The sequence below is a fragment of the Cutibacterium modestum genome (assembly GCF_008326345.1).
Classification (GTDB): Bacteria; Actinomycetota; Actinomycetes; order Propionibacteriales; family Propionibacteriaceae; genus Cutibacterium; species Cutibacterium modestum.
The window spans coordinates 1-57,671 of sequence record NZ_BJEN01000004.1; the positions used below are offsets into that span (position 1 = coordinate 1).

A 57,671-nucleotide genomic window follows, 5' to 3' on the forward strand; every position below is an offset into this window, starting at 1 on the left:
CCCTCACCAGAAGGGACTCGCTCAACCATAATCTGTGACACCCCCTAACACCACACACCCACCCACAAACACGGGATAGATGTGTCCTGGAGTTCTGATAGTCCAGCCCCCTCAACATTTACAACACCAAACGATCCGCGCATTGATTACTACGATCGCAGAATAACGCCGTGGCCTCCTGGTAAGAGGAAGCCACGGCGTGCTCGAATCTAGTTATCAGCAGGTTGTTGGGCTGAAGTCAGAGTTCCTAATCATATAGGCGGTTACCTTGCCTCCGTTAAGGAGGTAATCAACTTCTTTGCCCTTGTAAGAAAAGGCAAGGGCCTTCTCGTAACCTAATCCCGAGAAGTCCGAAGTGACGTCAGATAGCTTAAGCTTGGAATAGTCGGAACGCAGCTGCGCCTCCGTGATTCCAATACGTGCCCCATTAGACGAGGCATTGTTGCCTCCAACAAAGAGGTACGCCTGTACTTGGCCGCTCTGAGTCCAGACACCGCCAAGGAAGCCGTTATAACGAGCGTACTCTGGCGTGCTACGTGTGCAGGTATCTCCGATGTTGCTGGGGATGACGTGGATTGTACTGGCAAGTTCAGAGGTGTCCTTGTCTAAATTGAGAGGCCCAATACCCGCCATGTCGCCGAGGCGGATGGGACTCGCCTTAGCCAAGTCGTACACGATAGCGGGGTCGCATTGCTTATTGTTCATGACCTGGCTGGCTGCAACGGCTGCCTTGTTTCCCAGGGTCTTGAGCATCGCGTCGCAATCGCTATCGTCGACGATGACTCCGCCCTGAGAAAGGGGTTCCCAGTGGCTTCCATTCTTCCTCATAACCAGGTGCCCACCATTGGGTCCGGCGGATTTACCGTTAATATTAAACGTCGATGTGTAGGCAACGGCAGCGTTTTGTCCGTCGGCAGCAAGGCTAACCCACTGCACCTGTGCATCGGGAGCATTAAATAGCTGACGGACGAGGTCAGGGGTGGGGGTGAGAGTCCCTGAGGCCGAGGAGGAAGTTTTCGACGCTGGCACAGGGACGGCCTTCGTCGACTCCGACTTAGACCTCAGGTAGAAGTACGTTCCGACGCCGAGGGCAACGACGAGAATGGCTGCGACGGCAATAATCCAGTACTGGCTTTTGCGCTTAGGTTGAGGCGCATCGCTGAATGGAATCCCGCCTACCGATTCGCTGACGTTTTCAGGGTCAGCGGCGGTTGCGCCAGCTGGTGCCCCCTCGGCCAGGTAGGCGTTTGGATCGGGCTGACCGTCAGGGCCAGGTGCGTCGGCGGCAGGAAAGAACTCTCCGTAAGGGCCGTACCAGCCGGGTCCACGCTGACCGGCACTATCGAAGTAATAGTTTGGGTTGTTCTGGGGATGAGCAATGCTCCCCTGGTCGAAACCCGCTGGGGGAGTGCCTTGGGCGCCATCGCCGGGTTGGCCATCCCATCCCTGTTGCGCGTATTGATTGGGGTTCCAGCCCTGCTGGGGATTTTGTCCGTCCCATCCCTGTTGCGGGTACTGGGCATACTGGCCTGCTTGCTGGGCCCATCCGGCAGCATTCTGGCTTCTCCAACCCTCACCGCTTTGGGGGTACTGGTTCCAGTTTTGCGGGTATTGGTTCCAGCCCTGGGGGTACGGAGCATTCTGATAATCGCTTTGCTGCGGATACTGCTGATTATCGTACTGGTATTGGGAAGCGTCAGGATTCATCGAGAACTGTTGCGTAGTGTCACGACCCTGTGAGAGTTCCTGGGTAGGCTCGTCATCGTGCCTTTGACCACTATTTGAATCGGGCCGCTCCGGGGTCGACTCGACGTCGTTGTAGTCGGAGTGTGAATTATCGGGGTGTTCCCCCTTGCCGAATCCGTCGTCAGTCACGATTCATTCTCCTTTCACTTCGTCAGTGAATGCGCCAGTTTGACATTGATGACATGGCTAGCAGCGTCGGACAGGCGTTTTCTGCCCGACGCGGACGTCGTGATCGACGTCAACGCTCGGATCATGGGGCCTGCGAGGCTAGGGTCAGCGGTGATAGCTAGATCGCCGCCGGCAGAGACGAATTTGCTTGCACGATGGCCACCATCGACTGAGAATACTGAGACTGAACTTCCCAGGTCGTCGGACACGATAAGCCCCTGATAACCGAAGTCGCCGCGCAGCATGTCTGTCATAATCTTCGACGAAAATAACCCGAGGGTGCCAGGATCGATCTTTGAGTAGTACGCAGATGCGATCATGACGGCTTCAGATCCAGCATCGAAGGCCATCCGGAAGGATTCGAGATATCGGTCATGGCGGGTGGTTTTGTCATCAGTGATACCGGCGGATTTGAAGTCAGTGTCCTCGACGATCCGTCCAATTCCAGGAAAGTGCTTAGTGGTCGAAATGATCCCGGCCTTGCGGTGTCCCGCAATGACGGCAGCCGAATATTGCCCGCATTTGCGCGGATCGGTTCCGAAACCACGATGGTGCTTGGTGATTGGCTTATTGCGTACCCCAAGGCCAGGGTCGATCACGTCAGCCACGGGTGAGAAGACCATATGGACACCGAGTTTGGCGAGCTGACGAGCTCCGGCCGTCACCACTGATTGTACCTTGGCCGGGGACATCCGGGCCAGAGCCTCCTGGCTCGGCAAGAGGTCGACTCCTGGCACCCGGATGTTTTGGATCTCGCCGCCTTCGTGGTCAGTCGCAACGATGGGTCTGATGCCATGAGGGTTGACGCTGTTAACAGCGTCGAGTATGGCCTTGAGCTTGGCCCGGTTCGTCCAGTGCCCAAGCAGGAAAATTCCGGCCAAACACTGGGTATCAATGAGGTTGGCGATGTATTCGGGGGAGTCGGACGGCACTACACCGACGAGAATGCACTGGCCAGCACGTTGCTCGGGAGATAATTTCTTGACGATCTTGGCGGCCCGCGGATCCAGGCGGATCGGGGTCGGTGTGGAGGCACGTGTCGAAGCCTTGGATGGAGTCGGCGTCGGGCTTGCCGAGTATGACCTCGGGGTGTCAGGAGGAGTCGGTGACACCGTGACTGCCGTGGACGGTGGTTCTTCGGGTTGGGCGCCTTGTGAAACGCATCCAGCAAGCGGCATGCTCAAACCCGCTGCGATGATTGTTCGCCGTCTCATGGTTAGGAGTATTTCATAGTAGGTAACTACCAAGTCGTGTGACCATCATCCGGGTATGACGAGATAGACCTCGAGATCCTGGCTGCCACAATCGACGTATTGCCCGACGGTACTGCAGGAAAAGCGTCGTGATTTTCCTATTCCTGGATCCTTCACGTCGATGGCAAAGTTTGCCGGATGGTTTGCTGGCACAGACCGCGCGACTTCTAACGCCAGGGGACAGCTGGTGTGAGGATTGGCGATCCAGGACTCCTGGCCACACTCCACTACCCCGCCAGGAAGCTGGATCTGTGCGGGAGAACCCGTCGCCGTCACCGTGGCATGGGCTGTCACAGTTCGCGTCGCTATCGTTTCTGGCATAGGGGTCGGTGTGTGGGGTGGTGTGATTGGTGTTTGGGTTGGTTGGGGAGCGGCATTCGAGTGAAGGCCAGGCACTCCCTTGAGGTAGAAGAAGATCCCAGCTCCAACGACAATCAGCACAGCTAACAGTGCCATAACCCGTCTAATGCCATGCCGTTGTGTCTCGACAGGTGCTGCTGATCGTGCCGACGCCGGAGCGGCCCCGCTCATCGCTGACGGCGCCGACTGCGGGAGAACTAGTTGCGGCATGGGCGCAGAGCGTGGAGCGGGGCGGACAGACTGAGGCCGAGGGCTGATGAGTGCCACCGGTTGGCCTCCACTGAGCCACGAACGCAACTCAAAGGCCAGCACCTCAGCGCTGTCGGGGCGCTGGGAAGGATCAGGTGCCAGACGCGTCATTATGGTGTTCCACAGTCGTGGATCGGCGCCTGGGATGAGTTGTGGTGGCTGATCGCGTCTTAGGTTCTCCGGCTGAATCAGGCTGGAACGGTACGTGGCCAGCGAGCATCTCGTAGAGGGTCACACCAAATGAGTACAGATCGCTGGCGGCCGTTGGCGTCCGGCCGGCTGCGATCTCAGGAGCTTGGTAATAGGGGGTACCGACGATTTCGCGCGGTCCATGAGGGACGATCATTTCAGAGACGCCGAAATCGGTAATTCGCGCCCCACGGACGTTCTCGGGGTCCGAAATAAGGATATTCGCTGGCTTGATGTCGAGATGTCGAATACCGACGCGGTGAATTGCGGTGAGAGCCTGGCAAATCTCGATTCCCAGGTCAACCGCCGTGTTCTGGTCTAGGCGGTGATCCGGTACGGACTTCAGGACTTGCGCGAGGTCCGGGCCATCAACCAATTCCATGACGATGGCGAACGTTGAAGATTCGACGACCATGTCAGTGACTCGGACGACGGCGTCGTCGTCGACGGACATGAAGATGTCACGTTCATCGATGAAGCGTCGGGTTGCGCCTTTATCCGTCGTCAACTTTGAGTTAAGAACTTTGATGGCGCATGGGGATCCGTTATTGAGATCATGACCACGCTACACCGTCCCCATGGAACCTCGTCCGAGCACGTCGTCGAGAACGTAGTGGCTGCCGATACGCTTCGTTGTCGATTCGCCGATGGCGCCCTCATCGGACATGATTTACTCCCGAAATGACCGAACTTGACCGCACTTACTGTAGCGGTTGGAGTGAAGGTCTTAATTGATTGGTAGATCGGTTTCGAGGTCGTCGTGGTGTGAGCGGTGCCGGACGATTGCCCACGCAATACCCAGCAGGATGAACCATATGGGAGTAACAAGCAAGGCCTGAAGCGTGTCGTCGGCTCCGGTGAGAAGGATGATGACAAAGACGAAGAAAGCGAGCACGACCCACGGCATGAAACTGGCGCCTGGCATCGGGTAGATCGACTCGGAATGAGCCTGCGGGTTGCGTTGTACGTGGACAATATGGCTGATAAGAATCATGCTCCATACGAAAATGAACAGCACCGCTGACACGGTTGTCACGAGTGTGAATGCCTCTATGACCGAACCTTTCGCGGCGAGAATGAGGGCCGATCCGATGAGGATGACGGTGCAAAACAGTCCCCAGCCGGGGACGCCGTGGCGCGACAGCTTGCCGAAAGCTCGCGACGCCATGCCCTTGTGAGCCAGGCCGTAAAGCATACGAGACGTCGAGTAGACGCCCGAGTTGGCACTCGAGGCCGCTGAGGTGAGGACGACAAAGTTCATGACGTCGGCAGCTGCGGTGAATCCGATGAGTCCGAACATTTGGACGAAAGGGGAGGAATCGGTCTGGACGAGATTCCATGGGGTGACACACATCATGGCGAGTAGAGCTGCCACATAGAACACGAGAACGCGGATCGGCACCGCGTTGATGGCCTTGGGTATCGTCTTGGGGGGATCGGCGGTCTCAGCAGAGGTGGTGCCGACCAGCTCAATACCAACGTAGGCGAAAACTGAGATCTGGAAGCCGCCGAAGAATCCGCTCCAGCCGCGTGGGGCGAAGCCGCCATAAGACCACAGATTTGACACCGACGCTTTGTATCCGTTGGCTGAGGTAAATCCCGTGATGACGAGTACGGTCGCTACCGCAATGAGGATGAGGATCGCGACGATCTTGATGAGGGCAAACCAAAACTCCAGTTCGCCGAAAAGCCTCACTGTCAAGAGGTTGAGGGCGAGGAGCAGCAGAAGCGTCGCCGCGGTGAGGATGAAGGCCCAGGTGCGGTCGCGGGTCCAGAAATTCCAATACGAGGTGATGGCGATGACGTCGGCCATGCCCGTGACGACCCAGCACAACCAGTACGTCCATCCCAGGAAGAATCCCGCCCGCGGGCCGAGGAGATCAGCGGCGAAATCCTGAAAAGATTTCCATTGCAGGTTGTGCAGCAACAACTCACCCATGGCACGCATGACGAAGAAGAGCATTACGCCGATGACGAGGTAGGCCACCACGATGCTCGGACCGGCGGTATGGATGGACTTGCCGGTGCCCATAAACAGGCCGGTGCCGATGGCTCCGCCAATGGCAATGAGCTGGATGTGCCTATTGCTGAGGCTTCGTCGAAGATGCTGGTCCTCCGTAGCGGGATGCTGATTTTCCACGGTCATGGGGAGCATTGTGTCTTGCCGAAGGGGCGAGCGAGGCCGGAGAACTCACATTTCACATCGTGGACACTCCCTCGTTGGTTTTGGACAATGACGGGTGAAGCGTCGTTCTGCGAGGAGTTGTTGACGATGACTATGCAGGTGACGACGGGGAGCGATGCGGCTGAGGGGTCGCCCGATACGCATGAAAAGGAAGGCGGAGACCCGAACAAGCACTTGATCTGCTCGAAGGGCTAGGGGGAGTCGTCGGGAACGCGTCAAGAGGAACCCAACTTGCTGTGAAGGTCAAAGAACACAAGACTGTCGCAGATACACGACTCGCTCGAGGGGCGGGGTTACCGCCTCCCCCCTCTCGAAAAACTGGGGTGGCTAACGGGACTTGAACCCGCGACCCCCTGGACCACAACCAGGTGCTCTACCGACTGAGCTATAGCCACCACGTGTCTCTATCAGGCAACCCGTGAAGGGTACCGGGTCCGGGAGCAGGAATGCAACTTTGGTCTTTCCGCTCCCCGGCGTCAGTCCCTCCCGGCCCCGGTGAGGAGGCCCTGGTATTTGGCTGCAATCTCGTCACAACGCTTGGTCTCCGGCCCGGGGGAGGGAACCATGAGGGCCTCGCGCCAGTACATGAGCTCCTCAATGGACTCCTGGATGTCGGCCAATGCTCGGTGGTTGCCTTGTTTTTCCGGAGAGCGTCCGAATGCGCGCGGGTACCAGCGTCGTGCCAGCTCCTTAATGGAGGAGACGTCGACATTGCGATAGTGCACGTAGGATTCGAGCTCAGGCATGTCCTTGGCCAGGAAGGAGCGGTCGGTGCCGATGGTGTTGCCAGCTAACGGTGCCTTGCCAGCTTGCGGGACGTAGGTGTGGATGTAGTCGAGCACCTGCTCTTGGGCCTGCATCATCGTCAGTCCCTTGTCGAGTTCCTCAAGGAGACCGGACTTGGTGTGCATGTCGCGCACGAAGTCATTCATGTGCTCGAGCCACTGCGGTTCGGGTTTGATGATGACGTCCACTCCTTCGCCTTGGACGTTGAGTTGCCCATCGGTGACCAGTGCGGCCACCTCGATGAGCCCGTCGTGGGCCAGGTCAAGCCCGGTCATCTCGCAATCGATCCACACCAACATGTCTCTCACGGCATCACAGCCTAGTTGGTGGTTGTGACAGTGGGTTGGCGAGGCAGTACCAGTTAGCGTTTGCCGCGCGGCGCCCATCGGCCCATCCAATAGCTGCCGACCAGGCCGATGATAGACATCACGATGCTGGCGGTCGACAGGGGCCAGGCCAGGGTGACGAGGGTAACGACGATTGGTCCCAGTGCCGAACCAGTGTCGGAGAGAAGTCGCCACGCTGCCAGGAACTGTGGGCGTCCGATGTTGGGGGAGGCGTCGGATCCCAGCGTCATGACGATGCCGGAGCTTGCGCCGTTACCAATACCGATGATGAGGGCGACGATGCCGATCGTCGTCGCTGTGTGGGCCAGTGGCAAAGTGAGGAGTGCGACGGCTTGAATGAAGATCGACGGCACGGCCACCCACCAGCGTCCGAATTTGTCCATAAACGCTCCGCCAGGTAGGAAGAGGAGGACGTCGGCGGCCATCGACCAGGCATAGATGAGGTCCGTGGTGGCTGGGGCAAGACCGTTGGCGTGGCACCACAGCGGTAGCAGGGAACGTCGTGCGGATTGGACGACCATGAGGGCTGTCACTCCCAATCCCGTCGTCCACAGGATCTTGGAATTTTGTTTGGCGATCGTCCACGTCGAGATCTTGGTGGGGGCATCCGCGGTGGCGGTCTGTGGGGTATCGACTGGGGGAAGATCGGACATGACGGTGGTCACAGCAGCGGCGAGAACACTGGCAATGGATGCAAACCCATATGCCCATGACATAGAGGTTTCGCGGAGAATCCACGACCCCGCCATGGGGCCGACAAACCAACCTACCCGGAACACTCCGCCGAGGGTCGATAGTGCGCGAGCTCGGTATCGGTATGGGATCGCTACCGTCAGGTAATTCTGTCGAGCAATGCCATACACGGCGCCAGCCATGCCATTGACAAAGACCGCGACGGCGAGCAAGCCGAGGTGGGGTACCAATCCTATGGATACAAGCGCAACTGCGTCAATGAGCATGGCCATCACCAGGGACCATTTCTCGCCGATCTTTGTTACGAGCCACCCGGCAGGTACATCGCCGATGATCTGGCCGATACCGACGAGCGCGGCAATCGCGGCAGCGAGGGCTGCCGATGCGCCGATATGTACCGCGGTAAGCGGGATGAGTGGAATTACTGCGCCGTAGCCCAGAGAGGACATTAGCGTCGGCAGATAGGCCGAAACGATGATCGACGACCACGTCACCGGTGGGGTGGGGGGATCTGTGTGCGTCGAATCAGTCACGGGGACAGGCTAGGACGTCGAACACATGCATGCAGGGGTGTTCGCTACCAGGTTGGGGCTGGCTGGGTTATCAAGGCCGGACCTGGATAAGATGTCAGAGATGGCCCGGTAGCTCAGCGGATAGAGCAGCAGCCTTCTAATCTGTCGCGCGTGGGTTCGATTCCCACCCGGGCCGCCATTGTTCTTCCCGTGTTTCGCCGGGCGAGGACTCGACCCATCGGAAAGTGTCCCGGGCGGCCGGTAGTCTTTCAACCATGTCGTACGTTGCCCCCACGCCCGTTGTGCGTCGTCCCTGGTGGCAGCGTCTGTTGCGCAACCCGTGGTTCTGGGTGCTACTCACAATGGTGCTGATCTCAGCGGCCTGCTTGATTCATACCTACGTCATCGTGCACGCGGATACTGAGGTTGAGAGGGAAGGCCAGAAGGGCGTCATCCCGGGGATTACCAACCAGTCCTTGAAGTTGGGCTTCCACTACGCGTGGCCGACGGCTGCCGTGTGGTCAGCGATTTTTATTCTCATTGATCGATTCAGAACCCGGCACCTGCACGTGTGGTTTCTCTGCTTTTGCTGGGGAGCGTGCGGGGCGACCTGGGTCAGCATGCACGTGAACACGTGGATGGCCGGGATGCTCTCGGTGACAGGTGGGGTTGATCCAGCATCAGGCGCCGGTCCGGCGGTGTATTCGGCCCCCTTCGTCGAGGAATCGTGCAAGGCGCTTGTTCTTTTCGTGCTAGCCGTCGGCACGGGGCGACGGATGACTTCGGTAGTCCAGACGGTGAGCATGGCCGGGCTCTCGGCAGTTGGTTTCGCCTTCGTTGAGAACATCATGTATTACGCCCGTGCGGACAACTATGCCCGGGTGACGGCTTCAGCGGGGGACCCGAAACAGGCGGTGATGGAGTTAGTGCTGCTGCGAGGGGTGTACACCTCTTTTGGGCATCCGCTGTTCACCAGCATGACGGGTATTGGTCTGGCTCTCGGGCTGAGGGCACGTAGTCGACTTGTGAGGATTCTCGTTCCGACGACGGGGTTCGTTATGGCTGTCGTGGGCCACATGCTCTTTAATGGGTTCTCCTCGGTGTTACCGATGGCGACCCTTAAGAAGTTGTGGTTCGTCGCCCTCGGCATCGTCGCTTCTGTGGTGGTTTTCATGGTCATCCGCACGGTGCGTGAAGGCAACATGATCCGCCATCGACTCGAGGATTACATCAAGGCCGGATGGCTGCCAGCCTCCGACGCGGACACACTTGCGGCCCTGCGACGTCGCCAGTGGGCGGCGTTGGTGGCTCTCAGCCAGGGGCTGCGTCGGTGGTGGCGCACTCTGGAGTTCCTGCGCGTTGGGACGGATCTCGCTTACCTGCGTGATGCAGTCGTGCGTGGACTGGACGATGACCCTGGCCCGCGTCAGATCCAGCTCATCAATCGCATGAACGCTCTGCGCCCGATGGCTGTCACCGTCGCGCGAGGTGCCAAACTGTCGAAGCCGAGGCTGCCCGCGTTCCTCAAGCGGCGTCGTAACCAGCCGGTCAATAACGAGTTGCAGTGGGCGCCGCCACAGGCCTGACGAGTGACCAGGAAGGATCACCATGAACACGGAGCAGATGTTGCTGTCGCTGACCGATCTGCGGCAAAACCTGCGTCAGGCCCAGTTTCCCCTGGACTTACCCGAGGCTGTTACCCAAGCTGGGCTGGCACGACGCATTGCTAACCAGCTCAACGACTATATTTTGCCGCGCCTAGAGACTATTGATGCGCCTCTCTTGGCGGTGGTAGGAGGGTCGACCGGCGCTGGTAAATCAACCCTGGTGAACTCTTTGGTGGGCCGGATGGTGACGCGACCGGGGGTTATCCGCCCCACCACGACTTCACCCGTTCTCGTCCACCACTCCGACGACGCTTTGTGGTTCGACGGAGACCGAGTCTTGCCCACCCTGGTGCGCTCCCGGGTAGCCAGTAACGACGCGTCGAGCTTGCAGCTTGTCGCGGAGCCCGAGATACCGCGAGGCTTGGCCATCCTTGATGCCCCAGACATTGACTCTGTCGTGGCGCGAAACCGTGATTTGGCAGCTCAGCTGCTCCAGGCGGCAGACCTGTGGGTCTTTGTCACCTCAGCGGCCCGCTACGCGGACGCGGTGCCGTGGGATTTCCTTGAAGAGGCTCAGGAGAGGCATGCATCGGTCACGGTGGTGTGTAACCGCATCCCTGCCGAGGCAATGAGAGAGGTACCGGCGGACCTCGGCCGGCTTATGACGGAGCGCGGCCTGGCTGATTCTCCACTGTTTGCTGTCCCGGAGACTAAAACGAATGCCGAGGGTTTACTTCCTGATCAGGCCGTCGCCCCTCTGCGGTTTTTCTTGTCGAATTTGGCCCAGAACCAGCAGAAACGACGCGAGGTCATTGCGTTTACCTTGTCTGGGGCGATCGGTTCGGTTTGTGAGAGATCCTCGTACGTCGTTGGCGGCTTAGAAGCGCAGGCAATGGCAACGTCGCGGCTGTATGAGGACGCCCAGTCGATCATGGCTGAGTCCTCAAGGTCGATTGCCGCCCAGTCCGCTGATGGCACTCTGTTGCGTGGCGAGGTCCTGGCACGATGGCACGAATTCGTTGGAACTGGCGAGTTCATGCGCGCTATGGAGGCGAAGGTTTCCTGGTTCCGAGACCGTGTGGTGAAGGCGCTCAAGGGGGCACCGCCGGAGGTCGAGAAGGTTAGCGTCGCAGTGGAATCTGGCTTGGAAAGTCTCGTCATCGCTGAGGCCCAGGCTGGGTGTGAGCGGATCGAGTCCGTGTGGCAGGCCGATCCGGCAGGTCGCAGCGTCCTGGAGGGGGTCGATGAGGATTTGTCCCGCCCGTCGCAGGGGTTTGACGAGGCCGTCTCTCGAATGGTGAGAGATTGGCGGGGAGATGTCATGGAACTCGTTGCTGGGGAGGGCATGAACAAACGCTCCAAGGCGCGATTCATGGCTTTCGGCGTCAATGGGGTTTCCGCTGCCCTGATGCTCGTCGTATTTGCTCACACGGGTGGATTATCGGGAGCTGAAGCGGGGATTGCCGGGGGATCAGCCATCGTCGCCCAGCGTCTGTTGGAGGCACTTTTTGGAGATGACGCGGTGCGGCGCCTGGCGAAAGTCGCGAAGGACCAGCTCGATGCGCGTGTTGAGGGCTTGCTTGCGAATGAGGTGACGCGGTATCAGGCGGTTCTTGGCAGCTTGGAAGTCGATACCGAGCTTCCGGCCCAAATCCGCACGTCGATCGAGGAGATCCGACAAGCTCAAGATGCGCCAGGGTCTCACAGCGATCAGGTGACGATCCGAACCCGTTGTCAGGATCCCGAAGCCGAGGCACCCCAGCCTGCCAAAATAGGGCAGTTACAAGCGAACATGCCGGTCCTTGACGCTGAGGTCGTTGAACCGGCGGTCGTTCTGGATCCCGAGCCTCGTCAGGGGGAACGATGAGGCGACATCGCGTCGATCTTGCCGAGCGTATCGACCTGCTGACCCGAGCGGTGGACCTGTCGGAAGGGTACATTCCTGACGACGTCGTGGCTCTGGCCCGTGCCGTTGTGGAACGGGCCGACCGGCGCTGCCGAATCGGTGGCGACCATACCGTCATTGCGCTTGCTGGTGCGACGGGGTCAGGGAAATCTTCGACGTTCAACGCCTTGGCAGGTGCAGAACTGGCCGATCCTGGGGTAAAGCGTCCGACGACGTCGAAGGCCACTGCTGCGGTCTGGGGGACGGATTCGGCGGAGACCCTGCTGGACTGGCTCGACGTTCCACGTCGTCACTACGTGGGTAGCGAGGACGTCCTCAATGGTTTGGTGCTACTCGACCTGCCGGATCATGACTCGGTGCGCATCGAACACCGTCTCGAGGTGGACCGTCTCGTCGAGATGGTTGACATGATTGTGTGGGTAGTCGACCCGCAGAAATACGCCGACGCCGCTTTGCACACCCGTTACCTGGCGCCGCTAGCTCGCCATGCTGAGGTCATGACGGTGGTTCTCAACCAGGCTGACCTCCTCAACAAGGAGCAGCGTAAAAACTGTCTGCGCGATCTGCGTCAGCTACTGGACTCCGAAGGCCTGGAAAAGGCCAAGGTCATGGCGATTTCGGCGACGACCGGTGAGGGTATCGAGGACATGCGTGTGGCGCTAGCTCGCGCTGTGCGCGCCAAGAAGGCCCAAGCGACCCGGCTGCACGCCGACCTCGACAATGTGTCGCAGCACCTGAACGAGGCAACTGGAGATGCGGCAGGCCAGGTGAGCCAGGATTCCGTTGACCGGTTGATTGAGGCACTATGCACCGCCGGCAGTGTTGAACTGGTTGCCGAAGCGACGCGGGATGCCTATCGCAAGCGGGGACATCGAGCTACCGGTTGGCCGGTGACAGCGTGGGTGTCGAGGCTTCGTCCCGACCCGCTGCACCGGTTGCATCTGGATTTGGGCTCTAGAAGGAACAAGGAGCTGGGAAGCGGCACAGAACCCACTGATGTGCAGCGCAGCGCTTTGACGGCGCGAGTTGGAGTCGCTGGCGCCAGGGTCGATATGGCAGTGCGGTCCTTGGCCTCGGAGGCATCTGAGAGGCTTCCACGCCCGTGGGCCGACGCGGTGCGTACGGCGTCGCTGGTTCGTCGCAAGAACCTTCCCGACGACATCGACCGGGCTGTGGCTTCCACCGATTTGGGAGTACATCGGGGCACTGGCTGGTGGAAGCTCGTAACGGTGGTGCAGTGGAGCCTCATGATCGTCGTGGTAGCCGGACTAGCATGGCTCGCCGTCGATGCCGTGGGTGCCTACTTTCAGCTTCGGCTTCCGCCAGTGAGATGGCATAACTTCCCAGTGCCGACCTTCATGGTTCTGGGCGGGGTCATTGCGGGGGTTGTGGCTTCTATGCTGTGTCGGATCGGTGTGCAAGCGGGTGCCCGAGCTGCTGAACGTCATGCCAAGTCTGAATTGCGGGCCAGTCTCGTCGACGTCGCATGGCAGTCGGTTGTTGACCCGGTAAATGCCGAGCTAGATCACCACGACGAGGTAGTGAAGATCGTGGCGAAAGCGTCCTAAGCGTCGTTATCCACAGCTCCCGAACGGTGCCGCCTGGAGATTATCCACAGATGAGATATTGCTTGGCGGATTTCGGGAGTTGTGCCGATAACCGTATGTGAGTGAAAGGAGCTCACAGATGGACGCAAACGTGTCATTCACCGGGAACCTCGGAACTGACGTCGAGATGAAAGTCGGAGAGGACTGGCGGGGAGCCCGATTCCGGGTTGCCCACACTCCTCGTGTCATGCAGCAGGGGGAGTGGGTCGATGGAACGACGACCTGGATGTCGGTGCATGTCTATGGTCGACTTGCGGATAACTGCCATGTCTCCCTGCGCAAAGGGGACCCGGTTATGGTGACCGGGCGACTTCGTACCCGCAGCTGGATCGACGATGAGGGCTCCCACGAGCAGCTTATTGTCGTTGCAAGCAATGTCGGGCCGGACCTATCTCGTTTGCCTGCCGTGTGTCGTCGACCCGAAAAACGTGCCGAGGCGCCCCTGGGTGATGATCAGGTGGTGCGCTACCGTGATTCGCCTGATACGGTCGATGAGGATGCCGAGGTGAGTGACGACGACGTCGAATTGATTGGCTCCTGAGGTCGATTGGGGCCGATTTGGGAATGAGTTGGTGACGGGAGTCGTTATAACGGCTGGCATACTGTGCAGCGGCCGGCGAAGTGCCGACCGCCCCGTTCTCGCAGATTCTGGAGGAGTGCCGATGGCCGAGTTCATCTACACCATGCACAACGTCCGAAAGGCGGTGGGTGACAAAGTTATCCTTGACGACGTCACGCTGTCGTTCTTCCCGGGCGCCAAGATTGGTGTTGTCGGACCGAACGGCGCTGGCAAGTCGACGATGCTCAAGCTGATGGCTGGACTCGACAAGCCAAATAACGGCGACGCCAATCTTGCCAAGGGTGCCACCGTCGGAATCCTGCTTCAGGAGCCCCCACTCACCGAAGACAAGACCGTTCGCGAGAACGTTGAAGAGGCCGTTGGCGACATCAAAGCCAAGCTGGCACGGTTCGAGGAAGTCTCCGCCGAGATGGCCAACCCCGACGCTGACTTTGACGCCCTGATGACCGAGATGGGTGAGCTGCAGACGGAGCTCGATAACTCCAATGCGTGGGATATCGACACCCGTCTTGAGCAGGCCATGGATGCCCTGCAATGTCCTCCTGGCGACACCCCTGTTGACGTCCTGTCAGGTGGCGAGCGTCGTCGCGTCGCGCTATGCAAGCTGCTGATCGAACAGCCCGACCTCCTGCTCCTCGACGAGCCCACCAACCACCTGGATGCCGAGTCCGTGAACTGGCTTGAGGGTCACCTCAAGTCTTACCCGGGTGCTGTGCTAGCCGTCACTCACGACCGCTACTTCCTTGACCACGTCGCTGAGTGGATCTGTGAGGTCGACCGCGGCCAGCTGCACCCCTACGAGGGCAATTACTCGACCTACCTGGACACCAAACGCAAGCGTCTCCAGATTGAGGGCAAGAAAGACGCCAAACGCGCCAAAATTCTCGAGAAAGAGTTGGAATGGGTGCGCTCCTCGCCCAAAGCCCGTCAGGCCAAGAATAAAGCCCGCCTGGCCCGCTATGAGGAGATGGCTGCCGAGGCCGAGCGCAACCGCAAGATCGACACCGCCGAAATCAACATCCCGCCGGGTCCGCGTCTAGGCAACGTCGTGCTGGAGGCCGAGCACCTCTCCAAGGGATTCGGCGATCGCGTCCTTATCAAAGACCTCTCGTTTACCCTGCCGCGAGCCGGCATCGTCGGTGTTATCGGCCCAAACGGCGTCGGCAAGACGACCCTGTTCAAAACGATTGTCGGGTTGGAGAAGGCTGACTCTGGCTCCCTCAAGGTCGGCGAAACAGTCAGCTTCTCCTACGTCGACCAGAACCGCACCGGTATCGATCCGGAGAAGAACGTGTGGGAGGTTGTTTCCGACGGGCTGGACTACATTAAAGTCGCGAACTTTGAGGAGCCCTCGCGCGCCTACGTTGCCAGTTTTGGGTTCAAGGGCCCGGACCAGCAGAAGAAGTCGGGGGTACTTTCCGGTGGTGAGCGCAACCGTCTGAACCTGGCTCTCACCCTCAAACAGGGCGGAAACGTCTTACTCCTTGACGAGCCGACCAACGACCTCGACGTCGAAACCCTCTCAAGTCTTGAAGATGCCCTGCTGGAATTCCCCGGCTGTGCCGTGGTGGTCTCCCACGACCGCTGGTTCCTCGACCGCATTGCCACCCACATCCTGGCTTGGGAGGGTGAGGACGAGGACGGCGTACCGCGCTGGTTCTGGTTCGAGGGCAACTTCGCCGACTACGAGGCCAACAAGATCGAGCGCCTTGGCCCGGAGGCCGCGCGTCCACACGCCTCAAGGCATCGTCGTCTGATACGCGACTGAGCGAAGGGCATGAATCGGTCCCGGACTGTCATTTAGCCCGGGACCGAGACTAGTTGTATCCCGGTGCGTCCCGGGCCATTCAGACATGGTTCATGGGGCGCGGGTTCGGTTAGGCCAGGAACCAGGCCAGTGTTGCGAGCACCACGGTGAAGGCTGGCAGGATCCAGACGGCCGTGACGTCGGTGCGCTGCTTGGGAGTGGTTGATCCCGGTGCGACGATGGGGTCACTGAGGGGACCCTCTGACAGGCTTATCCCAGTGCCGATTACCGTACCGGCCGCTCCCGTTGCCACGACGGCCCATGCCGGAAGTTGGCCGACGACTCGCGTTAGCACGATTGGTGGGATAACAAGTGCGCCGAACCAGAGGGCGGTGACGAACACAGCCCACGGCATGGCCTTACGGGTTAGAGCGCGCAGCAAAGCCGAGGCGCGCACAGACAGGATCACCCATGGGATCAGGACGAGTGCTGCTGTGACGATCATCCCCATGGTGATATCAACCCGATGGTGGTGGCGCAGTGCCACGATTCCTATCGGGATCAGGATCACTCCAATGGTCTGTGCCGCAGGAGCCGTGACGGCACCCACCGTCGACGTAGGGCGGGCACCGGCGCTGGTGGCCAGCGCCTGGGCGTAGGAGCGTGGATCGCCAAATGCGGTCTTCGCCGACTCTCCCGATGAAACGACGTGGGCATCGATTTCGGCAAGTGCATCCCCAATCGTTGTCCCATCGAGGTTCGCGAGACGGGCCTCGACGATAAAGGCGTTTGTCCACTCGGGGTCGACGTGGGGCGCATGGGTGCGTTCGAGTGCGTGGTTCATGATGCTGATCCTTCGTCGAGCAGTCGGGTGACGGTGGCGGAGTAGCGCTGCCAGCTTGCGGTGAGCGCCATCAGGCGTTGGCTTCCGGCAGTATTGATGAGGTAGAACTTTCGGCCCGGTCCGGCTTCGCCGGGTCGCCACTCGACGTCAACCAGACCGGCGCCTTCCAAACGTTTGAGTAGTGGGTACAGGGTGCCGCCCTTGACGTCGGCGAATCCAGCATCGGTGAGCCGGGCCGCGATGTTGTAACCGTAGGTAGGGCCGTCGGCCAGGATGCGCAGCACGCAGAGGTCGAGAACGCCTCGCTGCCATTCGGACGGCCAGTGGTTATCATCCATGACTACATCATAACTGTTACTAGTATGTCTGTCTATCTAGTTGGGTATGGCAGAACCCGAGGGCGGAGAATGAATTGTCACCTCACGCGCGAGGCGAAGAGCTCGGAGAGGGTCAGAGCACGCCGTCCAGTGAGGTCCGAGACTTGGCGTCGACACGAGAATCCGTCGGCCAAAATGATGGCCTGAGAACCAGCCTCCTCGATGGCTGGCAGCAGGTCATGCTGAGCAACCTTCACCGAGAAGTCATAGTGGCCCTTTTCAACACCGAAGTTCCCGGCATAGCCGCAGCATCCGCTGACGACCGTGACGGTGGCACCGGCGGCCTCGAGGAGACGCTTATCGGGGCTGAACCCGAGGATCGACGCGTGATGACAATGGGGCTGAGCGACGACGGTGTGGCCTGCTAGCGAGGGTGGGGTCCACTGCGCTGCCTCAAGCATCTCGGCGACGGTATGCATGTTTCTGGCTACCCGGTGAACGCGCGGATCATCTGGCAGGAGGCGGAGTGCGTCATCACGCCAGACGGTGGTGCAGGACGGCTCTAGCCCAACGACTGGGACGCTGGCGTCGGACAGGGGTGCCAGCACGTCGAGACCAGCGCGCAGCCGACGCCGAGCACCGTCAAGTTGACCGGTAGTGATCCACGTCAACCCGCAGCAGACGTTGTCGGCGAGGACCCGTGGGCGATAGCCGGCCTCGGCAAGCACCGTGACTACCGCCGAGAGATCCGATCCCTCGAGCATGTCGGAGAAGGAATCCACCCAGATCACAACATCGCCCTTGTCATGGTTGCGGCGGGTCCGGAAACCCGGTGAGGCTGAGTCGGTCCTGGTGGCAGACGAAGGCGACGTGTCCTGATCCGTCACGATCTCTTCAACCGAGGCGACCTGTGGGCTAGCTAACCTGGCCGAGGCCTGGAACCGGGGGAGGGGACGACGCTGGTCCACCCCAGCTGTCCATCTGGCAAGGCGTGCGAAGACCGGTACCGACAGCACCGCGTTGGCCAGGGATGGCACTCCTGGGACCCGAGTGAGCACCCGTTCCCAGCGGGGAAGCAACCCCATCGTCAGGTGAGAGCGGGGGCGCGGCCGGTGACGGTATTTCTCGTCAAGAACCATGCTGCGGTAGCTGGCCATGTCGATTCCGGTGGGGCAATCTCGGGCGCACCCCTTGCAGGCCATACACAGATCCAGCGCCCGTTCCACCTCGGGAGAGTCCCAGCCGTTAATGAGAGTGCCGTTGACCATTTCCTTGAGCACGCTGGCCCGACCTCGCGTGGAATCGACCTCAAGCCCGGACGCTTGGTAGGAAGGACACATCACCCCGCCAGGGGCGGTACGGGCGATGCACTTTCCCACCCCGGTACACCGATGGACGTCGGCGGCGAACTCGGGGTGCGACATGGCGATCGGGGAAAGAGCCGATTCGTGGGTCCTAATATCGGCCTCTACCGGTGCCGGATCCACCAGAATGCCCGGGTTAAACAGGTTGTCCGGGTCGAGGATGGCCTTGACCTTGGAGAACAGGCCGAGAGCGTCGGGGGAGTACATCGAATCCAGCAAGGCAGACCGAGCCCGGCCGTCGCCGTGTTCCCCAGAGACCGAACCCCCATGCCGGGCCACTAGCTGAGCCGCCTCCGTAACGAAGGAGCGATAGCGCTGTGGCCCATCGGGCTGATCTAGCGGGAAATCGATGCGACAATGCAGGCATCCTTCCCCGAAGTGTCCGTAGGGCAGACCGTGTAGGCCATGATCGTCAAGCAAAGCCTCGAAGTCGCGGAGATAGGTGCCGAGATCGCGGGCCGGAACGGCCGAATCCTCCCACCCTGCCCAGGCTGGCTTATCAAGGCTGACCCCGGCTAGACCTGCACCATCTGCGCGGATTCTCCATAGCGCCGCAGCCTGGCTGGGATCGGAGACCACCCATCCAGGCACCCGCTGGCGGCAACCATCTCTTGGGCCCGCGAGACCACCTCGGTCTCCTTATCGCCGCGCAGCTCCAAGAACATCCAACCGTCACCCCGGGGAAGGCCGGGAACCGGTCGCCCTGCCCGCGACACCACGTCAACGATCCGGCGACCAAACCCTTCGCATGCGACCGGCGAGAACGGCAAGAGGGCAGTCACGGCGTCAGCGGCTTCAGGCATGGACGGGTATCCCAGCGCGACGGTCAACCCGTAGGGAGCCTCGCGAACCAGCTGCACGGTGGCCCGCGTCACAATGCCCAATGTGGCCTCAGTGCCGGCAACGAAGGCGGGGAAGTTGCGGCCATGTTCCGGCAGCAGCCATTCCATAGAGTACCCGGAAACCTGACGGGAAAAAGCCGCAAACTCGGTCCGGATCGTCGCGAGATTAGCGTCTGCTAGATCCACCAGGCGTTGGGCGAAAGGCACAGTGAGGTCTCCACGGCGCAGGGTCGTTACATGGCCGTCAGCGGTGAGGAGGTCGAGATCAACGATGTTGTCCCCAGTGCGGCCATACCCCAGCGCACGCGGCCCACAAGCATTATTGCCAATCATCCCACCGATGGTGCAGCGGGTTGATGTGGAGGGGTCCGGGCCAAAGCGTAACTGGTGCCGGGCCCCCGTCTGCTGCAACCAGTCCTGGACGACACCAGGCTCGACGACGGCGGTGCGGGCTTGAGGATCGAGGGAGAGTATGCGGTTGAGATAGGCCGAAGTGTCGATAATCAGCCCGGTTCCCACCGCGTTGCCAGCGCAGGTCGTACCGGCTCCTCGGGTGGTGATGGGCAGGCCTACCTGACGTGCCGCCGTCACAAGGACAGACAGCTCGTCAGTGCTACGGGGACGGGCGACAGCGGTAGGGACGACGCGGTAGATCGAGGCGTCGGAAGAATAGAGAGCGCGCGCTAGCCGGGAGTCGTCGAGGATTTCCACGGCCGAGGTATCGAGACCTCTGAGAGCCGATCGGAAGTCCTGGAGAATGTCCGTGGTGGCCGTCATGACTTCAGTCTGGCACGCAGAGCACCGCTCTCATGGCCCGTCCCATGGCTGCGAAATCCTTGGGGTCGACCGGGTCGACGAAAATGTGGCGAACTGCACGGGCATGGTCGGGGGCGGCCTGACGCAGCAAGTCCATCCCGGCAGGGCTCAACCGGGCCACCACCCCGCGACGATCCCGGGCATCGGGTTCTCGCGTGACGAGTCCGCGACCCTCCAGTCGCTCAACAGCATGGGTAAGTCGAGACCTCGACTGATGCACCTCGGTGGCAAGCACAGACATCCGCACTGCGTAGCCGTCAGCTTCCGAGAGGCTGGCCAGGATCTCGTATTCGCACAGCTCTAGGCCGTGGAGATGTAGATTCTCTGAGAGGTACGAGGTGATACGCGCGGACCCGAGAAGCCAAGCTTTCCAGACGCGCTGTTGCTCGATGCTCAACCAGGGATTAGCAGCCGACCTCCCCATCTGAGGCTCGGCATCATCAAATGCCTCGTTGTCACCCTCATGAATGCTGCGCCTAGAGCCGCCCTGTGACATGATCATCATCGTACTCGTGGCGCTTTCCGCCCCACTCCTGTCGACAACCGCCCATAGCTGATACCGGGAGTTGTGGGGACTGGCCAATGAAACATGCAATAGCGTGGCAGAAGTCATTTTTTGACTGAGGAGAGGGTGAATTCATGAGCCGTATCAGTGACGAGGAGTCTCTTGCTGTGCAGAGGAAGCTCCTCGCGGCTTCGGCAAAGAACTTTGCGGCGATGCTTGATCGTCAGGCAGATGCTCATCCCAACTGCATTGCATTCTTGACGCCCTCAGGCCCCGACGACGGGCCCAATACCTGGCTTCCGATGACCTTCGCTGAGTTTCGTCGCCAGGCCCACGAGGTTGCTGCCGGGCTGATGGAACTAGGTCTTCCCCGTGAGGGGCGCGTCGCCCTGCTCTCTGGGACTCGTACCGAGTGGATCATTGCCGATATGGCCATTTCCTGCGCAGGCGGCGCAACCACGACGATCTACCCGAATTCGGGGCCAGAAGAAGCCAGCTTCATCCTGGTCGACTCAGACTCGTCCATCCTGTTCGTCGACTCGACGGCTCAGGTTGCCAAGATTCAGGGGCGCCCCGACGTTGACGCGGTCGTGCGTCACATCATTAGCTTTGTCGACGACTCTGAGGAGACCGGGGTCAGCGATGACCGCCTCACCACTATGGCTAACGTCATCGCTCACGGGCGGCGTCGTCTGGCTGTTGAGCCAGATCTTGTGCGTCGCATGATCGACTCGATCGAGCCCGAGGACCTATGCACCCTGATCTACACCTCAGGCACTACTGGCACCCCCAAGGGAGTTGAACTGGCTCACCGCGCCTGGACCTATATGGGGCAGGCGTGGAAGAGCCTCGATGTGTTCCGAGGCGGGGATGTTCATTTGTTGTGGTTGCCGCTTTCCCACGCTTTTGGTAAATGCCTTATCGCAATTTGCGTGGAGATTGGCATCACTCAGGCCGTCGAGCCGCGCATTCCGAGATTGGCCCGTAGCCTTGGCGAGGTTAAACCCCGGGTCATGTGTGGTGTGCCCCGTATTTTTGAGAAAATCCGTGCTGGGGTGATGACGGCCTACCCGCAGGGACGTTTGGCGAGCCGAGTCTCGAGGTGGGCCTTTGCTGCTGGCCGGGACGCACAGCGGTACCGTCGTACCAGTGACCGATTGCCGGTCACCTTGGCCGCCAGGCTGAAGATTGCTGATGCGCTGGTGTTCTCCACCTTGCGCCGCAAACTCGGCGAAATCGAGTTCATGATTTGTGGTGGTGCTAAACTCTCTGAGCAGGTGCAGCAGTGGTTTTTCTCGGCTGGGATTCCCATTGTTGAGGGGTATGGGGCTACCGAGATCGGAGCGGTTTCTTTCTTCAGTGGCTCTAACGCTATTCGTTCGGGAACTGTGGGGCCGGTCGCGCCGGGATGTCTGGCGCGCATCGCAGAGGATGGTGAGGTTTTGGTTGCTGGGCCGATCGTGGCACGTGGCTACCACAACCTACCCGAGAAGACCGTCGAGGCATTCACAGATGGCTGGTTCCACACCGGCGACATTGGTGAATTCGATGAAGAAAACTATTTGCGTATCACGGATCGTAAACGGGACCTTTTTAAGACCTCTGGTGGCAAATACGTCGCCCCGCAGAAGGTCGAGGCCACTCTCATGGCCAACTGCCCGTACCTGTCTAACGCTGTCGTGCTGGGCGAGGGGCACAAATACGCCGTTGCCCTCCTCGCCCTCGATAAAGACGCGCTCATGACTTGGGGCAAGAGACACGGCAGGCCTGATGCCAACTATGCCGAGCTCTCCGCAGACCCTCGTGTGCGTCGAAGTATTCAGGTGTACGTCGATCGGGCGAATTCGCGACTTGAACGGTGGGAGACCGTCAAGAAATTCGCCATTCTTGACCACGACCTGACAGAGGATGCTCACTCGATGACGACCAGCCTCAAAGTGCGTCGTGGGGTGGTGGCTGAAAAATACTCCTACCTCCTTGACGAGATGTTCGCTGACGAAAACGATCAACCAGGCGCAGCACAGGGAAGCGACGCGTCATGACCGGAGCTGTCGTCGTCGATATTCCACTGCGCTGGTCCGATATGGACGCGCAGGAGCACGTCAATAACGTTCGTATTAGCGAGCTTGTGCAGGAGTCACGCAATCAAGCGTTCTACACCAACGGCGCTCAGGAGATGCTTGAAACCGGAATTGTCGTCGTCAGTCAAGACGTGGAATTTTTCGCTCCCTTCGTGGTTGATGGTAGCCCGTTACGCGTAGCTGTGGGGTGCTCCCAGCTCGGCGCAGCCCGGACCGTCCTCAACTATCGCGCCTGGCACCACGACGTTGAGGTCGCTCGTGCGCGGGGAATCATCTGCCCCTTCGATTTCGAGACCGGTCGTCCCCGACCCCTCACCGATGGTGAGCGTGGCGCGTTCGAATCCATGAAAGTCGAGTCACAGCAGTGGAAGCCCATCACAGTGGTGGACGTGTCCGAGACAGGCGACATTGTCGAGGTACCAATCCGCTGGTCCGATGTCGACCGTCAAGGCCACGTCAATAACGTGAGTCTGGCCGGGTACCTGCAAGAAGCGAGAATCCTGGCGACGACGTCGTGGTCGCCAGGAATGGGACGAGCTGGTGACCATCTATGGGTCGTTGTGCGTCAAGATATCCGGTTCCGTCGCCAAGTTCTACCGGCCCAGCGGTCATGCCGAGTTCATACCGCCCTGACACGGCTCGGAACGTCGTCAATAACGTTGGCCGGATCGATCGCCACCCAAGAAGGATCAGCCCTCGACGCCGCCACCGTGCTGGTCTGTGTAGACCCGGAGACGGGTACCTCAGTGCCCATCGACGACCAAACAAGGCAGGCCTTGTCAACCCACCTCGTCACCGTGTGATCGACGTTCAGACTCGCAACCAGACGGCCTGGTCGCGCCCGACCGATACCGTCTTGCCTTGGATCTCCAGCGGAATCGACGATGCCATGACCGCGTCAGCGTCCACTGTCACCATTTTGGTGCCGAAGTTGACGATGCACCGGAAGCCTGGCTCGCGGGAAAAGTCGAGAACCTCGTCGCTGGACTCGTTCCACGTCATCGTTCCCGCACCCAATGCCGGGTTGACATGGCGCTCGACGAGCAGGGTGCGATAGAGGACAAAGAAGGACGACGCATCCTGCTGTTCAGATTCGACGGTCCACTCGGCCCAATTGCTCGGCATGGGGAGCCAGGTGTTCGCGGATGTTGACCACCCATAGGGGGCGTCGGTGCCGCTCCACGGCATGGGAACGCGACACCCGTCACGACCGCGATCTGTGTGTCCAGAGCGTTCCCAGGTGGGGTCTTGAAGGGTTTCTTCGGGAAGATCCTCAACCTCCGGCAGGCCAAGCTCCTCGCCTTGGTAGACATATGCGCCCCCAGGTAGGGCCAGCTCCAGCATAACGGCTGCCCGGGCTCGACGCCGTCCCAACGTCACATCGGTAGGGGTGCCATGGAACTGGGCGTGCGGAGCCGACTGATCGGAGAAATCCAGCCCGGAAATCTCCTTGCCGTAACGGGACACTGGGCGGAAGCTGTCGTGGTTACCAAGCACCCAGGTGGCACTAGCACCCACTGACTCGTGAGCTGCTAGCGAGTCGGTGATTGTGGTGCGAAGCGAGCTGGCTTTCCACGCCGAGATAAGGAACTCGAAGTTAAAGGACGTGTGCAGCCGGTCTGGCTCGAGGTATCGGACCAGACGGTCATGGGGGAGGTAGGCCTCGGCAACGAACATTCGGGGGCCCTCGGGAGTATCGGCGTATTCGTCGGCGATAGCGCGCCAACGTCGCTGAATGGGCGCAAGCCCGGGCTGATCCCACATCGGGCTATCTCCGACGAGCTCACCGAATTTTTGGCCGTCGGGGAGGTCCGGCAGACCAGATTCCTTGACCATCGAGTTGGCAACATCGATGCGGAAACCATCGACTCCGCGGTCGAACCAGAACCTCAGCACCCGGTCGAACTCCTCGAGGACGTCGGAGTTCTCCCAGTTCCAGTCGGGCTGGGAGGCGTCGAAAAAGTGCAGGTACCACTGACTGGGGGTGCCGTCAGGCTCGGTAATGCGCTCCCAGGCGCAGCCGCCAAACACTGAAGGCCAGTTGTTTGGGGGAAGCTCGCCGTTCTCGCCACGGCCATCACGGAAGATGTAGTGGTCGCGTTCCGGGGAGCCAGGAGCTGCGGCCAACGCCTCCTTGAACCATGGATGCTCCTGGGAGGAGTGGTTTGGGACGAGGTCAATGATGACCCGCAGACCCAATTCGTGCGCCCGTGCTACGAGGGCGTCAGCATCGGCAAGGGTGCCAAAGTCCGGGTGGATGTCACAGTAGTCGCTGACGTCATATCCGCCGTCAACCATAGGGGAGGGATACCACGGTGAGATCCACAGGGCATCGACACCCAAGGTGACGAGGTAGCCGAGGTGGTTGATGATGCCAGGCACGTCGCCGATGCCGTCTCCGTTCGAGTCGGCGAAGCTACGTGGGTAGACCTGGTAGACGACGGCGGACTTCCACCAGTCGTTGGTCGTGGGGGAGGTGGTCATGGGGTCCTCATGGGGTTGTTGTGGGGCAGGGACGAGGTGGCGGTCACGAATGGCTGCCACTGTGAAAGCAAGATCAGTCGGCGCGGACTTCGCGACCGTCGCCTGACCAGTTAACGTGCCAGGAACCTTCATCGTCGATCCGACGGTACGTGTGGGCACCGAAGAGGTCACGCAGGCCCTGGGTAAGTGCAGCGTTAAGACGAGGGGCTCGAACTTGGTCGTAGTAGCCCAAGGCTGAGGAGAACCCCGGAACTGGAACGCCGGCCTCGACAGCGCGGGCGACGACCCGGCGCCACGCTTGCTGGCAGCGTGCAAGCTCGGCCCTCACGGACGGGGCCTCAAGGAGGGTAGTGAGGTCACCGGCGGCGTACTCGTCCTTGATCCGTTGGAGGAGACGTGCGCGAATAATGCAGCCGTTACGCCAGATTGACGCGACTTGGCCCATATCGATCTCCCAGTGGTACTCGGCGGCCGCGGTACGAATCTCATCGAGACCTTGCGCGTAGGCCACCACCTTCGCCGACCATAAGGCATCACGGACGTCGTCGATGAAGGCCTGCCGGTCCGCAACAGTGATGGTGTGCTCAGGCCCCTCAAGGGCTTGCTGGCCGACTTTGCGTAGCAGCACGGCGCTGGAGACGGACCGGGCGAAGACGGCCTCGCTGATAGTGGAAACGTCCCCCCCAAGCTCAAGAGCAGTCTGGACGGTCCAGGTGCCCGTTCCCTTCATTCCAGCCTCGTCACGTATGACGTCGAGGAGGTCTGTAGCGGGGTCGCGAGGATCCCTAGCACGCAGCACTTGGGAAGTGATTTCGACGAGGTAGGAATTGAGGTCGCCATGGTTCCACGATTCAAAGACATCGGCGGCCTCGGCATTCGTCAGACTGGCGGCACGCAGTAGAGCGTGAGCCTCGCCAATAAATTGCATATCGGCGTACTCGATGCCGTTGTGGACCATCTTGACGAAATGTCCGGCGCCGTCAGTACCCATCCATGCGCAGCAAGGCTCGCCGTCGACCTGGGCGGAAATCTTCTCCAAGACCGGTCCGATGGCGTCGTAAGACTCCTTGGACCCGCCGGGCATGATTGACGGACCCTCAAGGGCACCGACCTCACCGCCGGAGATGCCGGTGCCGACATAATGGATGCCGGTGGGGCGAATGGCCGCCTCACGGCGGCGGGTATCACCAAAGTAAGCGTTACCACCATCGACGAGGACGTCACCAGGCTGGAGGAGAGGGGTGATCTTTTCAATGACAGCATCAGTGCCGCGGCCCGCTTTGACCATCATGACGATGCGGCGCGGGCGTTCGAGACTGGCTACAAAGTCGGCCAGGTCGTGGAAAGGCAAAAATATTCCTTCGCTGCCATGCTCGGCTATCACCTCATCGGTACGTGACGAAGTGCGATTGTAGATGGCGACGCGGAAACCTTTATGGGCCATATTGCGGGCCAAGTTAGAGCCCATGACAGCCATTCCAATGACGCCGATCTCGGCGGTCTGCAGCGCAGTGTCACTCATGCGATTCCTCCCGGGGACTGGGGGCATATGCGATCCTGGTTGTCACGTCAGCGGCGGTGGCAACAAAGGGATATCTCAACCAGTCTAGTGCTGGCCACAGGCACCTCACCTCCACCAGCGTTTGTGTGACCGTCGGTCTCGCGGTGACTGTTGCTGCTTCACTGACCCAGCGCCGCCAATGCCGCACCTCAGCCGAACACTGGAGTTAGCTCCCAAACCGGCTGCAAAGCTAACACCGTCATCCTTGCCCCTCCTTCGGTAGGACCGGCCTCCTCTATCCCGATGAACTTCCTCAAGGACCAGGAACCACTCGCGTTGCCGCCAGGATCAACTTGCTCAGAGGCGAGACGTTGATATTCGCACCTTTCCCTACAATTCGTTTTGGGTGACTGGGATATTGACTTACGCCGAGTAGAGCCAACATGACATTGTTAGGGACGTCAATATCATCAAGAAAAGTGACAATAAGTGTCCTGCGACCCGATTCCATTTCTACAGCTGGTCGGAGGGTGTCGATGTTCTTAGCCACGTGACCTAGGACATTTCCCAGAGCAGAGGGCCCATTCCCGCCGAAAATTTGTGGATCCGCTGCCTTCATAGCCAGCCCTTCCAAGGCTCATGCAAAGGAAGTTGCCAATTACCCGAGGACGTTGGCTGGCTCGATTCCTAGTCGATGCGCGGTATGGTCATGGGCGTTACGCTGAGTTCATGATTGATGCGCTGGTCTTCGTGCCCATGAAAACTTTGCCCGGCTGGCCCGAGGCCAACTACAGCTCCGTTCACCTGTTCATGCTGTGCGTCGTGTGGCCGATCGCCACTGCCGTCCTCTTCACCCTCACCGGGTGGGGAGTGCATTTCGCGAAGGGGCGCAACACCAAGGATTCTGACTGATCTTCAACCAGCTGTCTGACGACGATAACAGTGGCCTCGAATACACGATTCGAGGCCACTGTTATCGTCACTCACCAGTCTCGCCCGCGGCTAGCCTCCTGGCAGCGCAGCGTGCGGCGGGCGCTATCAGCGCGTTCAGCAAGAACGCGACGGACCGTGCTGCCGAGGTCATTCTCGGAAACCCAGCCGTCTAACTTGCTGAGCCAGGAGGCGTCGATAACCTCAGTATTCGGGAACAGCCACATCAAGGCGTTCTGCACCTGGGCGTGACCTGCCTTGGCCCACTGACCCTCGCGGGAATCAATAGCCTTGCACAACTTAAGATATGGATCGACGTACGGGGAGAGAACCTCGGTCTGATCAGGCTGAATGAACTGCATGACCAACTGACGGTAGGTCTCATTGGGCACCGAGTCATCGGTGGTGGCACGCTGCCAGGCCGCCTGTTTGGCTGCGGTTGTCGGTAGTGCGGCACGAGCCCCGGCGGCCTGCTCGGAACCAGAGATGGTGTTATCTCGCTGCAGCTCGGCGTCGATTTCGTCTTCACCGACCTGGCCCATCCTGGCAAGCGCAGTGACGATGTGCCATCTCATGCCCTGGTCGATATCGAGCCCTTCTGGGACCTCCTCCCCCGATAGCCACCCCTTGAGCAGGTCTGCGGCCTCTGTGGTGGCTGCAGCAGCCAAACCGTTGGCGTAGGCAACTTGGTGGTCGGAACCGGGCTCGGCATCTCGGAGGCCAGTCGCGAGGATGGCGATGAGACGGTCGCGGACCTCCTGACGAGCTTCGGCGCTGGTGTACGTGATCGCGGCGGTGGCTGCCTGGCGGATGAGCGTCGTTACGGCGGTGAGGTCGGATTCGTTGGGTAGACCCTTGCCAACCAAGGTGACGTAGTCCTGAGCGCGCATTTCGGCGTCGCGGCACATGTCCCACGCCGAGCCCCAGCACAGTGCGCGGGCTAGCGGATCGGACAGGGCGTCGATGTGGTCAATGAGGGTGGCCATCGAGTGATCGTCCAGACGTACCTTTGCGTAAGTGAGGTCGCCATCGTTGAGCAGCACCAGATCGCCACGGGCATGCCCAACGAGGGCCGCGATCGGGGTGCGCTCGTCGTGTATGTCCACATCGAGTCGCTCCGTGCGAACCAGCGTGCCGTCGGTCAAGGTGTAGATGCCGATTCCTAGACGGTGAGTGCGCAGGGTTGGGTATTCCTCGATGGCCGTCTGGATGACGTCGAAACGAGTGAAGTTGCCATCCTCGTCGATGTCGTAGTCCGGGCGAATTGTGTTGACCCCGGGGGTGCAAAGCCACTGGTCGGCGAAGGTGTATAGGTCGCGTCCTGACGCTATCTGAAGCTGGTGCAGCAGGTCCTTGAGCTCGGTGTTCGAGAAGGCGTTCTCGGCAAAATAGGTGCGGACCCCGGTAAGAAACTCGGCTTCTCCCACGAAGGCCACCAGCTGCTTGAGGGTCGATGCACCCTTGGCGTAAGTGATTCCGTCGAAGTTCTGTTCGACGGTGTCAAGGTCGACCATATCGGCTGCGATGGGGTGCGTTGTCGGCAACTGATCTTGGGTATAACCCCAGGTCTTGCGCTGGTTGGCGAAAGAGACCCACGGGTTGGTGCCGCCATGTTTCTCGACGATCTTTTCCTGGCAGTGGTGTGAGGCCCACTCGGCGAAAGACTCGTTAAGCCACAAATCGTCCCACCACTTCATTGTGACGAGATCGCCAAACCACATATGGGCAAGCTCATGGAGAATGGTGTTATCGCGGTTTTCGTATGCAGCCGAAGTGACGCGGGAGCGGAAGAGTAGATCATCGCGATGAGTTACACAGGCGACGTTTTCCATGGCGCCCGCATTGAACTCCGGAACGAAGGATTGGGTGTATTTGTCGAACGGGTAGGGGTACCCGAACTCGGCTTCGTAGACCTCGAATCCGCGCTGGGTGGTGGTTCGGATACGGTCGGCATCGAGGTATTCCTTCATCGACTGACGGCACAGAATATTGGCATCAATTTCTCCAGACGCGGTATGGATTGTCCCGTGATCCACGTGATATTCCCCCGCGATGAGAGCCGTGAGGTAAGTCGAAATTGGGAGGGTGGGTTCGAAAGACCAGCGCGACATCCCCTCCCGCGGATCTTCGGTCGGTTCCGGGGTGGGGGAGTTAGAAACGATGACCCAATCGGTAGGTGCAATGACTTGCAGTTCGAACGTCATTTTTTGGTCGGGCTGCTCGAAGTTGGCATACATGCGCCTGGCGTCAGCAATCTCGAACTGGGTGTACAGGTAGACCTTGCCGTCGGCGGGGTCAACAAAACGATGTAGGCCCTCACCGGAATGGGAGTAGCGGCACAGTGCGGTGACGGTGATCTCATGGGTTCCCGGCTCAGCCGTGAATGGGAAACGATTATGTGAAAATGCGGCGGGATCCAATGGGGTGCCGTCGAGGTCGGCAGCATAGACGCCCTCAGCAATGAGGTCGAGATGACTCTCTCCGCCCGTCGATGAGAACTGAATTGTTGAGGAGGAGACGAAGGTTTCAGTCGGTTCGCTGAGCGGGTCGCCATTGGGATCACGTCCGGAAAGATCAACGAGCACCTTGGAGCTGTGCGCCGTGATGACCTGGGAGCGCTGCTGCGCCTCCTGACGAGTGATGTTAACCGAACTCATCATGCCTCCGTGAAACATGCGTTAGTTATGAGCACACGAAATGCACCCAACAATTCCTTTGAGACTCTATCGTTCTCACCTTTGGCTGTCTCGCGGATGCGGAACTGCGGTCTGTGCCTATACTGCGCCATACGCGAACAATGCAAAGGTTCGTCGTTGCCTGGATAAGCTTTCACGGGTGGCTGATGCCGTGACGGCGACAGTTGATTTTGGTTTGATCCAGCTTGCCCGTGGGCGTGGATGACGTCGCGTTGGATGCTCGGGGTAGAGAAAGTCCGTGACGTCCACACCGTCTTCCACGCCATGAGTCTGGCCGTTCTCAATGAAGGATGCGACCTCTCCGACGACTATCGCGCTCAGACGGATAAACCGCGGATTGGTTCGCAGGTCGCGACTGGTGTGGCGCAGGTGCATGGGCAGGGGTCGTTCGTGGTTTTTACACGGCGCTGGGAACTCGCTACCACTTCGGCAAGGGGGGGAGCGCAGTGTCGAGACAGTCAGGCTGTCCTGGCCGAGTGCGGATGCGACGAGTCGATCGCTGGGTGCGCGACCACGGATAAGTTCGATGAGGTTATGCGCGCCTCCCACCATCAGGGCATGGATCCGGTCGGACAGGACGTCGGCGCCCCGGTTATCCATATCAACGGTCTGGCTTTGTTCGGTCCGGTGGTCTCTCCGGTGCCTAAAGGCGAGGAGGCTGGCGAGCTTTTGGTGGCTTTGAGAAGGTGACGGTCTACCTCGGTTTTCGAACTTAAACGGACTCGCACCGTAGGTCCGATCTTTGATGGATACGCGTTCGATTGTCGCGTCGATAATCAAGGAAGCCAAGACCTTAAGCAGTTCACATTGCCTAGGCAAGAGCTTCTGCAATGAGCCTGGACGACAGTCGGTGAGTGCACAAGTATGTGAACTGCGCAAGGATGGGACCATGGTTGACGATTCCACCCGAGGTGGCGAGTTGGAGGCGAGTGAGGCGGGGGCCGAGGCGCGTCACCGTTGGACTGAGCTGGCCCAGCGCATCCTTGACGCCCAGGACGCCTACTACGCTAACGACGCTCCTACGATGTCTGACGCCGCATACGACCAGCTCATGGTCGAGCTTAAGAAAGTGGAGGACGACCATCCGGAGTTACGCAGTCCCGACTCGCCCACTCAGCGGGTCGGGGCTCCACAGCGGGTGACAGATTTCGCCCCGGTTGAACACCTCGAGCGGTTGCTGAGTCTGGACAACATCTTCACCCGGGATGAACTGTCAGAATGGATGAGCAGGGTCGTTGCCGCCGTCGGAAAGATCCCCGGTTTCCTTTGCGAACTCAAGATTGACGGGTTGGCGGTCGACCTCGTGTACCGGGACGGGCAGTTGATATCCGGGGCGACGCGGGGGGATGGCCGTATCGGCGAGGACGTCACCGCGAACGTGCGTACTATCGCGGCGATACCCCAAAAACTGACCGGTGACGATGTCCCTAGGCTGCTCGAGGTGCGTGGCGAGGTGTTTTTCCCGGTCGCTGATTTTGCCGACCTCAACGCTGCTCTCATCGAGGCAGGCAAGAACCCTTTCGCTAACCCGCGCAACGCGGCTGCTGGTTCGCTGCGGCAGAAGGACTCTCGGGTGACGGAGTCCCGGCCCCTATCGATGATCGTCCACGGTATTGGGGCGGTGGAAGGCCACGATTTCCCCAGTCAGGGACATGCGTACGACAAGCTCGCGCAGTGGGGATTACCCGTCTCGCCGTACTTCAAGATCGTGGAGAACGCCGATGAGGTGCACGATTTCGTGACCCATTGGGGCGAGTCTCGCGACGAAGCCTCCCACCAGATCGACGGGGTGGTGATTAAGGTTGATGATGTCTGTCTGCAGCGCAAATTAGGAGTCACGTCGCGGGCTCCCCGATGGGCCATCGCATACAAGTACCCGCCGGAAGAAGTCAACACCGAACTCCTTGACATCCGCGTCAGTGTTGGGAGGACCGGGCGCGTCACCCCCTATGGGGTCATGAGACCGGTCACAGTTGCTGGATCCACCGTCGAGATGGCTACCCTCCATAACGCTTTCGAAGTTAAGCGCAAGGGGGTGCTCCTTGGTGACACCGTGGTTCTACGTAAAGCTGGTGACGTTATTCCGGAGATCCTTGGCCCTGTTGTGGAGCTGCGCGACGGCAGCGAGCGGGAATTTTCTATGCCCGACCGCTGCCCGAGTTGTGGGACGGAGCTAGCTTACGAAAAGGATGGTGACAAGGATCTTCGCTGCCCCAATGCCAAGGGTTGCCCCTCTCAGTTGCGCGAGCGGGTCTTCGGGTTAGCATCGCGCGGTGCCCTCGACATTGAAGCCCTCGGTTGGGAGGCGGCTATTGCCCTGACCGATCCGGAAAACCAGCGTCCGCAGGATGAGGAGGCCGCTGAGGGACTCCCAGAACGGCAGACGGCAGTGCTCAGTTCCGAGGCCGGTCTGTTCGACTTACAGCCCGACGACCTTGCCGGGGTCAAGGTATGGCGTCGCAGGAAAGTTAGCGGTAAGCTGAGCCCCTGGCAGCTCGAGCCCTATTTCTTCACCAAGGCGACGGCGAAAAAACCTTCGGTCCCGACCGCCACGACGAAGAAGATGTTCGACGAGCTGGCGAAGGCCAAGTCACAACCGTTGTGGCGAGTGCTAGTTGCTCTGTCTATCCGTCATGTCGGACCGACAGCGGCCCGAGCCTTGGCTACCCACTTCGGGTCCGTTGAGGCGATCCGAGAAGCGTCCGTCGAGGAACTTGCGGGAGTTGACGGAGTCGGTGAGATTATCGCCGAATCGGTCAAACGATGGTTTGACGTCGAGTGGCATCAGGAGATCGTCAGTCGATGGGCCGCAGCCGGAGTGCGGATGGCCGATGACCGCGACGAGGCCCCTGAGCAGACCCTCAAAGGGCTGACTGTTGTCGTCACGGGAAGTCTGGAGGGATTTAGTCGTGACGAGGCTAAGGAGGCCATCGTCTCGCGTGGAGGCAAGGCGGCGGGGTCCGTCTCCAGGAAGACCGACTACGTCGTCGTAGGGGAAAACGCAGGATCCAAAGAGACCAAAGCGCGAGACCTGGGCCGTCCCATCCTTGACGAGGCCGGATTCCGGTATCTCCTTGACAACGGCCCACAGGGAGTCACAACCGTCAGGTAGGGGATCTGTGTGGGGCTACCGAGCTGGTAAAGGTTGCCGGGGAGGGCACTGTCTCGGTGAAGCACCGTGGACCGGGTAAAAGTGCCCAGTCCACGAATACCTCAAAATCACGAATACCTCAGAATTCCGAGATGTTATGAGCGACGTCGACGGTGGAGAACATCCGGTCGACCGCTGCGATCTGCTCGTCAGTGCCAGTAATGCGGTGAGCAGCGGCCAGCGAGAATCCCCGGCCCATTCCGAAATACAGCGACCCGAGTGCGGCCACGTCAAGAGCGGCGGCATCGGTCGAGTCGTTGACCTTCGTGACGGTCGCGGGTGCCCCCGGAGCCTCGACGTCGACCCGCCAGGTGCCTTCGGCATAACTCATCGGGTCGACGACGTGGAAGGTGACCGAGCCCTGATGGTCCCAACCGCGCACCGCCATCGCCTTCTCGACGTCAAGGATGCGCAACCAGCCGAGATCGGTATGGCGGGTGAACTTCACCACTCGAGGGTCTTCCACCGCCCACGGCAGCGGGGTGGCGGGGTTAACTTTCGGTGCCTTGATCGTCTCGACAAGGTCAACTGAGGCCAAGAATTCCCACAGCGCGACCTCCGCGTTCGGGGTGGTGGCGACCATGTCGAGGATGGTGATCTGGGAGCCGAAATCCTTGTCGATCTCGTAAGAGACGACGCCGTCGGGCTCGCCTTCATCGTTGTGATGGACGATCGAACGGACACGACAGTTCGGGCCGCCCTTCTGAGAGTCCCAGCGCCCGGAGGCGAAATTGACGTGCCACGGCTGGCGGTTGTGGGATCCGCGGTGGGCTCGGTGGAACTCGGAGAAGACTTTGAGACGCAAGTCGTCGATAGCCAGCGGATCCGCCATCGACACCGTTCCGCTCGGGGTGTGGTTGAGCTTGAACCGACCGTCGGCGACGATCTCGACGTTTTGGGCACGGGTCGAGATGCCGTATCCGAAACGTCCGTAGATGCTGCCCTCGGTGGCGGTCAGGGCGGCAAATGCCAGACCCTCCTCCTTGGAACGGGTCAGGACGTTCGTCATAAGGGTGCGCAGCAGACCGCGACGGCGGTGGCTGGCGCGCACGGTGACGTCGGTGATAAACATGGCCGGCTCAAGATGGTCATGACCGGTGTTAATGGTGCTCGGGTACGCGTCCATCGTCGCGACCGGAAGCCCGGGGAATTCCGGATCAGGGTCAGGCTGGCGGATCGTCCACAGCTGTGCACCCTCCACACAGGTGGCGTAGTGCTCGAGCTCGGCGTCAGAGGGCCGGGCCAGGTGAAACCCCAGTGCTACGGCGCGCAGCACATTGTCGACCGCCTCGCTGCGAGAACCATCGCTGGTGACCAGTTCCAGACGGTAGGGGTCGGGGACCTGAACAGATGAGGTGCTTTCAGCCATAACCGTCACGCTATCGGAAATGATCCCGTCAACGGCACTGACGGTTAGGCCCAGATGCCATGATGGAGGCATGACCTTCAAGCCTTCACATGTTCACATCGGCACCGACCATGCGGCCTTCGAGCTCAAGGAGTACCTCGTCGGCAAGTTGACGGAAGCCGGATACCAGGTTGTCGACCATGGCGCGGCTAGCTATGACTGTCAGGACGATTACCCCGACTACTGCATCCCGTGCGCCCAGGCCGTGGTAGCCGAGCCGGGGTCACTTGGCATCGTGCTAGGAGGTTCCGGCAATGGTGAGCAGATCACCGCGAACAAGGTCAGGGGAATCCGCGCCGCACTGGCATACACCGTCGAGATCGCCGAGCTGGCACGTTTGCACAATGACGCGAACATCGTGTCTCTGGGGGGTCGGATGCAGACCCATGAGGAAGCCTGGCAGATCGTCGAAACCTTCCTGACGACCGACTTCTCTCACGAGGACCGCCATCAGCGTCGTATTGACATGCTCACTCGCTGGGAGGACGAGGGCTCACTGGGGTAAGTCTTTCTGCTCTGAATCATTGAGGGGGCTGGCGGTGGCTCGGCGTCGAAGATCCGCCAGTACCATTTTCCACTCCTGACCCGGCTCTGGCATCTGAGATTCACCAGAGGGTTCTGGCTGCTCGACAAGTTCACGTGCCCTCATAGCACGGTCTCCATCGAGGATTGGCCCATGACCACGCCGGTGTCCGTGGGCTCGGTGCTGTTTGCCGGGGTTAGTGGCATTCATGAGACCATCCTGCCCCAAATTGTCGTACTTATTCGACTTCCACGACGCCATGACCACCTATCTGCCATAACCAACCATCCGAGAGGACAACCATGCCTGAAGGCCACGTCATCCATCGTCTCGCCAATGCCATTGGCTCGGCCTTCGCCGACACACAGGTCGAGGTGACCTCCCCGCAAGGACGGTTCGCCGAGTCTGCGGCCATGCTGGATGGAGCATTGCTCACCTCGGCTCAGGCATGGGGAAAACATCTCGTCGTGGATTTCGACAATCATCGTCCTGACCACCTGTTGCACATCCACCTGGGGCTTATTGGCAAGCTGACCGTCGGGCCGATAGTTCCCGTCGTCGGTCAGGTGCGGTTACGTATCACCGATGGCGTTACTGCCGCTGATCTACGTGGTCCGCAAATGTGTGAGCTCATCAGCGACGACGAGTGGGGAACGGTCGCAGCCACCATTGGCCCCGACCCCATCCGCGACGACGCAGATCCAGACATTGCCTGGGACAAGGTACGACGATCGTCACGACGAATCAGCGATCTGCTGTTAGATCAAAAGGTCGCGGCCGGTGTTGGCAATATCTACCGAGCTGAGGTGCTGTTTCGTCACCGCATTGATCCGGTGACCCCGGGCAAGCAGATTTTCCACTCGACATGGCTGGCGATGTGGGATGATCTGGTCATGCTCATGCGTGCCGGGGTTGAGGCAGGACGCATCGATACCGTGCAGCCAGAGCACACCCCGGAGGCGATGGGGCGGCTCCCCCGGGTAGATCGTCATGGCGGTGAGGTGTACGTCTATCGGCGTGAGGGTCAGCCGTGTTTGGTGTGCAATACGCCGGTGAGGATGATCGCACAGGGAGGGCGTCACCTGTTCTGGTGCCCACAGTGTCAGCGTCGGCATCACTGATGGTTGTCTCTGGAGGTTAGGTTGAACTATGTCACCGTCGGTCCGCCGTGGACACTGGTGTCATACCAGGAGTCTGGTGACGAGTCTTCGCGGATGTGGACCCACCCATGCGGAGCGGTCCTTTCGGTCCAGTTACGCCAAGGAGATGCGGTGGAACTCGTCGCCGGGATCACCATGCCTCCCAGTGCCGAAGACGCTGAGGTGACGGTTCCCGGTCCGACCTGGGCTCTCGATCAACCGGTCCCAGCCATCGTCTGGGTCGCTGGGGCTAGCGGAATCGTCGTCACCAGAAGCGCCGGCGACGATGCGGTATTGACAGTCTGGCGTCAAGACATGGGAGATTGCCACCCCGTTGACGAGGGGGTCAGTTTGCTGGGTGCCGAGATACCGCTGTCTCCAGGCAACGCCCGGATGGCTTTGTGGCGCGGCCGGTCGGCGGACACCGTTGCAGAGGCAGTGGAATGTCTTCCCGAGTGGTTGCCGCCTGAGACGATCGTTGATCCGCCTGAGGAAATAATGTGTCACACCCCTGATGCAGGCATCCTTATCGACGGAACCGACCACACCAGTGAAACGATCGGCCCGCTGCCGATGGGGGCTCACGACCTCGTCATCTACGAATCCCGTGGTGCTACCAGGGTGATGATTGGATGGTCTCCCGGCCTCGCGACGGTCGTTGGTGCCCGTGTCGACGAGATCGTCTCGAGTTTTGATCCACGCACCGTTACAGGTCCGCAGATGTGGTTGCTTATGAATGCAGTCGGCATGAGGGTTGCGCCATTCGAGGCCCTCGACATGGCTGCCGAGGGTCTGGAAAACGTCTTGTCACGGCCCTTTAGAGAAGATGACGACCACGTCGCCAAGCTCCTGACCTGTTGCGCTGCCTTCCGGTTAGGCCACCGCTTGGGTGATCCCGAGCTTCGTGACGAGGGGCTGCGTCGGTTGTGGGATCTTCCAATGGATGAGCCAGGCACCTTCATGTCCCGGTGCATAGCTTCAGCTGAGCTGGCCGAGTTCGTTCCGGGTGGAGACTGGGTCAACATCACCTCAGATGATGGAGAGGATCCGCTGGTACGCGCGGAACGAGCCATGTGGACGGGGCGTTTCGGTGGCCGGGACGCTGACGAGGCGGTTTGGGAATTGGGAGCCTTCCTGCCCGCGATTCCTGGCGGACCGCTCTATGCTGACGGACACCGGATGCCCCGTCGCCGCGCCGCCCTCGCTCACGCGATGACGACGGTCTGGCCAGAGGACTTGACGAGCGCATTTGGTCCTATGCGGGTAGGGGAGTTACGCCAGCGTACGGCGCGTCGCTTGCTCATTAGCGAGCACCTTGACGACGAGGATCTGGCACTTCTCACCTGGTGACGCACAGGTGGGTCTGCGTCGTCGGGGCGGCAGGATCACCGCGCCATGTTGGGAATGCCTCATTCTGCCTCCCGGTCAGTATTTTCAGTAGGCAAGTCCGGCTGTTCCGGCGGTGAGGTTCTGGTTGTGTCGCGCGGACGTGGCACAGTTAGGGCGTGACATCGTCCCACCCTGTACCTGAGACACGAGCGGCATCCGATGCTCGGCCACGCACCGGTTCTCGATCGACTCCAAAACCGAGGGCCACAGCGGTTGTCGTCATCCCGCGGCTCATGAACGTCGCCGCCCTACTCATTGTGTTGCGCCTGGTCTTCAGCCGCACCACGTGGGTGGCCATCGCTAACAACGCATTCTCGGTGTTCATTTTCCCGATTGACGGTTTTGGCTGGGCCGGTGTCGTGGTCCTGTTAGTGCTTTCGGACGCGTTATCGCGACGTAAGAGGTTCGCCTGGTGGGTAAGTCTCATCGTGTTTGGATTGATGTGGCTTGTGGCGGCCACATCTTTTACCCTCGTGATCAGCGAGGTCATCATGGGCGGGCCGACAGACACCCGTAAGGACATTGATCTAGCGGGATACCTGTTCAACGTGTTCACGGTTGGCTGGATCCTGGTGGCCTTGCTGACTCGTCGTCGCAGCTTTTCCGCGCATACGGTTCGCGCCAACCTCGGACGGGCAATCGTCGTGCTCGTCGGGGGTCTGCTAGCTACCGGATTTATTGGGTGGCTGTTGGTGTCCCTAACTGGTGGTGTTGGACGGCCGCGGAACCGTCTGGTGCACATCATCACTTGCATCCTGAAAGGCAATGAAGCAAGTATCGCTCAGGAACCAACGTCGCCGCACTGGGTGCAAGGTGTGGTGTCATTCCTGCTGGCCGTAGTGCTGGTGGCTGCGCTTGTCGTCATTCTGCGTTCTCAACGCAATATTGCCATGATGAGCCTGTCTGATGAGCTGCAATTGCGTCGTCTTCTTGACGAGAATCCGGCCGATTCGCTGGGGTATTTTGCCCTTCGCCGTGACAAAGCCGTCGTCTTTTCCCACAACGGTCGTGCCGCCGTCTGTTATCGCACTGAGGCTGGGGTGGCTTTGGCGTCAGGTGACCCAGTCGGCCCAGTCGACCAGTGGCCCGGAGCTATTGACGCTTTCCTCGAGATCGCCCATACCTATGGATGGGTTCCTGCCGTTATTGGCACCTCAGAGGAAGGTGCGACGGTGTGGAATCACGCGGGTCTGAAAGCCATGCGCATTGGCGACGAAGCCATCATCTCCCCAGCGACTTTTAATCTCGATGACCCTGATCTCAAGCCCGTGCGTCACACTGTCACGAAGCTGCGTGCGATGGGATACACGACTCGGGCCCGACGCCATGAGGACATCCATCCGCAGGAGTTGCACAGTCTCATTGACCTGACTGATAAGTGGCGTCAAAACGGTGACGAGCGCGGCTTCTCGATGGCGTTGTCCCGGTTGGGGGACCCGCTGGATGGTAGATGCGTCATGGTGGAGGCGCTCTACCCTGATGACGGCCCCCGTGCTGGCCAGACGGCCGGCATTCTCTCCTTCACGCCGTGGGGTAATGACGGCTTGTCCCTTGACGTCATGCGGCGAGACCTTGACGGGGCAGATAACGGTGTTACTGAACTTATGGTCGCAGGACTCATGGCGGCCGGGTCAGAGATTGGCATTCGGCGGGTCTCGATGAATTTCGCGGTGTTCCGTGAAGCTATTGAGGAAGGTGCCCGGGTGGGGGCCTCCCCGGTGCGTCGACTTAATCGCTGGCTGGTTTTGGTGGCGTCAAAGTGGTTCCAGATTGAGCAGTTGTATCGCTCTAACGTCAAGTACAAGCCGAGCTGGCAGACCCGCTACCTTAATTTCACTGACACTTCTGATTTGGGCCAGGTGGGTCTGGCAATGGGCATCGCCGAGGGCCAGCTTGACATTCCTCGGTGGCTTTACCCGGTGGAACCGCCGCCTCAACCGGTTTATTCGACCAGTGGGCATCCTGAGATCGCCGAATTCCTGGCTGAAGAACGCACGCCGAGTCTTCCGCAGCGTCGTCTTCCTGAGCAGGTTCGTACCCGGATGGCGACCCGCGAGCGTCTTCTGGAGTCAGGAGTGGAGGCCTATCCGCCTGACTGTAAGCCCGACCACCAGCCGGGGGACGTCGTCACCGAATTGACCGGCCAGGAGATGACCGTCTCCGGGCGCGTGGATGCCTGCCGTGACCACGGCGGTGTCATCTTCATTGACCTCTTCGACTGGACGGGGGCCTGCCAGCTCGTCATGGAACGTGACGCCGTGGGCGTCAATAATCTGCGCGACTTCCGTCACACGGTGTCTTTGGGAGATCACCTCGTAGCTACTGGAACAGTGGGGGCCTCCCGTAACGGGACGCTGAGTCTGAAGGTGACGTCGTGGCGGCTAGCGGCAAAGTCGCTGCGACCACTGCCATCGAGACGATCGGGATTCAATGATCCAGAAGCCAAGGTTCGTCAGCGTTACCTCGACCTCATCGTCAATCCTGGTGCGCGCGATCAGCTGCGTGCTCGCTCGAACGCCATCCGCGCGGTGCGGGAAACGCTGCTGAGTCATGACTTCATCGAGGTTGAAACGCCGATTCTGCAGACGATCCACGGCGGGGCGAATGCACGTCCATTCCGCACCCACATCAACGCCTACGACCTGGAACTGTATCTGCGCATTGCCCCGGAGCTGTACCTCAAGAGGCTTATGGTCGGCGGAGCCGGACGAGTGTTCGAAATCGGTAGGAACTTCCGTAACGAGGGCGCCGATGCTACCCATAACCCGGAGTTCACGATGCTTGAGGCATACCAGGCCTATGGCGACTACGTCCAGATGCGTCACCTCACCCAGGAGATGATCCTGTCTGCCGCCCGCAATGCCATCGGCGGAACGGTCGTGCGTGGACGTGATCGCACAGGTGTCGAACATGAGATCGACCTAGCCAATAAATGGCATGTCGTCACCGTCAATGAGGGAATCTCGCGCGGGCTGGGTGAGGAGGTCACCGCCGATACCCCCAAAGAAAAGCTCATCGAGTACGCCAATAAGCTCGGGATTGCCACGATGCCAAAATGGAGCCGTGGCGACGTCGTGCTGGAGTTGCACGAGCACGTCAGTGAGCATGTCACCGTCGAGCCGACCTTCTTCTGCGACTTCCCGACTGACGTTTCTCCATTGACCCGTCAGCACCGTGATGATCCGCGGCTGGCCGAGAAATGGGATCTCATCATCTTCGGCTCCGAGGTGGGCACGGCCTACACCGAACTTGTCGATCCGGTGATTCAGCGGGAGCGGTTCACAGCTCAGTCCCTGCTGGCCGCAGGCGGCGATCCGGAGGCGATGGAGCTTGATGAGGACTTCCTGGAGGCCCTCGAATACGCGATGCCACCGTCTGGCGGTATGGGTATGGGGCTGGATCGTCTGGTGATGCTGCTGACGAATGCGTCAATTCGCGAGACAATTAGTTTCCCGCTGGTGCGTCCGCGCACCTCGTGAGAGGCATAAGGGTTTGAACCCTGAAGTGAGATAGGGGAGTGCCATGAGTAGCGATGACGATGCCAGCTGTTCCGACGGGGACGGCCACAAGGTGCTTGATTCGTCTCACGGCGCCCTGGCGTCGATGCGCGAATTGGGTGGGCGACCCTTCCATGTCGTGTACGACGATGCGAAAGGACCGGCTTCCAACGTTGAGGACCCCGTTGTTGTGCTCATGGCAGGGGCAGCAGCATCGAGTGACTTCTGGAAACCTGTTGTGGACCGCCTCCAGCCTCTTGACGTCATCGCCTACGACCGTCCAGGTCTCGGTGGGACCTCCTGGCCGGGGCGCTATCCCCAGTTGGATGAAGAGATCGCTAGCCTGACCGATCTCGTTGGTCTGATTCAAGGGCATGGGGACACCGGTCGCCCACGGAGGGTCATCCTCGTTGCCCATTCCATGGCGGCTTTCCATGCTGAAGCGTTTGCTCGAATCCATCCTGAGACTGTTGCCGGTGTCGTGTTCGTTGATCCTTCCGTGGAGTGGCCAACCCATCCGCCGCGTCGTCACAGCATCGCCTTGCCGAACGCGGTCTACAAAATCATGGGCTCGGTGGCGGGGCCGTTGGGTCGTAGTGCCTTCGCCATCGGTGTCATGGCGCAAACGATGAGGTCAGGTTCGGTGGTGTGGCATCAATTCCAGGAACACCGGCTTCACCGGGTTTATAGCAGCCCTGACGCCATGGCGATGGCGGTGGCTGAATGGATGGGGTATGACCAGCAAGCATGGGACCTCATGGCCGTGCGTTCAAGGCATACTTGGCCAGATCTGCCGACGGTGTTGTTGTCGGCGGTGTATTCGGGCCAGGAGCAGGAACTGGCACTTCATGAACGCCTGGCCCAGATGCTCGCAGCGAGATTGATCGTGGTGGAAAACTCCCATCACCTCATGATGCTGGATAGGCCGAAGGCTATCGCCGATGCCATCCGTTCAGTGGTGAAGTGACGCAAAGTCACGTCGTCGGGGTGGCTCATTGGCCGAATGGCGGGGTGTTCCAGTAAACTGTCGGTGTTCTTGTTGCGGTAGCCGCGATGAGACGGGGCGTAGCGTAGTGGCTAGCGCGCCTGCTTTGGGAGCAGGAGACCGCAGGTTCGAGTCCTGTCGCCCCGACCAATGTATTCCCCTGACAAGGGGAAATGCTTCCTGCCGAATTCACGACGGGAACTATAGAGGGAACTTTTGATTCTGAAGATCCCCTCGGTTGCGGTGTAGCGGTTCCATTTGAGAGGAGTCGCGTCATGGCAGCCACTCGTCTTCCTAGTAGCGCTGATGGATGAGCGTGGGGCCATGGTGGATTTGCAGGGAGATTCCGCCGATTCGATAGATGCAAGCATCGGTGTCGAGCGTTGCTGGTGGGCGTGATTGACTGCGACTTAACCGAATACGCGGGCCAAACGCGTGCGGATTCATCCAGCGACGGCGCGACAGTTGAGCGCGACGCGGTCGGGCTTTGGGGTTGTCATGTGACAGCTTGGGTAAAGACTTTAGCGCGTCGATTTGCGATTTCTGACGCAGCGCCGGGGCAGATACGTGCCGCCAAGGCCTTGATAGCTGCTGGCGCTTCGTACGGGAGTCCTCTGAGTTGGAGGTGAGCGATCTGTCAGATCTCCTTCGCGATGCTAGTTGCCGCAACTCCGTGATGCTGTGCCAGAAGGCCCGGAAGGCCACCGGCAAAATCGCACTCAGGACCATGAGAGACGGGTACGGGTACCTGCGATGGTTTCTCCGGCAATCCCGAACGAAGCAGACGCGTCAGGCCGCCGCAGAGGCATACGGTATTCCGCCTAAGAGGGTCCACTGGGGCCACCAAAATCAGCGGCGGCGGAGGCAAGCGGACTCCACGAGCAGAGCTGACGCGTTCTCAGACGGGCGCTCTAACAGAGTTCGTTGGCGGGTCGGGGTGATGCAATCTCAAACTCGGAAGAACCCACGGCAGGCAAGCGTGGTTCCGGTCTGTCCTGTCCCCACCGGGGCTGAGGATATGTGGGTGATCACACGTCCTATGAACGTTCGTTTCGGTGAACAGGACGAGATGGGCAAAGAAAGCCAGGAAGTCGATGGATGGGTCGAAGCATGAGCAAACACACGAACGCAGTTAGGGATTTCATGGTTTCCCACCCGTGGTGGTGCGCCCTCATTGTCGCCGTTATGGTTTTGATACCGAAAGCGGGAATATGGTTGGCTGCTGGTTTTTGGCTTGCGATCATTGGTAATCGCGTTGGACGTAAAGGTTCTTTACCTGCTGCTAAAGTGGCTGTGAAGACAGCCTCGTTGGGGTCATGGACGAATTATAACGTTGGGGATAATGTTACACGTTATGACGTTTTCGGGATGTGCTATTACACGGTTCCTAATTCCGTTATTGGGTCAACAGTGCTGTGTGTTGAGCGTGAACCTCAGAACAGCCACGATGAAAACGCGCTCAAGGTAAGTGTGAATGGTCATCATATCGGTTACGTGTCGGTATGGGCTGCCGCTGAAATAGCTCCAGAATGGGACGCGCTTGGGGTGACGTCGATGGATGTTCACGGACGCGTAATGAGCATCCTCGACGCATACGTCGAGGTGCCGACGAATGATGCCCTCCGTGCGACGCTCTCTCGACAAGGTGCGGGCGAGAGTCCACACCCCATGCTGCTTAGAGGCTACCCGCGGCCATTATCGTCGGTGTCCGCGAGTACGCAACTGCCAGTTCAGCCTTGGGGACCATGTATCCGCAACTACAAACTCGTAGCAATTAAGAAGTCTAAAGCTGGTATTACGCGAGTCTGTCTGTCTTGTGGCCACGACGGTAAACGTGAAAAGGCTCGACTGGATGATCTCGACGCTCAAGTAAGGCTCACTGTGAACCATAAACTTGCCGTGTTTATCGACGGTATGCAGATCGGAATAGTCCCGGATGAGGTAAGGGAATCGTACCTCAAAGTGATCGAAGCGCTTCATGCCTCGGACCGATGCTTGTCGGTCCGGCATCAATCTGGATGACGCGCCAGCACGGATTTCGAGCCGGGGCAAGCATCAAGTTGCCACTGCCCGATGAGGTAGCGACTCCTGTCTGAATGCCAAATGGACCAGTAGCTATCTTGCCGCGGGGGCGTAAGGTGCAAGTTACCCGTGAAGGGGACCACATGGAGACATTGCTGGGTCTGCTTGACGACGAGCATTCTGTGCCGGTGGTGGCTCAACTTGGATCGTTTATAAAGCAACTTAAGACGACCCAGAAAACGGTGGTTGGCGTCAAAGTATGCGGTGAGATGGTGGGCCTGTTGTCAACCCAGATGAGCCAGCACTTCCTTCCGGTCGTCGAAGCGTGCGAGGATGCAGGCATCGCTTTGGTGTGCCACGGCAGGGTCACCGGTAATCAGCTGAAAGTCGACCTTGTCCTCGAGGCCATCAAGGGCAGCGAACTACCGCCAGAGTGGATTGACGACAACGTCTATGGGCACGCCAAGAGGATTGTCGACGTAGCGGAGGCTCCAATATCTTCGCCTTACCAGGGTGAATCTATCCACGACGATCTGGCCGCCGAGTGATGCAACGGGTCCGGTCAAGTGCTGATGCGCCTCGCCGGGACGCATGCCAGCGTGACTGACCACGTCAGCCCATGACAATGGGAGGACGTTAATTTCTCAAGTCACCGAGTTGGCGATTCCAAACAGTCATTGGTCGACATTCAAGGCCTCGGGCGTCGCACTCAAGATTTGCTGGCTGCCCCGGACGATACAGAAGCGCTCAACAACGGGCTGGGCTGATCATTCCAACTCACCACAAGCTCATCGCGGGCTCGCGACGCCGCCACGTACAGCAGCGACCGCTCCCGGAGCAGAGCCTGGTCTTTCTCATCCTGATCGAAGTCGTATGCCTTGATGCCCATGGGGATGGACCGCGAGGAGACCCCGAAGAGGTACACCTTGCTGAACTCGATGCCTTTGGCACGATGCATGGTCATGACGACCGGCGCCCCCGGCGGTATCGAACCGTGATCAACGGCTCGGGTCTGTACTCCCCGTTCATGCAGCGCATCTACTACTCGCTCGCGCTGTGACCGGTCCCTCACCAGCACCGCCGTGGTCTCGGGTTGGCGACCCTTCGCCCATTGCCCGACGATCTTGGCCAGGACGTCGAACTCTTCGGTGATCGTCCCGCATGGGTGAACGGTGACGTCGGGGCCGCGTCGAGCCGACCGGTACCCCGACAGTTTGTCGTCGTCAGCACCGTCCAAATCGACGTAGTTCCCGCCCTCGAGCACCCGGGTCGACCAGTGAAGGATCTGCGCCGTGGTGCGGTAATTGAGGGTGAGTCGCCGCGAACGGCCCCTCGTCATGATGCCATACCGAGACAGCACCAACCGATGCCCGTAAATGCGCTGGTGCGAGTCCTCAGCGATGAAGATGTCATTCGGACCCTCGGGCACGAGCGATCGGATGAGCCTCCAGTGGGCCGGGGCGAGGTCTTGGCCCTCATCGACAAGGACATGATCGGCGACGGCACTGTGGCGAGTGAGGTACTGCGCGGCAATAGCGGCCGCCTCCGCGAACGAAATCATGCCACCGATGCGAGAGTCGTCTCGGTACTTATTCACAAGCTCCCATACCGCATCACGATCGCGACGATTGAGTCGGAAACCCCGCCCGGGGCGTCGCGCCCGCAGATACTTCTCCTGGGTCGTGATGAGATTCGGCAGGATGATTTGCTCGTACTCAGTCTCGAGCAGTCGGTGGTGAGCTAGCCGCTCGGGCACCTCGCTTCGAGCCTGGTCGAGGACGTCGCGCCACAGCAGCGGCGACGTGCGCCCGGTCAAGTCGGTGCGAGGGGCTCCCAGGACCTCCTTGGCGGCCTCGGCGACGTCAGCTCCAGCATCTCGGATGACGGCGCTGACCAGGGCGTCAATACCGTTGATGTACACGCCTGGCTGTCCCAGTGCGGACGCCCGTGGCAGGGTCGGATCAAGGGACTTCAGGTTCTCGGACAGCTCATTGGCGAGGTTCTTTGTGAACGTTGTGATGATGATGCGGGCATCTGGGTTATCTCGAGCCAGCGATACTGCCCGGTGAAGGATGACAACTGTCTTGCCGGTTCCGGCCCCACCGCCCAGCCGAAACGACCCGTTCCACCGGCGGTTGACAAATTGACGCTGCGTCGGATGTAAGAACACTCGCCAAGCCCCGAAGTCTCCGTCCTCGATGACCCGTCGCAACTCGTCTTTACCTTCGATCATGGCGAAATCCATGGCCGCTGCAGGGCTGCGTAGGCTATTGAGCAGCGCGGCGTCAGACTCGCGAGATACTGACGTCACCTCGTCCTTGCGGGGTGCCTGTGCCTGTTCCGTTCCGGGTTGTTCCGGTGGTTCGAGCAATTCCTTGCGCACCTGGTCTGGCGTCATCCCGGAGGCCAGGCCGACGAGCGCGGCTTCCTGCCACCCACTGAGCCGCGCTGCCAGGTCGAGTACGGCGTCTTCACTGGTGAGGGTGAGTGCGGTATCGACGAGGCTGGCGTCGAGCCCAAGGGACAGCACTTCTGCCCGGTCGGCGGTGATGACGGGAGAAGACTTCCGGACGGGGATGGCTGGTTCGTGTGGGGTAGCGGCGCTGACGTTTAGGTTGGGGGCGTCGGTGGACGGTTCGGCCCGCTTGATCTCAGGGATTCCGTTGAGAGGGTTGATGGCGAGTTCGATACGCGGGGCCACGTTATAGGCCTCGTCCTGGTTGTAAATGCCCTCGAGGACATAGTGGTTACGCCCCTCACCGGTGAGCTTGAACAGCACAGCGCGGAACTGCTTGTCGACGCGGCCGGTCCTTACTCTGCTGTCGCGGCAGTTTTCCACCTTCTCGATATGCAGGCCGGGCACCGCGTCATCGGCGGCGAGTTTGGAAAGGAAGGTGAATGCTTTCGCCTTGAGGGATCCGTCGAGCTTGTTCGCCTGCTTCGACATGACGATCGTCGACTCAGCCATGGTGTCCTTCCCTCGACGCCATGCTCTCCAGCGCCGTCGTGATGTCGTGTGCCGTCGGGCGTACCAGTGTCCATCCGTCTTCGGCCAGCAAGTCCTCGTCGTCGGGCTCCGGTGCGAAGATTACTGCTATACGCGAATCGGGCCATGCCAGGTCAACCATGATGCCCTCTGAACCGATCTCTTCACCGGCCATCGGCTCAGGTACCCCCCTGTGCCGCGAGATCCTCCAGCAGCCCGGGAAGCTCGGGTGTGGCCAGCGAGGGTCCGAGGTTCTTGATGACAGTGGGCCAGGGGGTCTGGGCAATGTCTATCACGGGATCGGTGACGGCCGCCTCCTGCCCACTCGGCTCCTGCGGTTTGACACAGCCGAGGATGACCGTCTGGTCCGATGCATCGCGCAGCATGAGTGCGTTGCTCAGCGCAAGCCACCGATGCCACGCGCCTAAGAAAGCGGAATTGTTGACGGCGTCGTCGTCGAGAACAACGCAGATGTCGCTAGCCGGGGGAAAGCTGCTCGCTCGTAGTCGGGTCCGAATACTCAAGGGGCCGTCCTGGTGCCACCAGGCGCGCGCAGCCTCAGGGTTACCCCGCTGACTGTCGTGGAGATCTTCCTGTTTCACAGCGGCGATGGGCACTGCGGAATCGATGTAGCCATCTGGGGCGCTATTCGTCGAAAAGAACATCGGGATCGCCGAGGCGAAGTGCTTGAGAGCCTCCAGCGGCTCTCCCCGCATCCAGTACTCCAAGAGTGCGAAAGGCCCACCAGTCACGGCTCGCACGGCATCGGGGGTGTAGTCATACAGGCTAATGAGCTTTGACGACACTGAGGCATTGAACCATTCGGGCGCGGCCGGATCCCGTCCGGCCTCGAAGTCATTGACGTCGTCTAGCGTGACCGCCAGCACCTCAACCCCAAGGTTGCGCAGCCCAGCGCGCTTCTCGGCGTCGTCGCGCACCCGGTTGCACTCCGGGGTTGCGTGGAAGGTCGCCCCGCCGGTGAAAATCGCCAGATCTGGACGGTCACCACCGCGCAGGACGAAATCGGGTTTGCAGCCGGGCATGAGTACTTGAGGTTGCAGGGTGTACAGCACTTGCCCGATGCGCACGTTGATGACGTTGCCGCCGGGTCCATAATTTTGGGATACCGTCGCGTTAAGCCTACGCGCAAGAGCCATGAAGGATTTTCGGAAACGCGACTCCAGGTAGGACTCGTCGTCGGAGCTGATAGTAGGGGGCGTGGTGGCAATCCCCCAGGTCATCTAGGTGCCAGGCGCATCGCCGCCGGGCAGCCCCATGAGAACCTTGAGGCAGTCCTCGGCTTTGGCGCGTGAGACGTATCGGGCTTCGCGGGCGGACGCCATCGGCAGCAGGCAGCGGTGGCAGGCGAGTCGCCCCTCGTCCTTGCATTGGCAGTCGCGCACAATCTCGAAGGCGCGGCGCAGAGCCGCCCACACGTTCTGGGGATCAGTGAATTCGGCTAGATAACCAGTCCCGCCCGGGACAAGGTCGTGCAGCAGCAATGCATCGCGGGTTCTGCCGTCGACTGGTTCTTTGATCGCCATGATGCCCAGATGGTCAGGAGTTCCACCGAACTGCTCGCGCAATCCAAGCAGGAGGGCTGCGCGCAGGCTCGGCAAAGCGAACATATCGCCAGTGACAATCGAGGCTGGCAACGGGAGGACGACGGCTTGAGTCGTCAGTGACCTGGTGAGCGCGACTGTGCGCACGTGCTCGTCGAGGTCATCGCGGTAGCGGCACCACGGCCGATGCTCGGAACGGTGATTCGTTCCGGTGGTGCTGTCGAGGTGTCCGCAGCCTTCGCAGACGCGGAACAGGGGAGTATGGCACTGGAAACCAGCCATCTGCCGGCTTGGGGCGCTGGGTGTCTCCTTGCCCAGGTTGATCCAGCGCAGGTCCATCCGGTCAAGGTATCGAGCGCCGAATTCGGTGTGTTGCACGTACCACTCGCTGCGAACTCGTGACGGATCGATGTCAGCGGCCGGCACGATGGTGAAGTTCGTCTGGGTACGCTCCTCGTGGGCGTCGTCGATGCGTGACTCGTCGCGCTTGATGGCCGCAGAAGTGCGCGTCAGCTCCACAACCTCCAGGTGCTGTCCCGTGTCCTGGATGCGGTGATCGTGGCATCGTGGACACTCTGTCGGGGCGCCGTCGAGGCGTTGATCGACGGTGTATCCGCACGAAGGGCACACTGCCAGGGTGTAGATGGACTCGCTATCTCGTCCGAGGTCGATGGCGTCAATAGTGATGGCGTGGCCCATGGCGTAGAAGGTCGCTCCAGGGGCGAAATCTCGCAACGCCGCAGCACTTCCACGCGAGAAAGATGCCGTCTCGTCCTGGTAGTCGTTGCTGTCGGGATCGTACCAACTCAGGCTCACATCGAGTTCCACTGAGTCGTCGACGAGGGTGTAGTTGGGGAAGAGCCCGTACTCCTCAAGGGTCGCTATCCAGTATTCCTGGGTTGCTTTGCCCCGCAGCTTGTGGATCCACTTGATGGTCGCCTCGGCGTCTGCGAAAGCTTGGCGGTCATCTTCTCCAGCGTTGGGGATGTTGGCCTTTTGCCGTAGCTCGGGCAAACTCGCCTCAATGGTCTGGCGTCGATGCTCCAACTCCTCCAAAGTTCGCGTCCACCTCGTCGCAGCGGCAAATACCTGCTCGGCGAGCCTGCTGGTGCGCTTACCGGCCACCGGCGTGGCCCAGGCGCGCAGGTCCTCCACGGAATCGGCGCGCAGGTGCGCAAAGGTGGACAGAAAACGGTCCAGGTGCTCGTCAACGTCGGTTTCGGCATAGTCGACGAGGCTGGCGAGGAAGCCACCGTCGTCACCGTTCATAGCAGCACCCGAAGTATGCGGATGAATGGCGCCCGGGTCGCGAGCCAACTCGTCACTCAGATGCGCCAGGTACTGCCGACGCAGGATTTCCCCGGCGCTGAGATAGGTGGCCGGAGGACGCACCTGGCCGTTAATCATTGACGTCGGGTCGCCCAGCCGGGGCAGGTGTTCGCCACGACCCCTGACCATGGTGACGTCGAGAGCGCTGCCCGTCGCGCGGCCAGCTCGACCAATCCGCTGCACATAGTTGGCTACGTTGCGTGGCAGCGATGACAAGAACACCGTCGACAGGTCGCCAATGTCGATACCCATCTCAAGGGTAGGCGTGGCGACGAGGACATTGGGTGCCGAGGGATCCATCGAGCCAGCCTTGAAACCGTTCTCGTATTCCAGCCGCTGCTGATCCGAGAGCATCGAGGTGTGCTCGCGGGCGACGATGCGTCGCGGGTCACTGGTTCGATAGAAGCCGCGATAAAAGTTATCTGGTGCCATCGGCGCGGAGGCCAGTTGGCCGTCGCAGTTTCCATTGAGGCACGGAGCGCCGGTGAGTTGACGCACGGTGTCAGGGCTGCCCGGGTGCACCGCTTGACACAGATCACAGCGCAGCAAGATGACGGATTCGCGCAACTCCTTGTCGAGGGTCGCCCGTACGACGATCCTCTCATCGGGAATCGCGTACACAGTCGCCTGTGCCTGGGTCGTCGTCGCTTCCAGGACGCCGGCGTGGTGCAAGCATTCTAGTAGCGACCTGACCAACCGGGCCCCATGACCCGCAGAGACGCCGAGAACCCGTCCAGTCCACCGGGCGTACCAACTCTGGCCGTCGGTGACATTGTCGAGCTGTTCGTGACGGACACGCTGGCCGCCGACTCGCGGAAAGGCCGGGGCGGAACGGCCGGGAGGGAAAGCGGGCATTCCGTCTTGCCGACGGCGTCCTCCCCATAGGTGCCAGCGCGCACCGTCGTGGTCCAGGTAAGCCTGCAGCCACGGATGGTTGATACCTCCTTGGACGCGGATGCGCTCGAGAACCCCGCGGACCCAGGACACCATCTGCTTGTCGGCCAGGCCTGCCAGGGTCCCGACCAGGTCGTCTTCACTGTGTCCCAGGGCGTCGCGGCCAATATCGACCATGTTGGTGAAGGACCCGGCGTTCACCTCGACGCAGATCGAGCCGGTCTGTTCCAGGGTGCGCCCGTACCTGCTTTGCAGGCCAAGTTCGAGGATCGCGTCGAAGGTGAGGCGGTTGCGGACTCGGGCGAGAATCGCCTTCGGCACTGTCGTGTCGCGGTCCGAGCGTCAGAATTCCTCGAAGTTGTGATGTTCGGCGAGTTCGGTGGGTAACAGGCGATAGCGCTTGAACTGGTCGTCGGCGTCGTCCAGCACGGTGCTGATGAGTTCGGGAATCGTAACAGGCTCTTCGCTGATGGAGCTGCGCAGGATGGTGCGCAGGGTGAGGGCGTGGGAGCGCGCCGAAATGAATCCTGCGCGGTGGGCAGCGTCCTGGACAGAGTCGGTGAAGACGAGTGCCTTCTTCTCATCCAGGTCGTCGCTGCCGAACAAGGTGGACAGGTTTACCGACAGCAGTGTGGCGATCGCCGATCCTTGGAAGCGAATGGCGTCCTTAGCTCCGCAGCTAGGGCAGACATCGTTCTTGGCGTCCTTCTCAGCGTCTTGGCCGGCCTGGGTGAGGACGGGTAGCAGAATGCCGTTGCGGTATTCGGGGCTGTCGGCGTCGGGGATGTGGTGATCGAGGCACCTATTGACGGTGTCGAACCAGCACAGTGAGGTCACTGCCTCGCCGGAGTCGACGGCGCGAGCACCCTCCCGAGGGGCCGAGAGTAAGGCTCGGAAACGCCCGTCGTGTGCCGCGTGGTTCCGCCTGATGCTGTCATCATTTGCGCTGAGGTCGTAGCCAGTGCTGGCGAGCTGGACGCCCCATCCGCTGCGGCCACAGCGGCGGCAATACACCGCTGGTAGGGCGACGACCCCCGGCTCGGTGCCGTCGTCGGTCGCTCGACCTACCGGGGTTCCGTCGTCACTCCAGCGAAAGTTAGTGGCAGTCGATACGTCGCGGTCGATGCGGCTGAGCTCGCGAATCCACAGGTGAGTTTCGGTGCTCGGCATGTCACGGTCGGGCAGTGAGCGCAGGTGCCCGAGGGCGCCCAGCAGCTCCAGCAGAAAAGTGACGCGGGGGTCGTCCAGGCGAGCGGTTCCCGGGAGCAGACGGTCGGCAAGGTCGCGAACGTGGGTCGCCTCGGCGGTGGCTTTCAGGAAGTCCCGGATGAAGGGGTGACCTTTGGCGAGCAGGACGAGGTCGTCATGGCTCTTGCGACCTGGTGCGCGCTCGTGGTCGACGTCCGCCTCATCCTCATACAGCCTGGTCAGCAAGGTGGTGCACGCCTGATCGGGGGAGAGACCGGCGATCGCGTCAAGAACATCGGTGAACATGAGGGTGTTGACGATGCGTGGTTTGATGCCTCGATCCTTGAGGCGCTGCTCGGCGTCACCGACCCACTCGTCAATCGGCCTGCGGGACTCGGTGACGACGCAGTCGGCATCGAAGGGCTCACCAAAGACCGTGGTGGCGAAGGAGACCATGTCGCCGGAGCGTTCGAAGTTTGGGGAGGGCGTGGGGTTTCCGCGGGCTGCGTCAGTCGTGAGCCCTGATGCCTCTTGGTGTTCGGTCGTGCCCAGGGTTGCCGAGGTGCCAACGGGAGTGATGCGCCCAAGCGGACGCCCCCATTCCTCGGCGCTGTGAGTGTCAGTTTGGCTGCCGCGCTCTGGCCAGTACGACTTGAGGGCTAGGCCGAATCGACGCAGCAGCATCGCGACGTCGGTGCCCTGGGCGCCGTCGTAGGTGTGGAACTCGTCGAGCACAAGGTATTGCAGCGATTCGGCCGATTGTTGCCAGATGCGCTGGTCCTCGTGACGCAGCAGGAGCTGGTCGAGCATCTTGTAGTTAGTCAGCAGAGTGTCGGGGGCACTGTCGCGGATGACGGCGCGGTCGGTGATGAGGCCGTCCTTGCTGACGATGGTGCGAGATGGTCCCTGTTCACCGGTGTAGATCGCGGCGGTGACCTCGGCCAGTTGCTCATCGGTGGTGATGAGGTGGGCGAGACGCTGAGCCTGGTCGTTGGCCAACGCGTTCATGGGGTAGAGGATGAGCGCCTTGGTGCCGGTGATACCGTCGCGGCGAGCCCGGATGACATGGTCGAGGATCGGCAGCAGGAAGGCCTCGGTTTTGCCCGAGCCGGTACCGGTGGTGACCAGGGTGGGACGTGGGCGGCCCAACGCCGAGTTGAGACGGGCGAAAGCTTTGGCCTGGTGGTTGTATGGCCTAAAACCCTCAGGCATCCAGGTGAGCTGATCGGCGGAGTACCTCGGTGCCGGGGCAAAGGGCATCCGGGTACGCAGGTAAGGCCCCTTGAAAATGCCCTCGTCAGGGTCACGCAAGAACTCGTCGAGGGCGCGCTGAGCGTCGGCGTCGGAGAGGGCGAAGGTGGTCGTGAGGTAGTCCAGAAGGGCGGCCTGTAGCTTGGCCGCCTGCTTCGGGGGACGAGTTCACTCATGAATTAGTTCCTTGAGTCTCCAGTCGACGCTCAAACTCAGCGTAGGCGACGCGCATGTCATGCTCACGGTCATAGGTCTGGAACGGCAGGTCGTAGACGTAGGTGTTGCCTGCCTCATTGGTGTGGGTGAGCTCGCGGGTTGTCGCATCGCCCTTCTTGCGCCACACCTTGAGGACGGCGTTCGGCACCACGCGGCCGTTCGTGTCGTAGGTGTACTTGTCGTGGTCGTAGCCGTATAGGACGGCGAACTGGGTGCGATACACCGTGCACAGCTGGTCGGCGGTGACGCCGAGCATGAGAGCCACGATCGCGTCGATCTCGACGAGGGCCTGACGCCGGTCGGAGGCTCGACGCAGCGGGGTCTGTGGGGTCCAGCTAGGGCCGACGTCGCCCAGGGAGGTGACGGTGTGATCGGTGCTTGCCCAGGCATCCGAGGTGAAGGAGGTGTCGAAGCACTCCTGCCACAGGCCGGCGTAGGCGTCGGTGAGGCAGTTGAGGCGGAGGGTGCGAAGGGCGAGGGCATCAAGGAGTGGATGTCGTGTGGGAGGCGCTGGAAGCCTGCTTAAGACGCTTTCGTAGATCCCGCTCTTCGGGGCTGCACGCACGGCAAAGTCCAGCAGCAGACTTGCACTGAACCCACCAGCTGTGGCGAGTCCCCGGTTAGTGGTTCCGCCGACACAAAACACCCCGTGGGGATGCGCAGCACCAGGCGGAATGATGGCGGGTATGAGCGTTCGCCCCCGGTGTTGGCCGCCATGGCTCTCCACGCCAGACGGTAGTGGTCGCGGGCAGGGTCGCCGTCCCAATGGGTGTAGTCGGCATCGTACCGGGCACGGTCTCCTGCCGGTTTGTACGCGGTGACCGGGATCGCACCGGGTGGCAGGGTTTCGAGGTCCACCTCGGACCAATCTTGGTTGTGCTTCATCGTGCGATTGGGGGACTTGAAGAAGGGCGTCGCAACGTGAAGATGAGGGCCTTGCAGAATGACGTCGTCCCAGGAATCGGGTTGGCCCCAACTCTTGACGAAGTACTCCTTTTGGAAGTCGGTTGTCTCGTTCCATCCCTGCGAGAACCGCAGGTGCAGTGACGCAAGACGTGGGGCCCTCGACAATTGCCGCAAGGTCTCCGCCACATCCCGGTTGACTGTGTAGAGCATTCGGGTCTGTCGCGGAGTCTGAAGGTCGGGATCGAGGATGTCGCGCCAGGTGGCGAGGGTTTCGTCCGTGACGGTCTGAATGCGCTTGCCATGCGGCCGATCATCCCAGTGACCCTCAAACTTGAACCCAGGCGCCTCGCCTGATCCGTCGTGCCGAAGAGATCCGATGACCGTGGCGGGGGTGTAGAGATTGCTGACGTTGAGGAACGATGGCGCGCGATGTGATCCATAGATGTGGACCCCGTACGTGACGTGGTGGTCAATCTCGCTGAACAACTGCAGTTCGTTGACGAATTGCCAGTGGCGGCGTAGCCGCGGGTAGGTGAGCTCGCGAAGGTGCCCGGCTTTCTCGTCAGTGAGATGGGTCTCGGGATGGATGAGTCCGACGGTGCCGCGAGATGACTGGTGTGACCACGTCGTGCACATGAAGCATCGGTAGAGGTCTGGTCGCAGCCCATCAAGTTCTGGGTACATGGTCGGATCGCTGACAAAGCTGCGTACGGCGACCGTTTCGGAGTCCGAAGCAGTCGTGAGCTCGCGGATGCCTGGTAAAAGCAGGGTTGTGGTGCGGCGCTCCCGCTTCTCGGCTTCTGAGGGCTTGTCGACAAGTTCCCACCACGGGTCTCCCTCGGCCAGGAGCGCGTCGATGTCGGAGTCGGGCCGAACCCACGGAGGGTTTCCCACCTGCAGGTCAAACCCGCCGCGCCCAAAGACGGGGGCGAAATCCAACTGCCAGTGGAAGAAGCCCTGCTCCTTGGCGACCTTCTCGCACACCCGCAGCCACGGGTGACGTTCCAGCGCATTGTCCACAGAGTCGGCACCACCTGCACTGATGGCCCAGTTTTCCTGCTCGGCCAGGGCCTCCCATTGGTCGGCTGGAGCCAATTGCTGCTGGGCAGCGTCGTCGTAACGTCTCGCCGTGTTTTTCAGGCGGATCTGGGTTTGGCTGCCAATAATCATCTGGCAGGCGTCAATCCACTCCTCCCAGGTAGGTGGGGCGACGGGTTCCCCTGTCAGCGGCCAAAACCACAGGGCGCACCAGGCATCCATGACTCGCCGCAGCCGGCGATACGCCCCATTGGAGTCAGCGAGGGACTCTTCGACCTGCTCACGGGTGACCGTCGGCTTCTTCGTCGTCGCCTCCCGGCCCCACAACGCGATCTCGCGTCGGGTCTGCTGCTCGGCCACCATGAGACGGCGCAGCGCCATCGTCCACAACTCCTCAGCCTGATAGCCGATATCGACCAGCTTGCGTACCTGAGCCTTCGTCGGCTTGGCCCGCATCTGTTTGCCCCACTTCTTCACCGCGGCAACGCGGTCAGGGGCAAGCTGCTTGGCCTGTTTAGAATCAGCGGTCGCACCCCACCCGGCCCCGGGCAGCAACCAGTGCGGGATGTGCCCGGCAGCCTGAGTGGGGCCAGAGTCGTCGGCCTCGATGCGGTGCGTGAGATCCTCAAGCGGCACATCGGTGGGCGGGGTGCGCAGCCACTCCTTCGACGTCACCTCATCTTCTCGATACACGGCGCGGCGAGCACCAATGAGCGAATTACCCCGACGTAGCCGCAACCCAAACCACGGCGCGTCCAAACCCTTCGCCATGGTGTCGAGCCACAGGGTGATTTCAGCGAACTCCACCGCGGTCGCGTTGAGGTCGACGCCGTACACGTTGTGCAACGCCAGGTAGGCCTTGACCCGTTGTAGCTCAGCGGGGTAATCCTCGGGATCAATGGTGCAGCCTAGCTCGTCCTGCCTGCGCTTCAGGTACTCCGTCGCGAGCTGACGCACTGCCTCAATGGCGAACGCTCCCGACCCCAGAGCAGGCGTCGCAGACGCTCAAGCCCAGGATCTCCTCGGCGGTGGTGGTGTCGTCGATAAGCTCCTCCAGCGCCTGGCCGACGGTGAACTTCGTCAGTACCTCCGGGGTGTAGTAGCTCGCCGACTGCTGACGTTCTCGGCCTGACAACCGAAAGACGAACTGCCCCTGACAGTAGATACGCGGTTCTCGGCGGCCCTGGTCATCCTCGACCAGCACGAAGTCCTTGTCGGCAATGCCCGAGGCCCGATCCAGCGGCACCACCCACGACCCTTTCTGCGGGTTGCCGTCGCGAGCCACCTCGTAAAGATCCTCGGTGGCGAAGAACCCGGTGTAGCTCATGAGGCTCTCGTAGACGGCTCCTAACTGGTTGATGCCTAGCTCGGCGTAGCTGATGTAGCCGCGCTCCCGGCCCCTTTTGCCGTGCTGTTCTTTGCTTAACAGCAGCCGCTCTAGCACCTGCTGAAGTGCCTGATTGCCTAGACCCACCTTGTCGATGTGGGCGGTTGCCTTCGGGGTGAACAGATCGGCGCGCAGGCTGTGGAAGGACAGTCCCGTCGTCGCCTCGTCGACGTCCTCTCGGTGGCCCTGGTCGACGAGCCGGAAGAGGGTCCCCAGACTCTCGTAGAAGTGTGTACCGCGCATGGATTGCTCTGTAACCAACGGTACTTGCACCAGTTCGCGCAGCCGATCAAGGGAATACCCCGCGTCGTACTCAGGGGCCCCAACCGGCAACACCCCCAGCTCGGGGGAGGCCTCGGCGTAGAGCAGGAAAAGGATGCGGTAGAGGAACCGCAGTGACTGCATCGCGAGAGGCTGCGCCTGGTCGGCGGGGAGAGGGGCGAGTTCCTGCTGGCGCCGGCGGTTCACCACCTCGTTGGCGATGA

General features: G+C 60.6%; 29 protein-coding genes, 3 tRNA genes and 5 pseudogenes (1 of these 37 running past the window's edge). 18 read left to right on the forward strand and 19 right to left on the reverse strand.

Annotated elements, in window-relative coordinates:
* Positions 1 to 216: 216 nt before the first annotated feature.
* The 7 genes and pseudogenes from F1563_RS11605 to F1563_RS11635 form a co-directional block, all read right to left on the reverse strand.
* Positions 217 to 1,875, reverse strand: a complete 1,659-nt coding sequence (locus F1563_RS11605) for a chromosomal replication initiator protein DnaA (protein ID WP_002527132.1) — start codon at positions 1,873 to 1,875, stop codon at positions 217 to 219.
* Between the two features lie 14 nt (positions 1,876 to 1,889).
* On the reverse strand, positions 1,890 to 3,128 hold the full coding sequence (locus F1563_RS11610; RefSeq protein WP_007433585.1) for a glycoside hydrolase family 3 N-terminal domain-containing protein: 1,239 nt from the start codon (positions 3,126 to 3,128) through the stop codon (positions 1,890 to 1,892).
* A gap of 45 nt (positions 3,129 to 3,173) precedes the next feature.
* A pseudogene (locus tag F1563_RS11615) lies at positions 3,174 to 4,632 on the reverse strand (serine/threonine-protein kinase).
* 60 nt (positions 4,633 to 4,692) lie between these two features.
* Positions 4,693 to 6,120 (reverse strand): amino acid permease, encoded by a 1,428-nt coding sequence (locus tag F1563_RS11620; RefSeq protein ID WP_002546445.1) that lies wholly within the window; start codon positions 6,118 to 6,120, stop codon positions 4,693 to 4,695.
* A 349-nt stretch (positions 6,121 to 6,469) separates the two neighbouring features.
* A tRNA-His gene (locus F1563_RS11625) sits at positions 6,470 to 6,545 on the reverse strand.
* A gap of 81 nt (positions 6,546 to 6,626) precedes the next feature.
* On the reverse strand, positions 6,627 to 7,235 hold the full coding sequence (gene orn / locus F1563_RS11630; protein ID WP_002527125.1) for an oligoribonuclease: 609 nt from the start codon (positions 7,233 to 7,235) through the stop codon (positions 6,627 to 6,629).
* A gap of 62 nt (positions 7,236 to 7,297) precedes the next feature.
* Entirely contained in the window at positions 7,298 to 8,470 is a 1,173-nt protein-coding gene (locus tag F1563_RS11635; RefSeq protein WP_172623717.1) for an MFS transporter, read from the reverse strand.
* A gap of 141 nt (positions 8,471 to 8,611) precedes the next feature.
* Between F1563_RS11635 and F1563_RS11640 the strand changes: the two genes are divergently transcribed.
* The 6 genes from F1563_RS11640 (at position 8,612) to ettA (ending at position 15,956) form a co-directional block, all read left to right on the forward strand.
* Positions 8,612 to 8,687: transfer RNA gene (locus F1563_RS11640), tRNA-Arg, on the forward strand.
* Between the two features lie 76 nt (positions 8,688 to 8,763).
* Positions 8,764 to 10,074, forward strand: a complete 1,311-nt coding sequence (locus tag F1563_RS11645) for a PrsW family intramembrane metalloprotease (RefSeq protein ID WP_007433582.1) — start codon at positions 8,764 to 8,766, stop codon at positions 10,072 to 10,074.
* A gap of 22 nt (positions 10,075 to 10,096) precedes the next feature.
* The gene (locus F1563_RS11650) at positions 10,097 to 11,962 is read left to right on the forward strand and encodes a dynamin family protein (protein ID WP_002527122.1); all 1,866 of its coding nucleotides are present in this window, start codon (positions 10,097 to 10,099) and stop codon (positions 11,960 to 11,962) included.
* Positions 11,959 to 13,569 carry a YfjP family GTPase gene (locus F1563_RS11655; RefSeq protein ID WP_002527121.1) on the forward strand — a complete coding sequence of 537 codons (1,611 nt, stop codon included), beginning with the start codon at positions 11,959 to 11,961 and terminating at the stop codon, positions 13,567 to 13,569. Before F1563_RS11650 ends, F1563_RS11655 begins: the two co-directional genes overlap by 4 nt.
* Positions 13,570 to 13,687: 118 nt before the next feature.
* Positions 13,688 to 14,149: a single-stranded DNA-binding protein gene (locus tag F1563_RS11660; protein ID WP_002527120.1), complete on the forward strand. Its 462-nt coding sequence runs from the start codon at positions 13,688 to 13,690 to the stop codon at positions 14,147 to 14,149.
* Between the two features lie 121 nt (positions 14,150 to 14,270).
* Positions 14,271 to 15,956 carry an energy-dependent translational throttle protein EttA gene (ettA, locus tag F1563_RS11665; RefSeq protein ID WP_002527119.1) on the forward strand — a complete coding sequence of 562 codons (1,686 nt, stop codon included), beginning with the start codon at positions 14,271 to 14,273 and terminating at the stop codon, positions 15,954 to 15,956.
* A 109-nt stretch (positions 15,957 to 16,065) separates the two neighbouring features.
* Here ettA and F1563_RS11670 read toward each other — a convergent pair whose 3' ends face one another.
* The 4 genes and pseudogenes from F1563_RS11670 to F1563_RS11690 form a co-directional block, all read right to left on the reverse strand.
* A complete protein-coding gene (locus F1563_RS11670; protein WP_002527118.1) occupies positions 16,066 to 16,779 on the reverse strand; it encodes a hypothetical protein in 714 nt (237 codons plus the stop codon).
* The gene (locus tag F1563_RS11675) at positions 16,776 to 17,117 is read right to left on the reverse strand and encodes a PadR family transcriptional regulator (RefSeq protein ID WP_002527117.1); all 342 of its coding nucleotides are present in this window, start codon (positions 17,115 to 17,117) and stop codon (positions 16,776 to 16,778) included. The genes F1563_RS11670 and F1563_RS11675 overlap by 4 nt, the downstream gene beginning before the upstream one ends.
* A gap of 77 nt (positions 17,118 to 17,194) precedes the next feature.
* Positions 17,195 to 20,079: pseudogene (locus F1563_RS13730) on the reverse strand (FAD-binding and (Fe-S)-binding domain-containing protein).
* Positions 20,080 to 20,083: 4 nt separating this feature from the next.
* Complete coding sequence (locus F1563_RS11690) at positions 20,084 to 20,623, reverse strand: MarR family winged helix-turn-helix transcriptional regulator (RefSeq protein ID WP_007433579.1); 540 nt, start codon at positions 20,621 to 20,623, stop codon at positions 20,084 to 20,086.
* Between the two features lie 134 nt (positions 20,624 to 20,757).
* On the opposite strand from F1563_RS11690, the gene F1563_RS11695 reads away from it, so the two are divergent.
* Complete coding sequence (locus tag F1563_RS11695; RefSeq protein WP_002527113.1) at positions 20,758 to 22,665, forward strand: AMP-dependent synthetase/ligase; 1,908 nt, start codon at positions 20,758 to 20,760, stop codon at positions 22,663 to 22,665.
* Positions 22,662 to 23,507, forward strand: a complete 846-nt coding sequence (locus F1563_RS11700) for an acyl-CoA thioesterase (RefSeq protein WP_002527112.1) — start codon at positions 22,662 to 22,664, stop codon at positions 23,505 to 23,507. Before F1563_RS11695 ends, F1563_RS11700 begins: the two co-directional genes overlap by 4 nt.
* A gap of 7 nt (positions 23,508 to 23,514) precedes the next feature.
* Here the strand turns inward: F1563_RS11700 and F1563_RS11705 are convergent, their stop codons facing one another.
* Together F1563_RS11705 and gnd are read right to left on the reverse strand one after the other, a co-directional pair.
* Complete coding sequence (locus F1563_RS11705) at positions 23,515 to 25,188, reverse strand: glycoside hydrolase family 13 protein (protein WP_007433578.1); 1,674 nt, start codon at positions 25,186 to 25,188, stop codon at positions 23,515 to 23,517.
* 73 nt (positions 25,189 to 25,261) lie between these two features.
* On the reverse strand, positions 25,262 to 26,710 hold the full coding sequence (gnd, locus tag F1563_RS11710) for an NADP-dependent phosphogluconate dehydrogenase (protein ID WP_002527110.1): 1,449 nt from the start codon (positions 26,708 to 26,710) through the stop codon (positions 25,262 to 25,264).
* Positions 26,711 to 27,418: 708 nt separating this feature from the next.
* Between gnd and F1563_RS11720 the strand changes: the two genes are divergently transcribed.
* The gene (locus tag F1563_RS11720) at positions 27,419 to 27,601 is read left to right on the forward strand and encodes a hypothetical protein (protein ID WP_036958265.1); all 183 of its coding nucleotides are present in this window, start codon (positions 27,419 to 27,421) and stop codon (positions 27,599 to 27,601) included.
* A gap of 71 nt (positions 27,602 to 27,672) precedes the next feature.
* On the opposite strand, the gene pepN is transcribed toward F1563_RS11720, so the two are convergent.
* A complete protein-coding gene (gene pepN / locus F1563_RS11725) occupies positions 27,673 to 30,294 on the reverse strand; it encodes an aminopeptidase N (RefSeq protein ID WP_002527106.1) in 2,622 nt (873 codons plus the stop codon).
* A gap of 222 nt (positions 30,295 to 30,516) precedes the next feature.
* Between pepN and F1563_RS11730 the strand changes: the two genes are divergently transcribed.
* A complete protein-coding gene (locus tag F1563_RS11730; RefSeq protein ID WP_227432011.1) occupies positions 30,517 to 31,005 on the forward strand; it encodes a mycothiol-dependent nitroreductase Rv2466c family protein in 489 nt (162 codons plus the stop codon).
* Positions 31,006 to 31,204: 199 nt separating this feature from the next.
* The gene (ligA, locus tag F1563_RS11735; protein WP_002527104.1) at positions 31,205 to 33,427 is read left to right on the forward strand and encodes an NAD-dependent DNA ligase LigA; all 2,223 of its coding nucleotides are present in this window, start codon (positions 31,205 to 31,207) and stop codon (positions 33,425 to 33,427) included.
* A 118-nt stretch (positions 33,428 to 33,545) separates the two neighbouring features.
* On the opposite strand, the gene F1563_RS11740 is transcribed toward ligA, so the two are convergent.
* Positions 33,546 to 34,835, reverse strand: a complete 1,290-nt coding sequence (locus F1563_RS11740) for a GNAT family N-acetyltransferase (RefSeq protein ID WP_172623718.1) — start codon at positions 34,833 to 34,835, stop codon at positions 33,546 to 33,548.
* A 70-nt stretch (positions 34,836 to 34,905) separates the two neighbouring features.
* Between F1563_RS11740 and F1563_RS11745 the strand changes: the two genes are divergently transcribed.
* Complete coding sequence (locus tag F1563_RS11745) at positions 34,906 to 35,379, forward strand: ribose-5-phosphate isomerase (protein ID WP_002527102.1); 474 nt, start codon at positions 34,906 to 34,908, stop codon at positions 35,377 to 35,379.
* Here F1563_RS11745 and F1563_RS11750 read toward each other — a convergent pair.
* A complete protein-coding gene (locus F1563_RS11750; protein ID WP_007433575.1) occupies positions 35,368 to 35,607 on the reverse strand; it encodes a hypothetical protein in 240 nt (79 codons plus the stop codon). The genes F1563_RS11745 and F1563_RS11750 overlap by 12 nt on opposite strands.
* 92 nt (positions 35,608 to 35,699) lie before the next feature.
* On the opposite strand from F1563_RS11750, the gene F1563_RS11755 reads away from it, so the two are divergent.
* The 6 genes and pseudogenes from F1563_RS11755 to F1563_RS11785 all read left to right on the forward strand — a co-directional run bounded on the left by F1563_RS11755 (position 35,700) and on the right by F1563_RS11785 (position 44,977).
* Positions 35,700 to 36,518: an Fpg/Nei family DNA glycosylase gene (locus tag F1563_RS11755; RefSeq protein ID WP_002527100.1), complete on the forward strand. Its 819-nt coding sequence runs from the start codon at positions 35,700 to 35,702 to the stop codon at positions 36,516 to 36,518.
* A 93-nt stretch (positions 36,519 to 36,611) separates the two neighbouring features.
* Positions 36,612 to 37,886 (forward strand): hypothetical protein, encoded by a 1,275-nt coding sequence (locus F1563_RS11760; RefSeq protein ID WP_002527099.1) that lies wholly within the window; start codon positions 36,612 to 36,614, stop codon positions 37,884 to 37,886.
* Between the two features lie 272 nt (positions 37,887 to 38,158).
* A complete protein-coding gene (lysX, locus tag F1563_RS11765) occupies positions 38,159 to 41,404 on the forward strand; it encodes a bifunctional lysylphosphatidylglycerol synthetase/lysine--tRNA ligase LysX (protein WP_002533794.1) in 3,246 nt (1,081 codons plus the stop codon).
* Between the two features lie 43 nt (positions 41,405 to 41,447).
* Complete coding sequence (locus tag F1563_RS11770) at positions 41,448 to 42,389, forward strand: alpha/beta fold hydrolase (protein WP_002527097.1); 942 nt, start codon at positions 41,448 to 41,450, stop codon at positions 42,387 to 42,389.
* A gap of 92 nt (positions 42,390 to 42,481) precedes the next feature.
* Positions 42,482 to 42,557: transfer RNA gene (locus F1563_RS11775), tRNA-Pro, on the forward strand.
* Between the two features lie 960 nt (positions 42,558 to 43,517).
* Positions 43,518 to 44,977, forward strand: a pseudogene (locus F1563_RS11785) (HIRAN domain-containing protein).
* A 161-nt stretch (positions 44,978 to 45,138) separates the two neighbouring features.
* Here F1563_RS11785 and F1563_RS11795 read toward each other — a convergent pair.
* The 3 genes and pseudogenes from F1563_RS11795 to F1563_RS14435 form a co-directional block, all read right to left on the reverse strand.
* Positions 45,139 to 47,397 (reverse strand): UvrD-helicase domain-containing protein, encoded by a 2,259-nt coding sequence (locus F1563_RS11795; RefSeq protein ID WP_002527092.1) that lies wholly within the window; start codon positions 47,395 to 47,397, stop codon positions 45,139 to 45,141.
* Positions 47,390 to 53,765 (reverse strand): annotated as a pseudogene (locus F1563_RS11805) (DEAD/DEAH box helicase). The gene F1563_RS11795 and the pseudogene F1563_RS11805 overlap by 8 nt, the downstream one beginning before the upstream one ends.
* A 46-nt stretch (positions 53,766 to 53,811) precedes the next feature.
* Positions 53,812 to 57,671, reverse strand: a pseudogene (locus F1563_RS14435) (Eco57I restriction-modification methylase domain-containing protein); it runs 799 nt beyond the window's last position.

Bases quoted from the DNA above. Each gene is read 5' to 3' on its own strand.
- F1563_RS11730 (WP_227432011.1), top strand. From the start codon at position 30,517: ATGACGTCGCGTTGGATGCTCGGGGTAGAGAAAGTCCGTGACGTCCAC.
- F1563_RS11750 (WP_007433575.1), bottom strand. From the start codon at position 35,607: ATGAATGCCACTAACCCCGGCAAACAGCACCGAGCCCACGGACACCGG.
- F1563_RS11745 (WP_002527102.1), top strand. From the start codon at position 34,906: ATGACCTTCAAGCCTTCACATGTTCACATCGGCACCGACCATGCGGCC.
- F1563_RS11695 (WP_002527113.1), top strand. From the start codon at position 20,758: ATGAGCCGTATCAGTGACGAGGAGTCTCTTGCTGTGCAGAGGAAGCTC.
- F1563_RS11660 (WP_002527120.1), top strand. From the start codon at position 13,688: ATGGACGCAAACGTGTCATTCACCGGGAACCTCGGAACTGACGTCGAG.
- F1563_RS11620 (WP_002546445.1), bottom strand. From the start codon at position 6,120: ATGCTCCCCATGACCGTGGAAAATCAGCATCCCGCTACGGAGGACCAG.
- F1563_RS11650 (WP_002527122.1), top strand. From the start codon at position 10,097: ATGAACACGGAGCAGATGTTGCTGTCGCTGACCGATCTGCGGCAAAAC.
- F1563_RS11740 (WP_172623718.1), bottom strand. From the start codon at position 34,835: ATGGCTGAAAGCACCTCATCTGTTCAGGTCCCCGACCCCTACCGTCTG.
- F1563_RS11755 (WP_002527100.1), top strand. From the start codon at position 35,700: ATGCCTGAAGGCCACGTCATCCATCGTCTCGCCAATGCCATTGGCTCG.
- F1563_RS11720 (WP_036958265.1), top strand. From the start codon at position 27,419: ATGATTGATGCGCTGGTCTTCGTGCCCATGAAAACTTTGCCCGGCTGG.
- F1563_RS11795 (WP_002527092.1), bottom strand. From the start codon at position 47,397: ATGGCTGAGTCGACGATCGTCATGTCGAAGCAGGCGAACAAGCTCGAC.
- gnd (WP_002527110.1), bottom strand. From the start codon at position 26,710: ATGAGTGACACTGCGCTGCAGACCGCCGAGATCGGCGTCATTGGAATG.
- F1563_RS11700 (WP_002527112.1), top strand. From the start codon at position 22,662: ATGACCGGAGCTGTCGTCGTCGATATTCCACTGCGCTGGTCCGATATG.
- F1563_RS11690 (WP_007433579.1), bottom strand. From the start codon at position 20,623: ATGATGATCATGTCACAGGGCGGCTCTAGGCGCAGCATTCATGAGGGT.
- F1563_RS11645 (WP_007433582.1), top strand. From the start codon at position 8,764: ATGTCGTACGTTGCCCCCACGCCCGTTGTGCGTCGTCCCTGGTGGCAG.
- ettA (WP_002527119.1), top strand. From the start codon at position 14,271: ATGGCCGAGTTCATCTACACCATGCACAACGTCCGAAAGGCGGTGGGT.
- F1563_RS11760 (WP_002527099.1), top strand. From the start codon at position 36,612: ATGTGGACCCACCCATGCGGAGCGGTCCTTTCGGTCCAGTTACGCCAA.
- lysX (WP_002533794.1), top strand. From the start codon at position 38,159: ATGAACGTCGCCGCCCTACTCATTGTGTTGCGCCTGGTCTTCAGCCGC.
- F1563_RS11770 (WP_002527097.1), top strand. From the start codon at position 41,448: ATGAGTAGCGATGACGATGCCAGCTGTTCCGACGGGGACGGCCACAAG.
- pepN (WP_002527106.1), bottom strand. From the start codon at position 30,294: ATGTTTCACGGAGGCATGATGAGTTCGGTTAACATCACTCGTCAGGAG.
- F1563_RS11670 (WP_002527118.1), bottom strand. From the start codon at position 16,779: ATGAACCACGCACTCGAACGCACCCATGCGCCCCACGTCGACCCCGAG.
- F1563_RS11705 (WP_007433578.1), bottom strand. From the start codon at position 25,188: ATGACCACCTCCCCCACGACCAACGACTGGTGGAAGTCCGCCGTCGTC.
- F1563_RS11610 (WP_007433585.1), bottom strand. From the start codon at position 3,128: ATGAGACGGCGAACAATCATCGCAGCGGGTTTGAGCATGCCGCTTGCT.
- ligA (WP_002527104.1), top strand. From the start codon at position 31,205: ATGGTTGACGATTCCACCCGAGGTGGCGAGTTGGAGGCGAGTGAGGCG.
- orn (WP_002527125.1), bottom strand. From the start codon at position 7,235: ATGTTGGTGTGGATCGATTGCGAGATGACCGGGCTTGACCTGGCCCAC.
- F1563_RS11655 (WP_002527121.1), top strand. From the start codon at position 11,959: ATGAGGCGACATCGCGTCGATCTTGCCGAGCGTATCGACCTGCTGACC.
- F1563_RS11675 (WP_002527117.1), bottom strand. From the start codon at position 17,117: ATGGATGATAACCACTGGCCGTCCGAATGGCAGCGAGGCGTTCTCGAC.